This window comes from Streptosporangium amethystogenes (genome assembly GCF_000721075.1).
GTDB classification, from domain to species: Bacteria; Actinomycetota; Actinomycetes; order Streptosporangiales; family Streptosporangiaceae; genus Streptosporangium; species Streptosporangium amethystogenes.
The window spans coordinates 170,640-228,310 of sequence record NZ_JOEQ01000011.1; the positions used below are offsets into that span (position 1 = coordinate 170,640).

The following is a 57,671-nucleotide window of genomic DNA, read 5'->3' on the forward strand; positions in this document are numbered from 1 at the left end:
CGCCAGCTCGCCGTGCAGAGCCGCGAACATGGTGCTGTCGGGTCTGATGCTCACGTCGCCCTCTTCCACTATCGCCTGCAGTAGATGTTCCGGCTCGGTGTGTAGAGCTTGCCCGGGTCGTCGGCCAGGCCGACCAGGTCCACATCGACGACGCTACGCCATCCCGTCAGGCTGTTGCTGTTGCAGCCGCCGCGTCCGGTCGCCCGGTTGCCGGCGCCGCCGCCGGAGCGCACCGTCGCACGGCCCGCCGTGCCGGCGTTTCTCCAGCTGCCGTCGGAGTAGTACTGCTGCAGCTGCACGGTGACGACCGCCAGGGTGGCGTTGCAGTTGCCGTTGACCCACCAGCCGTGCCCGGAGGCCTCGAAGGCGGACGAGGAGACGTGGACGTAGTCCCCCGCGGTGTTGAAGACGCACAGCGCCCGGGTGCTCGTCGCGGAACCGGTGTTCTCCAGGCTCGCCTCGCTCCCCGCGGGAGCCCGGCCGGTATCGGGGGCCGGAGCGGGGGTGGGAGGGGGTGCGAGGACGGACGCCGACGGAACCGCGATCGCCGCGGTCTGCGACATCCCGAGGAGCGCCGCGCTGACGATGCCAGCCGTCATGGAGACCTTGCGGAGTGATTGACGCATGATCGTACCTCCGTGCTGAGTCGAGTCGAGCAGGGACAGGAGCTGCTGTGCGAATCCTGTCTGGCGGTTGAGAATGCGCGCGGTGCTGATCTCAGGTAATGGCGCCAGGCATTGGTAAACGTGTCATTTCCGCTCTGTCATGTCAACGGAAAAAGAATTATTGACGGCGTTTGGGCGACTGTTCGATCTATGATTTACCGCCATAGGCGGACAATTCATCGAATAATTATTTATTTTTCGTCAAAGTCCATTAAGGATCTCATGTTGCCGTAGGTGCTAATTCGCAAAAAAGGCTGATAAGACGACCGCCGTACGGCGTCGCCGTTCCCGTTGCCGATCTTCAATTCATGGAGTTCGGCGGCCCGATGGAGCCAAGGGGAGCGGCGGGATGCGGGTCGGCGTGAAGAACGCATGCCGGTGGGCTTACCCCGGCTGTCCGAACGTTCAGGTGGACGGGATCATCTACACATCGTCTTGAACGTCAGATGCGGAGCCGCATCGCCCGAACGTCGGTGATCAGGGTGGTGATCGTGCCGTCGTCGGTGCGGGTGAAGTACCGGGCGTTTCCGGAGGTGATGGAACCGTTTCCGGTGACTCCTATTTGAAGCCGTCACATTCACCCGTTTGGGAACTATCGCAGCTGAAATGCCGTTGGCATGATGAACATCGACAGCAGGACATGTGGACACGATGTCCTGCGGATCGGAGATGAGATGGGCAGCGATCCCCAGAAGGTCCGTCAGTATCACCTGAGACCTGGAAATGTCCGTGAGATGAGGGACAACGTGATCGTCGGTTTCCGGAAGCTCTGGACGCCACGAGGACTGGTCACGCTGGGAGCGGTGGCCCTCTGGGTGGTCGGTGTCATGGTCGTTTCTCCGCTCCTGTTCCCCGATCCCCTCTGGCCAGGTGGTCTCCGCCGGAGCGGATTGGAGTCGGGGGTGTGCCTGGCCGGGACCATGGTGATCGCCTCCAGGATCTTGCGCCCCTGGAGGTGACGAACGCGCTTTGCGCCTTCCCCTGCTCGGCGTCCACCGGCCGGTATTCGGCGGTGACGGCCCGCAGCAGGGCGACGGCCTCCGGCTCGGCAGCGTGCGTCGCCGCATTGTCCAGGACGACCAGCACCCGGCGGCCGACCAGTCGCGAGCGGTAGAGCTGCCCGTCGGGAAAACGGTCCCGAACCTGATAGGCCCAGCGCAGCGCGAGGGATGTCTTCCCCACGCCCGCGGTCCCGGCGATCACGCACACCGAGATGACCCGCGGATCGCCGTCTTCGCCGATCAGGATCGTGTTCAGTTCTTCGAACTCGCCGGTGCGGTTGACGAACCCACGCACATCGGCCGGTAGCTGCCGTGGGGTGAGGTTCGTGGAACCGCTCCGGTCCGGTCTGCCGTGCTCGTGGAAGTGGACTCCGCCACTGACGTCCCTGGCCTGTACGACATCACGCGAAGACCCCGACAGTTCGGAATGCGAGCTGCCGGGGTGTTTCTCGTCTTCTCCGGGCTTTTTGACGCCTACTCCGCCTTCGTCGTGGGCGAGGGAAGGTGTGCCACCTCGCGGTCGAAGTAGGACATCACATCTTCACCGGCCTCGTAGAGGCTTTTGAGGTATTTTTCCCAACCGCCGATCAGGCCGGGATCGGTGTAGCGAACCGCGCCGTTCGGGACGCCGATTTCGGTGTAGAGAACGTGGTATAGGGTTCGGCCGCCGAGGATGACCACTTCCGGTAGTGGAGCGGTCCTCTCCGAGGCCGCCACCTTTTCCACGCCGACCACGCGGACCCGCTCACCGCATTCGGCACGCAGTCGCAGCGAGTGCAGCTCCCACTGCATATATGGCGTGAGCGGCGTCTCGACCACGCGTATCCGGTGGAAGAAGGAACCGCGGCGTTCGTCCTCCCGGGCGACCGCGAGCAGGTCGTCTCGCCTTTCGTTGAGAAGCCGCAGCGCTTCCTCCCAGTCGCCCCGGCGAAACGCGTCACGGCTGGGACTGCCCTGTTCCTCGAAGTGCTGCCGCCGCTCGAACTTCCAGGAGTCCCGGTTGCGAATCTGCGCGTCCCGGTGCCGGAAGTCGCGTCGGTAGGCGTCCCTGACGAGCCTTTCGCCCTGTGCGGGGACGAGGAAGGGAGCGCGGGGATCAAGCATCGGCGATGTCCGCCTTCGCCGCGCTGAGCATGATGCCCGGGATGACGACCAGCCGCTCATCGGGGGCGAGGGACACGCCCTCCGGCAGGCGGGGGCCGTAGGCGGCGGTGAGGTCCCTGCCGATCACTGCGATGTCACCGTTGTCGAGTTGCCAGATATCTGGACATTCGTCGCGGCCGTCCGAACGGTCCAGCTCTTTGGCCGACTTCCCTAATCGCCGCTCGAATGACGCGGAAGGGTCAGCTTCCCAGGAACGAGCCATGCCCGCCTCCACTTGGCTTGGCTGTGCGTTCTACCTGTGCGGAGCATATGTTGGACGGCACTCCGGGACAACGGAATGGGTGGATTATCGCGCGAACATGGCCGAAAAAACAAACCGCCTGACCGAAACGGCGGACAAATGAGCTGAGTGGAAGGTGTTCACGACGCCTGCCTGCCGATTTTCGATGCGTATGGTGACGAAGGCTTGATGTCGAACCGGCCTCGACCTGCCGGTCATCGATCAGTGGACATTTTCCGGGTCCGCAGTACGTCCGCACATTCCGACATCCAGCACTTCGGTGCTTGATTCTGGTTGTCCGTGGACTTCGGAGATGCCGAGAACATCACGGCAGTAACAGTGCGTGCGGGATTGTCTGCTGCCACAAAGTCTCATATTTAATGAGAAGGGCGTCATCGCCGACCGGGACTCCATCGGCGGCGCCCGGATTGCATGGCTCACGGTCTACGACAGCCGGTACGAGGACGGCTGATCGGGGCTGTCGAAGGACGATCAGTCCATTTCCTGTGGTCTGTAGGGCTTTGGAGCATCGAAGGTGATCCCACCTTCGATATCCCTGGCCTGCACCGCGTTACCGTGCACGGTGCCACTGATCTCGTTGTGGACACCGCCGGGCTCGGGGCCAGGCCCGGCCTCCTCGGGGCGTGTGGAAACAGCGCCGAAAACCGCCAGCCCCAGCCCCAGCAGTCCGACGAAGGCGCCGAGCACGCTGGCGAGCTTGTCGGCGCGATCCAGGCCGACCGCGATGAAATACCACCCCAGCGCGACCAGGGCCGCCAGCGCCACGGTTACGCCCGACCAGACCAGTGTGCGTCTCGACATGCGTTCAGTGTCGGCCAGGTTTCAGAACGGGGGAAGCCCGGCGCTCCGGTGCGTTGACCGCGATGCTCGGCCCTTCGCGAGCAGGCGTCCGTCGAACTTCGCCGTTCTGGTCTTCACAGACCTCGGCCACGTCGGCTGGGAGTCGACCGAGACCACTGATGACGTGGCCTCGTTCACCGGTCCGAACGCGGATCCGCGCCCTGGTCACCGACGGTGTAGCCCGTGCTCGGCCTCGGCTCGGGTCGATGCGACCGGACGCCGAGGTGGACCGTGCGCACGGGTCCGGGGAGTCTCAGCACCGGTCTCGCGGAACGCCTGGGTGGTGAGGAGTCCCGCGAACGGCGACCAGGCTGCCCCGTAACGCCATGCGTCAGGCGGTTCAGTGGTTCAGTGGTTCACAGCAGCCGTCTCTGTACGATGTCGGCGATGACCGTGGTCACCACCTTGCCGACGGCTCCGGTCTCCACCGGGGCGGCTTCCCGGTCGGCGAACAGCAGGTGCCCGGCCCCGATCAGTGAGAGCGCGAGCGTGTCGACGTCGGCGTCGGCCGCGATACGGCCCAGCTCGCATTCGTCGTTGAGGTAGCAGGCGATCATGGCCACGGCCTCCGTCATGACCGGGATACCGTGGCCCGGCCTGGCGTGGCGCAGCCGAGCGCGCAGCTCGTCCCGGAAGATGACGAGACCGACGATCGCCACCGCGACCGGGTCGAACAGGTCCATCAGCGCGCCGGTGAGGTTGACGGCGACGGTGCCGGTCCCGGCGGACTCGCGCAAGGCGGCGGTCTGGTCGTCGATCCGGGCGATACGGTCTCGCACGAGCTCGGCGAGGAAGTCGTCGAAGTCGGCGAAGTGCCGGTGCAGGACGCCCTTGGCGACGCCTGCCTCGGTGGTGACCGCACGGCTGGTCAGCGCGTTCGGCCCGTCCTGAAGCAGGACGCGCTCGGCGGCGTCGAACAACTGCCGGCGGACGTCACGGATGTGCACTCCGGTCGGCACCGCGCGTTCCTCCTTACGCTCACCGCGGACGTTACCCTGTTGGCAAGTGGGCATGTGCCCACTATGGTGGGCGCATGCCCACTATGTCGCAGGGACAATCGAATGAGCCGCACAAGGCCAGACAGATGGCGGAGTCGTTCGGGGCGGACGCCGAACGCTACGACCGGGCCCGGCCCCGCTATCCCGACGCTCTCGTACAGCGGATCGTCGCCGCCAGCCCCGGGCCTGACGTCCTGGACGTCGGCTGCGGCACCGGTATAGAGGCCCGGCAGTTCCAGGCGGCCGGCTGCACGGTGCTGGGCGTCGACCCCGATGAGCGAATGGCCGAGTTCGCGCGGCGCAGTGGGGTCGAAGTGGAGGTGGCGACGTTCGAGGCCTGGGATTCGGCCGGCCGAACGTTCGACGCGGTCATCGCGGGCCAGGCCTGGCACTGGGTGGACCCGGTCGCGGGCGCCGTGAAGGCGGCCCAGGTCCTGCGGCCCGGCGGCCGGCTGGCGGTGTTCGCGCATGTCTTCGAGCCTCCGCCCGCCATCGCGGAGGCCTTCACGGCGGTCTATCGGCGGGTGGTGCCCGACTCGCCGTTCAACGGCCAACCACCGAAGCAGACCCGGGACATCTACCAGGAGATGTTCACCATGTTCGCCGACGGAATCCGAAAGGCGGATGAGCTCGGCGACCCGGAGCAGTGGCGATTCGACTGGGAGCGGTTCTACACCCGCGACGAGTGGCTGGATCTGCTGCCCACGACCGGTGGCCTCACCCGGCTCCCGGCGGACCAGCTGGCCGAAGTGCTGGCAGGCGTCGGGGCCGCCATCGACGCGATCGGGGGCGGCTTCACGATGCCCTACACCATGGTGGCGGTCACCGCGGTAAGAACCGGCGCCGGCTGACCCGGCTTTCCGGGGTATCCGACGCTGAGGGCAGGGCGCCGGCCTTGTGGCCGGTAGCGCTACTGACGATCAAAGGTGGACGTTACACGAAGGCCATCTATCGCCGCAGGTCAGCGGCATGATCGCATGTAACTTTGAGCTTTCGTGTTCAGTACGCGACCAACATGGGACTCGCCAGAGGTCGGGCAGTGGCCGCCCGTCAAGGGAGAGATCCAGGTCTTACCGGCGGCGGCGTGAAAGTACATCCGGAGCCGGTGCTCGATTAGGGTTGAGCGCCTTGTTGGCTTTCTCGCCCCCCGGGAAGTACACATGCGCCCCATCCGTTCGGGCCGTCGATATCGTTTCGGATGGCCCGCCGCATTCGTCGTGGGCGGTTACCTGGCCGCGGTGCTCGCATTCGGCGTCGTCGCGCTGGTGAGCGGTGACGACAGGATCCTCCGGCTGCTGGTGGCTCTCCGGGGAGAGCCGGGCATGGGCTGGCAGGTGTTGCTCCTGCTCCTGGCCGGTGTGGCGCAGGGCTGGGCGCTGTGGCAGATCCTCCGCGGGCGGGTCGCCGGGGAGATCGGCGAACAGGGGAGAGCCGTCCGGCTGTTGCGGGTGGCGCTCTATGTCAATGTGGCCCTCTTCTTGCCTGATTTGTTCGCGGCCTATCTGCCGTGGCGGACCTACGGCCTGGAAGAGCTCGGACAGCTCGCCCTGGTGGTGCTGTTCCACCGGGTGCTGGACGGCGCCTCCCGCCCGCTGCGGCTCACCGCGCTGGTGGCCGGGACGCTCGACGTGGCGGGCTCGATCGGGGCGGAGGCGTTCGGCGGGGTCTTCGAGATCGTCCAGCTGAACGGGTGGACCTGGCTGCTCTGGATGCTGCTGACCGTCGTGGCCCAGGCCGGGGACGGCAGGTGGGGCAGGGGCACCGTGTGGTCGGGGGTGGCGGCCATGGTGCTGCCGTTATTCGTCGCACCGCTGGTGTTCGCCCTCATCGATGACTACTCCGCCTTCACACCGCTCCTGGGGGTGGTCGCCCTTTTCCGGCCGGTCTGGCTGGCCCGGTCCGCCCACGACCTCGCCGGCCCGCACCCCAGGCGGGTACGGACGGAGGAGAAGCGGACCGGGGCCCCGTTCGACTGATGGCCGCTGCCGGTCACGGCCGTCGTGCTGCCGTTGCTCCCGGTGGCGGACCAGGTACGCGGCCCGGTCACCTCGCGCGGCGACCGCGAGCCGCCCGAGCATGGGTGGAACGCGGGCGGCGACCCCAGGACGCCCCCGTCGACTGGATCCGCGTCCACTACGCCTGGCTCCCCTGGAAGGGCGAGAAGTACGGCCTGGAGAGGCATTGGGGGCGGGAGGGCCGTCTAGGCCCGAGCGTGCCCTGACCGGTCGGTCATGTCGATCGGCTGCCGTAGCTCGTAGCGCTGCGCGACCAACATGGGACTCCTCTTGTCAGAGGTTGGGCATCGGGCGCCCGTCGGGGATAGCCGGATCCGGATCTTACCGGTGGTTCGATCGGAAAAGGTGCGAGTGGTCAGTCGTTCAGGGCGACGGTGACACCGTCGGAGAAGATGGAGTCGTGGAGTTCGATCGCCTTGATCCTGAAGTTCTTCGGGACGTCGAAGAGCAGGATCCCGTTGACCGCGTTGCCGGGGTTGATGGTGTTGAGGAAGGCGTTGGAATTCTTCAGCCCGAGGGCGGCGGCACCGGAGTCGGGGTCGTACTGCCTGCCCTTGGTGTCGATGAGCTTCTGTGAGGAGTCGCTGAACAGCTGGGACTCGTCGCCGATGTTCTTCACGGTGACGTGCACCAGGACGTACTGGCCCTGGGCATCGGATCCGAGGTATTCGCCGCCGACCCGCTCGACGCCCTTCTCGACCTTGGTGACCTTGAAGGCGAACTTGCCGTCCTTGACGGTGTCGCCGAGTCCCGCCGGCTTGTTCTTCCTCTCCGCCGGGGCGGCCTCGGCGACCGTGGTGTCGGCCGAGCTCGCCGGGTCCCCGCCGTCCTTGTCGCCTCCGCCGAGGAGCCCGCCGATCACCACCAGGCCGGCCAGTACGGCGGCGCCGATGAGGAACGCGCGCAGGCAACCGCCTCCCTTCCGTTGCACGATCACGGTCTGCGGAGGGGGCTGGGAGTAGCCGTACTGCGGCGGCTGTTGCGGGTTTCCGTGCATGGCGGGGCTCGCTTTCCGGGGGTGGGGGCGATTGCGCGACGCCAGTGAATCATAGTGTGAACACGATGCACAAGACTAAATCTTGTGACTGCAACATATGTGTGTATCATCACTAATTGATGTATCTCGTTTAGGTCTGATGGGGTCGCCCCAAGGCGCGGCAGATATCCCGGAGCGCGGGTGTTGCTGCCCCCCTGTGCGGGCAGGTTCAGGCGGCCAGGACGATTGCCCTGGTCGCTGGACCAAGAGACGGGTCGGTTCGTTCTACGAGCACGAGCGCGGCCTGACCGCCGTGTTCGACGGCGACGAACTCGTCGCCCCTCACCTCACGGATCCGGCAGGAGAGCGCGGTTGGCGCGGCGCGCGGCCAGGGGGCGGCGACGGGGAAAACAAAGAGGGCGCGGTCCGAAGACCGCGCCCTCGGGGGCATGAAGCCCCGGGTAAGCCCGTGCTCGCTTTCGCGACTCCGCGAATGTACCCGGCATCGGGGCGACCGACCACGGTTTTTTGGAAACCCTCCACCGGAACCCCGGCACTCCAGCCGCACATCGAGAGCTTGGGTTGAACTGGTCGTTCCGGACGTCTAGGACATAACCATCAGGAGGTGAGACGGGAGAGGAACTCCTGGGTTTCCGGGTCCGTGGAGTAGACGAACGTGCCGATCATCCCTCGGGTCAGGAGCACCTTGTAGGTGTTGCGGATCAGTCGATCCGCCTGCTCGTCGGTGGTCCCCCGGGTGAGCGAGGGGTCCTTGCTGAACGCCCTCCTCGTGTGGAGCCTGCCGTCCCGGACGACGAGATCGGGTCCGATGATCACACCGTTCCAGTCGTACTCGAATCCCTGCGCGGTGTAGACACAGCCGACCTGTTCGAACCCTCCGTCCAAGGTCGCCCACAGCGCGCTCGCGGGTGCGCTGCCCACGGCCCTGTCACCCTTGACGTTCCACGGATGGGACCAGTCACCGATCCGGACGTCGTGAACGAGCGTGTCGTCGCTCTGCGGGGCGCTCCATGGCCAGCAGAAGCCGGCGGTCATCCGCGCCGAGTAGCCCTCGTCCAGTTTCGAACGCAGCAGGGTCTCGAGCTCCTGTGGTGACTCCGCCGGAGACACCACGAAGTGATCGTCTCCAGACCACGGCAGGGGACGGTCGCCCCGCAGGCCGAGGAGGTGCAGCACCCACTCCTCGTAGGCGCGGCTGCCTCCGCAGCGGAACTGCTCGTCGAGCGAGATCTCGTGAACGCGGAGGCCCCGGGCCTCGGCGTGCTCTCTGATCTCGGCGGTGGTGCCCATCTCGCCGGGCCGCACGACCTGGTGTTCGTCCAGCAGGAAGACGGGAACGCGGGCTGCGTCGATCAGCTCGTCGACCTGACGGCGGTCGCTTCGCAGGCGCGCGGGTGTGTAGCGGTTCTGTGAGGTCTCGCGGAGACGGTGGGACTCGTCGCAGATGAGAACCTCAAGACCGTTCTGCTCGGCGGTCATGAAGCTGTTGAAGTATTTGAAGAGGTTCTGCACCTTCGAGGAGCCCTTGCCCGGGACCTTGCGCAGCGTCTCGGTGAACGACCGCGACCCGGTGGCGTGCAGGACCGCCCGTCCCTGTCTCGACAACTCACCCAGCAGGGAGAGCGCGATGACGCTCTTGCCGCTTCCCGGGCCGCCGGTGACGATGACGACCTCCTTCGAGTCCGCCCGGCGAGCCCGGTCCACGGCGTTCAGGACGATCTCGTACGCGAGCCGCTGCTCCGCCAGCAGCACGAACTGCTCCCGGTCCTTGATCTCCCGGGCGGCCAGCTTGAGCAGCTGCTTGGAGGGACGAACGGCACTGGTGAGCAGCCGGTCGGCCGCGTCCGCGCCGGACTCGGGAGCGAACCGGTCACGCAGGTAGGTGAGGAAGGCGCCCCGCCGGGTCTTGGTGAACAGGCGGCTCCGTTCGTCCTGCTCACGCGTGTAGAGATCCTGGACGTCGAGGTCGGCCGCGTTGTGCAGGTAGGCCACCCCTCGGAGCGCGTCGTCCCTGCCCTCCAGGGCGCCGACGAAGTCGGTGAGGTAGTCGCAGTAGCCCCGCACCTGGAGCGCGGGGTGCAGCTTGGGGCCGCCCGGAGTGCCCTCGACCAGCACGAGGTCCGGATCCTCCTCGAAGAGCTCGGCCCGGCTCCACTGCTTCAGCTCCACCACCAGATAGGCGTCGCCGCCGGTGCGGCGATCGACTCCCGCGAGCACGACATCGGCCCGCTTGCTGGTCAGCGGAAGCTGGTACTCGATCAGCATCTCGACGTCGCCCAGCCCGGCGTCGACCAGGTCGCGGGCGAGGACGGGCAGGCTGCGATCCCAGGACCTGCGCTCGGCCTCGGAGGGGTTGACGCGCACCGTTCTTCTGAGATGTTCGGCGATGGTCTCGCTGAGTCGTTTTTCGGGGACCGAACCGTCGGTCGCCAGCTTGGCCAGACTTTCGGCGGAGTGCCGAAATGCCGTCACGGACCTACCCCCAGGCAGCACGAGAGACTCGTGCGGTATGGGAGCGTGTCCGCGATCAGGCGATCGGCGGAAGCCCGTCGGGCCGCATCACTACGCCCGGCACATTACCGCGATCATCCGGAAAAATCAGACGAGCGGCGGAGCCTTCCTGGCCGACCCCCGGTAAGCCTCCACGCTGTAGCGCTTCTCGCTCTGGTCGAGCTTGGCGTGGGCGGCTTCGATGAGATCGACGTTCAGCACATCGGCGAGCCGGGTCAGGTAGATCATGACGTCGGCGAGTTCGGAGCGCAGCCGTCCGGCGGCCTCCGGGTCCTCCATGGCCCGCGTGGACTCCTCGGGAGTGAGCCACTGCAGCTCCGCGAGGAGTTCCCCGACCTCTCCGGCCAGGGCCATGGCCAGGTTCTTCGGGGTATGGAACTGCTCCCACTCCCTGTCGCGGGCGAACCGCCGCAACCTGCCGGCCAACTCCTCAAGCTCCGTCATGACAGCACGCTACAAGCCGCGGAAACCAGGGTTCGAGCAACCCCGGTACAGTCTCCGGGATTCCGGTAGACCAGGAGAGGACGAGGTGAGCCAAGACTCCCGGACGCTCTGCGCGATCCTGCTGAATCCCGCGCTCCGGCCCGCCCCCGAGACCATCTCGTTCCGCAACCTCGGTTGTGCTCTCCCCCTGGTGGGCTGCGAGCGGATCCGGCTGGCGAACCTGCTGGACGTCCCCACCAAGGACCAGGGTCAGCTCGGCGCCACTGTGATCGAGGAGTCCGAGGTGGCCCGGTCTCGGACCCTGCTCGCCGAGGCGGTCCTCGCCGCCGACGAGATCCTGTTCGCCTGGGGATCGAACCGGGTCACCGGCCGGACCGGTGTCGTACTGCGTGAGCAGGTCTCCTGGCTGCGCGGGCACCTGAGGGACGCCGGGGTCCGCCGGACCTGGATGGTGGCGGGCACCCCGCGCCACCCCTCCCGCTGGCGGCAGTACGTCGGACCGGAGAAGGCGAGGGTGCAGGGCAGCACCTTCGAGGACCGCCTGGCGAAGGTACTGGCCGCCCACCCGCTCGAATAACGCGCGGCTCCGGTCGAGGTGAGCGTCACAGTCTCGGCCATCATCGTGACTCCCCGGAGGCGAAAGGCTTTTTGTGACTGAAAGGGAAGAATGACCAGTGCTTTGGTTATTCGCCCCGAATGGCAATTTTGGGTGGTCCGTTTGGCCGGGAGAGGACCCGGGGAATGGTTCTCGGCGGTCGGGGCGGTGAATCGGTGTAGTTTTGCCGCATAACAGAGCCCTTCGGGTGGCCGGTGGAGGCGGATCGGGTGATCATCGACGGTCGCTACGAGCTGGATGCCCTCCCGCTGGGGCAAGGTGGAATGGGCGAGGTCTACGGGGCCTACGACCAGAAGCTCGACCGCCGGGTCGCCGTCAAACTGCTCCGCTTCCCCTACGGCAAGCCCGACGACGAACTGGTCAGGCGCTTCCTGCACGAGGCGCGGATTATGGCCAAGCTGGAGCATCCGGGCACACCGCCCATCCATGACGTCGGCGTCTTCGAGGACCCGAAGGTGGGGCCCCGGCCGTTCATGGTGATGCAGTTCGTCGAGGGCGCCACGGTGGACCATGTCCTGGGGGAGCACGGCGTGCTCCCCGTCGGCTGGGCCGTGGGGATCACCGCGCAGGTGGCCGCCGTGCTCTGCGCCGCGCATGAGCGGGGCGTCTTCCACCGTGACCTCAAACCGTCGAACCTGATGGTCTGCCTGGACGGCACCGTCAAGGTGCTGGACTTCGGCCTGGCCATGTTCCACGATCCTGAGCTGTCCAGGCTCACCCGGACCGGAACCATCCTGGGCACGCCCCTGTACATGTCGCCGGAGCAGGTCCGGGGTGCGGCGGTCACCCCGCAGAGCGACCTCTACTCCCTCGGTCTCATCCTGCACGAGATGCTCACCGGGGAGCGGGTGTTCGACGGGGAGTCGGAGTATCACATCTTCGATCGGCAGGTGAACGAGGCCGCCCCCTCGCTGCGGGATTACCGTTCCGACGTGCCCGCCGAGTTGGACAGGCTCGTGCTGCAGCTGCTGGCCAAGCGTGCGGAGGATCGGCCCGCCCGCGCCGAAACCCTGCACACCGCGCTGCTGTCCTTCGTGGACGAGGTGGGACCGCTGCCCGGGGTGACGAGCCCCGGTCCCAGCCCGGTGCGGATGTACGCGGAGGTGGTCAGCCGCATCATCGACCCCGGGGACGCGCGGCCGGGTTCCGTTCGGCGGGAACCGGCCGGGCAAGTCGGGTCCGAGGAGCAGTCCGGGGCGGGGGAGGGGGACGAGAGCTTCAGCCGGGAGGACCTGGCTCGGGCCCGAAGTGAGGCCGAGACGCTGGCGAAGGCGTCCCGCTACGGCCAGGCGGTCGAGGTGCTCGACGCCGTCGTCGCCCCCGCCGGCCGGATGGCCGGTCCTCTCGACGAGGAGGTGCTCGCCGCGCGTCTGCGTCTGGGGGATGTGCTCTTCGAAGGCGGTGACTACCGCCGGGCAGCCCCGGTCTTCGGGGAGCTACGTGTCGACCTGACGCGCAAGCACGGTCCGCACGACGAGGGAGTGCTGCACTGCCGTCGCCAGGAGGCGACCTGCCAGGCGCTCATGGGGGAGACCGGGCAGGCTCTGGAGATGTTGAGGAGCCTGCTGGTCCAGGAGCAGGCCGTCTACGGCAGACATGATCCCCGGCCGTTGGAGCTGAGGCGACAGATCGGCCTCCTCGAACTCGGTGCCGGTGACACGGAACGCGCCCGGTACACCCTGTCCGGCCTGCTGGAGGATCTGGTCCGGCTGCACGGGCCGGAGCACCCCGACACGGTCAAGGTCCGGGACGGGCTCGCGCGCCTCTCCATGTGAAGGAGCAGGCCGCAGAGTACGCAGCCAAAAATCAGTGAGCTAAGTACACAATCTTTCTTGCGGTGACTGTTGTTTTGTGTGTACGTTTTACTTGAGCTTGGGAAATTCTAGTGCGGCCCATGGCAATGGGAAAATCGTGCGCCCTATTTGTAGAACATAAGCGCCTTTGGTGCCCATGTCTGGTTTGTGGACTTGTGTCGACTGTGGCAGGAGTGGGCGATCTTAGCCTGTCGCAAACTACTTCAAAATCCGCCAAGTTGGACAAATGTCCTGAAAGCATATTTTGACCGCTTATTCATTTATGGACAGACCGAAAGGGCTTCAAGCGCTGTGAGATGTCTACCCCGTCCAGGCCGCGGGATCCCGCGATGACGGGGGCCAGGCTGGAGGAACTCACCCCCGGCGCCGTCGTCGGCGGGGTGACGCCGGGCGGTGACGTCACCGTCGTCGCGGTCAAGTGGTACGGCTCGAACGCGGTCAACCTCACCTACAAGACCGACGCCGGCCAGGTGACCGAGCAACTCCTCTACCGCGACCACGAGGCCCGGCTCACCCTGCGTAGGTCGTCCGCCGCCTACGGGTTCGACGGCGACGGCGCGCTGTTCAAGCTCGCCGCCGAGGCGCTCCGCCTCCGGATGGCCGCCCGCTTCGACCCGATGCTCGCGGTGACCACCAGCGACCTGGAGCCGCTGCCGCACCAGATCCAGGCGGTCTACGGCGAGCTGCTCGACCGCACCCCGCTCCGCTTCGTCCTGGCCGACGATCCCGGTGCCGGGAAGACCATCATGGCCGGGCTCTACATCAAGGAGCTGATGCTCCGGGGCGACGTGGAACGATGCATGATCGTCGCGCCGGGCGGCCTGGTCGAGCAGTGGCAGGAGGAGCTGCTGGAGAAGTTCGGCCTCCGGTTCGAGCAGCTCACCCGCCAGCTCATCGACGCCCAGCTCGACGCGAACGTCTTCGACAGCCAGCCGCTGCTCATCGCCCGGATGGACCAGCTCTCCCGCAGCGAGGAACTGCAGGCCCAGCTCGCCCGCAGTGACTGGGACCTCGTCGTGGTCGACGAGGCCCACCGGATGTCCGCCCGCTACTTCGGCGACGAGCTGAAGAAGACCAGGCGCTACCAGCTCGGCGAGCTGCTCGGCAGGCACACCCGCCACCTGCTGCTGATGACCGCGACCCCGCACGCCGGCAGCGAGGCCGACTTCCAGCTCTTCATGGGCCTGCTCGACTCCGACCGCTTCGAGGGCAAGTACCGCGAGGGGCTCAGCTCCGCCGACACCGACGGCCTGATGCGCCGCATGGTCAAGGAGGACCTGCTCACCTTCGAGGGCAAGCCGCTCTTCCCCGAGCGCCGCGCCTACACCGTCCCGTACGAGCTGTCCGAGGCCGAGAAGGAGCTGTACGGGGTCGTCACCGACTACGTCCGCGAGCAGATGGGCCGGGCCCAGCAGCTCGCCGCCCGGGGCGAGGGGCGGCGCGGCAACACCGTCGGCTTCGCGCTCACCGTGCTGCAGCGCCGCCTCGCCTCCAGCCCGGAGGCGATCCTCCGCTCCCTGGAGCGCCGCCACAAGCGGCTCGGCCGGCTCCGTCAGGAGATGGCCGCCGGCCCGAGTCCGCTGGAGGGCCGGCTCAAGGACCGGCTCGCGGGCCTGCTGGGCAAGGCCCCCGACGCCCTCGACGCCGACCTCGACGACCTGTCCAGCACCGAGGTGGAGGAGCTGGAGGACGACGTCGTCGACGCCGCGACCACCGCGCAGACGATCGCCGAACTCGACAAGGAGCTCGGCCTCCTCGTCGACCTGGTCGAACTGGCCCGCCGGGTGCGCAACTCCGGCACCGACCGCAAGTGGAGCGAGCTGTCCGAGCTGCTGCAGGGCAACACCCTGATCCGCGACACCGACGGCACCCCCCGCAAGCTCATCGTGTTCACCGAGCACAAGGACACCCTCGAATACCTCGTCGAGCGGATCCGCGGCCTGATCGGCCGGGAGGAGGCGGTGGTCGCCATCCACGGCGGCGTCTCCCGCGACCAGCGCCGCCGGATCAAGGAGCTGTTCACCCAGGACCCGGAGTGCCGGATCCTGGTCGCCACCGACGCGGCAGGCGAGGGCCTGAACCTGCAGCGGGCCCACCTCATGGTCAACTACGACCTGCCGTGGAACCCCAACCGGATCGAGCAGCGCTTCGGCCGGATCCACCGCATCGGCCAGACCGAGGTCTGCCACCTGTGGAACCTCGTCGCCATCGGCACCCGCGAGGGCGACGTCTTCTACCGGCTGCTGGAGAAGATCGAGGAGCAGCGCCGCGCCTACAAGGGCAAGGTCTTCGACGTCCTCGGCGAGGCGTTTCAGGGCGAGCCGCTGCGCAAGCTGCTGATGGAGGCCATCCAGTACGGGGACCGGCCGGAGATCCGCGACCGGCTCAACCAGGTCATCGACGCCTCGGTCGGCGAGGGCCTCGACCGGCTGATGGCCGAGCGTGCGCTGGCCCACCAGCGGCTGGGCGAGAGCGATGTCGCCGAGTGGCGGCTGCGGATGGAGGAGGCCCAGGCCCGGCGGCTGCAGCCGCACTACGTCCGGGCCTTCTTCCTGGCCGCCTTCAAGCTGCTCGGCGGGCGGGTCGCCGAGCGCGAGTCCGGCCGCTACGAGATCAAGCACGTCCCCGGCGACCTGCTGGCGCATGACCGGCAGATCAGGGTGGGTGTCCCGGTGTTGCGCCGCTACGAGCGGGTCACCTTCGCCCGCGAGCTGGTCAGGCCCGCGGGCCGCCCCCGCGCCGACCTGCTCGCCCCCGGCCACCCGCTGCTCGACGCGGTGGTCTCGCTGGTCGTCGAGCGGTACGGCACGCAGCTCAAGCAGGGCGCGCTGCTGGTCGACCGCCGGGACGCGGGGGAGGAGCCGCACCTGTTGGCCGCCGTCTCTCAGGAGGTCGCCGACGGCCACGACCGGATCGTCAGCAAGCGCTTCGACTTCGTGGAGATCGGCCCTTCCACCGCCCGTACGGCCGGCGCCGCCCCCTACCTCGACTACGCACCCGCCTCGGCGGAGGAGCGGCACCTGGTGGCCGGGGTGCTGGAGGAGGGCTGGCTGGCGAGCGGAATGGAGGACCTCGCCGTCGGCTGGGCCGTGCAGAACGGGCTGGCCTCGTTCGTCGACGAGCTCAGGGCACGGCTGGCGGCGGAGACCGCCCGCACCCGCGGCCTGGTACGGCAGCGGCTGCTCCAGGAGATCAACTACTGGGACACCCGGCACGCCGACCTGCTGGACGCCGAGCTGACCGGAAAGAAGCTCAAGATCCGTCCGGAGACCGCTGCCCGGCGGGCCAGGGACCTGGAGGCCCGGCTCCGCCGCCGGATGGAGCAGCTCGACAGGGGTGAGCTGCTCCAGGTCCGGCCCCCGCAGGTGGCGGGTGGCGCGCTGGTCGTCCCGCAGGGCCTGCTCGACCGGCTGGCCGGGCTCCGCGACGACCCGGCGACGGCGTACGCGCGGCAGACGGCCGAGGTGGAGCGGCGCGCGGTGGACCGGGTGCTGGACGAGGAACGCAGGCTCGGCCGGCTGCCCGAGGAGATGGCGCACAACAACCCCGGCTACGACATCCGCTCCCGGACGGTGGACGACCACTGGGTCTTCATCGAGGTCAAGGGCCGGATCGCCGGGGCGAGGGACTTCCACGTCACCCGGACCGAGGTGCTGACCGGCAAGAACGCGGGCCGGTCCTTCCGGCTCGCGCTGGTGAGCGTGCACCCGGACGGTGCGGCGTACGACGAGGTCCGCTACCTCGTCGACCCGTTCAGGGACGTGGACTTCGGCGACTTCGTCGCCACCGACCTCGGTGGCGATTGGAACAGGGAATGGGCACGAGGAGGAGCACCGGTATGAGCGCTGGTACGAGCACTGGCACGGGTACGGATGGATACCGGCGCAAGCTGATCGAGGTGGCCCTTCCGCTGGAGGAGATCAACAAGCAGTCGGCCAGGGAGAAGTCGATCCGGCACGGCCACCCGTCGACCCTGCACCTGTGGTGGGCCCGCCGTCCGCTGGCCGCCTGCCGCGCGGTGCTCTTCGCCCAGCTCGTGGACGATCCGTCTTCGCGTCCGAAGGAGTTTCCTACCGAGGAGGATCAGGCGCTGGAGCGCAAGCGCCTCTTCAACATCATCGAGCGGCTCGTCAACTGGGACAACATCAACGACAAGGCCCTGTACGCGGAGGCCAAGGCTGAGATCTGGAAGTCCTGTGACGGTAACCCGCCGCCGATCCTCGACCCGTTCGCGGGCGGAGGCTCGATCCCGCTGGAGGCCCAGCGGCTTGGGCTGGAGGCGCATGCTTCGGACCTGAATCCGGTCCCGGTGCTCATCAACAAGGCACTGATCGAGATCCCGCCGAAGTGGGCGGGGCAGCCTCCAGTGTTCCCGGGAGCTGCTGAGTCCCGAATGGGTGACTGGCCTGGTGCAACTGGCCTTGCCGAGGACGTCCGGCGCTATGGAAAGTGGATACGAGACGAGGCTGAGAAGCGCATTGGTCACCTTTATCCCAAAGCCAAGCTGGCGGATGGCACCGAAGCAAATGTCATTTCCTGGATCTGGACTCGCACGGTCACCTGCCCTAATCCCGCTTGTGGTGGAACCATGCCGTTGGCTCGGTCTTTTTGGCTAGGAAAAAAGAAAGGCAAAGAGCGCTACGTCGAACCAATCATCGAGGGCAAGCGCGTTCGCTTCGAGATTCGTGGTCCCAAGGGCCGGCCGCAGGAAGGGACAGTCGGCCGCACTGGTGCACTCTGCCTAATTTGTGATACTCCTGTGCCACTGACCCATATCCGGGCAGAAGGCAAGGCCGGGCGAATGGGTGCGCAGCTGATGGCGATCGTTGCCGAGGGCCCGCGAATGCGCTATTACCTTGCCCCTGCTGAGGAGCATGAACAGGTCATCAAGGTGTCCAGGCCAGATGATGTCCCGGATATAGATATTCCGCATAATCCTAGGTATCTGACGGCGCCAAACTATGGAATGGATAAATGGACGGACCTTTTCACTGGTCGACAACTCGTTGCGCTCGCGGCTTTTAGTGATCTCGTTTCCGAAGCTCGGGAAAAGGTGCTTTCTGACGCTTTAGTCGCTGGCTTTCCTGTGGGCGAACCGCTTGCTTATAATGGCACTAGTGCTGATGCCTATGCTGATAGTGTTGCGGTATTTTTGTCGCTTGGCGTCAGTAAAGTGGCTGATATATCTAATTGTCTCACCAGTTGGAAGCCTAGTATGGACCAGGCTATCCATTTGTTTACGAGGCAGGCCATACCGATGGTGTGGGATTATGCGGAAACCCCGCCACTCAGCAAGTTTGCAGGTGGTTATACTACGTCGATCGGCGGAATGACGCGCGCGCTAGAAGCATTGCCGGAGGGAAAGCCGAGATCGGTGATCCAAATAGACGCTTCTTCGCGATCCTATGAAGGTATGTTGGTTTCCACGGACCCGCCATACTACGACAATGTCGGATATGCTGACCTCTCTGACTTTTTCTATGTATGGCTACGCCGCTCGCTTAGATTTATATTCCCCAATCTATTTGGCACGCTGTTAACGCCGAAAAGCGATGAACTTGTAGCTGACCCGTTCCGTCACGGCGGAAAAGATGAGGCGAATAGATTTTTCGAGAAAGGGTTTCAGAGGGTTTTTGCCAATATTCGGGCAGGGGCTTTAAATGCATATCCAACAACTGTTTTTTATGCATTTAAGCAATCCGAGGGCGACGACAACGGTAATGCCTCAACAGGCTGGGAGACCTTGCTTGAAGGTATGATCCAGTCCGGGTGGATGATAACTGCTACCTGGCCGGTTCGGACTGAGCTAAGCAACCGAATACGAGGCCTAGGTAGTAACGCGCTCGCTTCTTCCGTGGTGTTGGCGTGTAGGCCGCGCCATGATAGTGCCGGGGTAATCGACCGACGAGGGTTGATCAACGCGCTGAAGGCTGAACTTCCTGACGCGCTCCGTGACTTGCAACAGGGCGGTATTGCCCCTGTCGACTTGGCGCAAGCAGCGATAGGTCCAGGGATGGCAGTTTTTTCTCGATATGCGTGGGTGGCCGAGGCTGATGGCTCTCCAATGAGAGTTCGCGCGGCGCTCGTTCTGATCAACCAGATGCTTGCCGAGGTACTCTCGGAACAGGAGGGCGACTTCGACGCCGACACCCGTTTCTGCATCAAGTGGTTCGAGACCTATGGCTTCGACGAAGCCAAGTTCGGGTCGGCCGAGACACTCTCCAAAGCTATGGACACTTCTGTTGACGGCCTTGACCGGTCGGGCGTGCTCAAGTCTCGAAGCGGAATCGTCCAGCTTCTTAGCCCGCACGAACTTCCTCCTGTCTACGACCCGCAGGCCGACGACCGGATCTCTATCTGGGAGGTCGTCATGCATCTGGCCAAACGCCTCGATGACAAGGGCATCGAAGCGGCCGGACAGCTCATGGCCTCCGCGAGGCTCAGGATCGACCTCGACACCGCCAAGGAACTCTCCTACCTGCTCTTCTCGATCTGCGAACGGCGTAACTGGACCAAGACCGCGCTGCTTTTCAATGCCCTCGGCTCCTCCTGGCGGGAGATCGAGAACGCGGCGCGCAGCGCCGGACCGGCCACGAGTGCGCAGGGGATGCTCGACCTCACCCCCGAGGAGGACTGACGACATGGCGTTGAGCAACAGAGACAGGATCGGCCGGGGCCTCGAACTTCTCGGAGCCGGGCTGGAGCCGTTCGTTGACATGATGATGAGCATGGCCATGCCTCCTGGCAAGGACTGGGTGAAGGTCCTCGAAGCACGGGATGCGGCCCAGCACGGCACGAACAAGGTCTATGACAGGACCGATGTGCGGTTCCTGCTGATCGTGCTGACCAGCGAGTGGAAAGTGTTCAAGGAGCGGCTCTCCAAGGTGGAGAGTGGCTTCGCCAGCGAACTGCGCGAGGTCGGCAACAAGTGGGCGCACACCAAGCCGTTCTCCGGCGACGACACCCACCGCGCGCTCGACACCATGGAGCGGCTGCTGACCGCGGTCGGTGCCATGGACCGGGCCGACGAGGTGCGCAAGCTCCGGTTGGACCAGCAGCGGAGCCTCTACGACGGTGAGACCCGCAAGGCCGCGCAGTCGGTGACCTCCATGCCCAGCATCGAGGCCAACGGGCTCAAGCCGTGGCGGGATGTCATCACCCCGCACGCGGACGTGCAGGTGGGCAAGCTGGACGCCGCCGAGTTCGCCGCCGACCTGCACATGGTCTCCATCGGGGAGAGCACCAGCCAGGAGTATTCCGACCCGGTGCAGTTCTTCCGCCGCACCTACCTCACCGAGGGTCTGAAGGATCTGCTGCAGCGGGCGGTCGCCCGGGTCGGCAAGGACCCGAACGCCACCCCGGTCTGGAACCTGCAGACCAACTTCGGCGGTGGCAAGACCCACTCGATGCTGGCCCTGTGGCACATCTTCTCTGGGAAGCCGCTGCACGAGTTCCCGCAGGAGGTCGTCGACCTGTTCGCGGACGCGGACACCAGCGCGATCGGCAGCCAGGTCCAGCGGGCCGCGCTGGTCGGCAACCACATCGACCCGAAGGCGGGGAAACGTCACGAGGACGGCGTGCACACCCACACGCTCTGGGGCGAACTGGCCTGGCAGCTCGGCGGACGCAAGGCGTACGAGATCGTCCGGGAGTCCGACGAGGCGCACACCAACCCCGGTGACGCGCTCCGGCAGCTCATCGCGGCCTACTCGCCGTGCCTGATCCTGATCGACGAGTGGGTGGCCTACGGCCGGCAGCTCTACGGCCGCGATGACCTGCCAGCCGGAACGTTCGACACCCAGTTCACCTTCGCGCAGACCATCACCGAGGCGGTCAAGGCCGTGCCGGGCGCGCTGCTGGTCGTCTCCATCCCCGCCTCCAGTCACAAGGAGACGGAAGAGGGGATCATGGGCAGCGCCCTGGAGGTCGGCGGGGTCAACGGCCAGGCCGCGCTGGACCGGCTGCAGAACGTGATCCGCCGGGTGGCGCAGCAGTGGCAGCCCGCGCGGGCGCACGAGTCCTTCGAGATCGTCCGCCGCCGCCTCTTCGAGGAGCCCAACGCCCAGGCGAAGTCCGAGATCGCGGCCATCGCCAAGCAGTTCTGGAAGTTCTACAACGACCACAAGGGCGAGTTCCCCCGCGAGTGCTCCGAGGTCTCCTACGAGAAGCGGATTATCGACGCCTACCCGATCCACCCGGAGCTCTTCGACCGGTTGTACGAGGACTGGTCGACGCTGGACCGGTTCCAGCGCACCCGGGGTGTGCTGCGGCTGATGAGCATTGTCATCCAGCAGCTCTGGCAGACTCAGGAGGCCGGACCGCTGATCATGCCGGGTTCGCTGCCGCTCAACCATCCAGCCGTGGTCAGCGAGCTGGCGCAGTATCTCCAGGACAACTGGAAGACCATCATCGAGACCGATGTCGACAGTGAGACGGCCACGCCGGTCCAGATCGACAAGGAACGGACCGTCTTCGGTAAGCGGGCACTCACCCGCCGGCTGGCCAGGACGCTCTTCTTCGGTTCCGCACCGACGCTGACCAAGCAGCACAAGGGCATCGAGCAGCAGAACATTCGGCTCGGCGTGGCCATCCCCGGCGATGTCGTCGGCAACTTCGGCTCCGCGCTGCACGTGCTCAGCGACCGGGCCACCTTCCTCTACGTGGACGGTGCCCGCTACTGGTACGACACCCAGGCATCGGTCACCCGTACGGCCAAGGACTACGCCGAGCGGCTGCACAAGGAGGACGTCTGGCTGGAGATCGTCACGCGACTGCGGGCCAAGGAGCTCAGGTCCCGCGGAGACTTCTCCGCCGTGCACGTCACCGACGACAGCAACGACGTGCCGGACACCGGTGACGCGCGACTGGTCATCCTGCATCCGAGCGTCGTCCACGCCAAGAACGACGACAACTCCTCAGCCCGTCTCCTTGCCCAGAAGGTGCTCGACAGGCGGAGCAGTGCGCAGCGAATCAACCGCAACATGCTGGTCTTCCTGGCCGGCGACGCCAAGCGGATGGAGGAGCTGTCGGACGCCGTACGGGAGTATCTGGCCTGGAAGAACATCTCCGGACGTAAGGACGAGCTTGATCTCACCGTCCAGCAGATCAAGCAGGTGGAGACTCGGCTGGCCAACGCCAACCAGGCCGTCGAGTTGCGGATCCGCGAGACCTACTACTGGGCGCTCGTCCCCGACCAGCAGCCCGGCAGTCTCATCACCTGGCAGGTCGAGAAGGCCGACGGCGGCAGGGACCGGCTGGCCGAGCGGGTCAGCGTCAAGCTGAAGCAGCGCGACGCACTCCGGACCGTCCAGGCCGCGTCAGTGATTCGAGGCAACCTCGACCGGGAGCTGGCCAGCGTCTGGGAGCGGGGCTACATCTCGGTCAAGGAGCTGTGGGACTACTACTGCCGTTACCCCTATCTCCCCAGGCTCCGTGACCGTGAGGTGCTGGACGGCGGGATCGCCGCCGGGCCCGACGAGATGGACTGGGAACGCACCGGCTTCGCCCTCGCCACCGGCTACGACGGCCAACGCTTCGAGGGGCTGGCCCTGCCGCCGAACAGCCGGTTCGGACAGATCACCGACAGCACGCTCCTGGTCCGGCCCGACCTCGCCCTGGCCCAGCGCAATGCCGACGTCGAGGCCAAGGCGAAGGCCGATGCCGCAGCGGCTGCTGCGGCGGCAGCGGCCGGCGGGGGACCGGTCGATGGAGACCCCGGTGTCTCCGGCGCGGGCACCGGCCCGGACGGGGTGACGGTCGTTGTCCCGCAGCCGGGAGGGAAGACCCCGCCACCACCGTCCGGCCCCAAGAACGTCAGGTTCTACGGAGCCGCCAAGCTCGACCCGGAGTTCTACCAGAAGAGCTTCACCAAGATGGTCCAGGAGGTCATTCAGCACCTGGCCGCGGTGGAGGGGGCGGAGCTGGAACTCAGCATCGAGATCACCGCCCGCAAGCCGGAAGGCTTCCCCGAGGACAAGATCCGCATCGTCTCGGAGAACGCCCGCGTCCTGAAGTTCGACCAGTTCGACTTCGAGGACAGCTGAGCCGATTCTCGGATCGGGGGCCGTCGCCATCCGGCGACGCCCCCTCGGCTGCTGCCTCGCCCCAAGGTCGTTTCGCGGACTCCACGATTTCCTCCGTGGCTCAACGCGCTTGCTTGATCACTGTTGGTAAGGCACGCTGGGTGGTGCCGCATCCCCTGGGGTGTGGAAGTGAGGCCGGGCCTCCCGATGGAATCGGGCGTCCGGCCTTCGCGCTGTCTGAGTCATTCGAGTTCGTTCATACCGACACGAAAAGGGGGAAATGGCTGTCAATGACATTGTGTCTGCCGTACCGTACTGTTGCTTTTCTCTTATGAGGTCACGTGAGACAGTTAACCGCCGGCACCAATGAACATCGGAGCGGACGGCTATGGATCGAGCGTGGGAAGCGGACCCTCGGACGACGTTCAAACGGCGACTGGGGAAGACCGCCGCGGAGCTGGGGAACAGCCGTACGACGAACGACTGCCCTGACATCTGGGAACTCGACAACGGTGACATCGCGATCGTGGGACGCGACCTCACCGCGGCCCTCGGGGATCGGCTTCCGCCGGACGTACGCGTAGGCAGCGATGAGCGGCTGGTGGTCATACCGGGGAACATGCTCCGCGCGGCCAAGAATGACATTCCGGATGCTTGACCGTATTCGCGATATCCCCGGCAAGGTGCTTGATCGCCCCGCTTATCATGCGCAGCGGCGGCAGGAATCGGAGCGACTTACCGGGCCGATCTGGAAACTCGAACGCTCCCAGTTCTTCCATGAGCCGGATGACGACCCGAGCTGGCAGGCGTTCGTGGCGGGTGACTGGGAGCGGGTGCTCGCGGCCTTCGAAGGCGATCGACCCGCCGCGCGAGCCGAGGCGAAAGGGTACGCGAAGCAGGGAAGCGAGTTACGGCGGCTGCGGATCGTCGAGCGCCCCGTGTCGCCGTACCTGTACTGGGAGTGCCACTGGTTCAGGATCCTCGCGGAGGAGGGTACGGCCATTCGCGTGCTCAACTCCGAGAAGGTCCGCGACCACGAACGCGAGGGACCGCTGCCCGAGCTCGTCGTCGACGAGCACGCGCTCTACCACGTCAGCTACGACGAAGAGTGGAGGGCGATCGGGGCACGGCGCATCGACGAACCACAGGTGATGCGGGAGACGATCGACGACCTCGCACGACTGTGGGCGGAGGGGCAGCCGTTCCTTGACTATTTCCAGCAGGAGATCGCGCCGTTGCCGCCTTCGGCCGCCGGCCTGAGGTAGCGACTCCGCGACATGTTACGGAGAACCGGCCGTCGCAGGGTCAATCGGCTTCTCCTGGCACTTGTGCTCCTACTGCTCGTGCTCGCGACCGTTGGCTTGATCGGTGCGTCACCGATCGCGCTCAGACTCTTCCAGGGGGCCACCGGCGAGTGGGAACGGCTGAGTTTCATCGGGCAGACGTACGGCGCGGCGTCGGCGATCCTGTCGGTGCTCGCGCTGATCGGTGTGGTGGCGACCCTTTCCTTCCAGGCACGAGAGACCAAGCTCGCCCGCGAGGAAGCGCGCCGCCAAGGGGTCGGTGACCTCCTGAAGATGGCGATGGAAGATCCCGACCTCGACGAATGCTGGGGGCCGGTACCGCCTCCGACGGATCCCAGGACGCGGAAGCAACAGCTGTACACAAATATGATCATCGCTGAGTGGGCGATGTCGTTCGAGATGAAGGCACTCCGTGAACCACGGCTGCGCCTCATCGCGAACGAGATGTTCCAGGGCCAGGTGGGGCGCTCGTACTGGCAGTCCGCGCGGGAGGCTCGCCTCTCGACCTCGGGCAGCCGCATGGAACGTCGCTTCCATGAAATCCTGGACGAGGAATACCGAAAGGCGACGCCTTCGATCCGGCAGGAGCCGCTCCGTCCAAGTGTTCACGGCGCTCCCGGTCGAATCCCGATGTGGCAACGCATTCTGTGGGCAGGCATCGGAGCCGGGACGCTTGCCCTTTCCTGTCGTCTGCTGCGTAGCGCGCGAAGGCTGCCTCCCGGTAGGTAGCGGAGCAGGCCCGACGCACTCTGGAGACGCCGTCGGTCTCGATATGGGCAGGTCATCAAGAGCCCGGACGGCGATCTCTGCGAGCAGGTCGTAGTAACAGGTTCGGTCGTCCAGTCACCTGGGAGTGCGGGTGCGGATTGCGTGCTTTCGGAGGGGAGGTTTCGGCCGTTCGCCAAGCTTCCCGACAGGACGCTTGGAGAGCGTCCTGTCGGGTTCGACGTTCTCCGGGGAGTCAGGCGAGACCGTCGAAGTGGCCGTTCTTGATGCCGGTGATGAAGGTGGTCCACTCGGTGCGGGGGAAGATGAGGGTTCCGCCGTCGCGGTTCTTGGTGTCGCGGACGGCGACGTCGTTGCCGACGAAGGCCATCTCGACGCAGCTTGGGCCGCTGCCGCTGAGGCTGCTCTTGCGCCAGCGTGCACCGGACAGATCTGGCTGCTGCATGCCCTGTTTCCTTCCTCTATCGATCTTCGCGTAGAGATGCGAGTAGCGAGGCCGTGTCGGTAGGGCTGAGCGCTACCGCGCGAAGATGCTCACAAATGTGGTTGTACTGCTGAATATCTGCCTCTTTTTCAAAGAACAGATCGCCAGCCATGCTGTCAATGTGAATTACGTCGGAGCCCTCCGCAGCGAACTTCAGGACGATGAAGCTACCGGGCATCCCAGGATGGGCTCCAGCGGAGAACGGAATGACCTGAACGGTGATGTGTGGACGTCGAGCCTGCTGGGTGAGATGCGCGAGCTGGGCGCGCATGATGGCATCGCTGCCGACCGTTCGGTGGAGAGCGGCTTGATCAATGATCGCCCACAGCCGTAGAGGCGCCTCATGCTCAAGAAGAGCCTGGCGCTGCATCCTGGCGGTGACGAAGCTGTCAACCTCTGCGTCGGAGATGGTTGGTAATACGCCTCGGATCACCGCCCGCGCATAGTCCTCGGTCTGCAGAAGACCGGGAATGAACAGCGACTCGTAGTTGATGGCCTGTTGGGCCTCGGCTTCCAGGCCGATGTAGGCGCTGTACTTGTCGGGGAGGTCTGCTTCGAGGCCATGCAGCCATCCGCGCTGCTTGGCCTCCTTCTGTAACGTCACCAGGTCGGTGCGCTGACTGCCGGTGACACCATAGGCGTCGAGCAGGGCGTTGAGTGTCCGGAGCTGCGGCTTGGTCTTAGCTGTTTCGATCCGGTGGAGCGTGGCGAGGTTGACGTCGGTCTTCTCGGTCACCTCGGCCTGGGACAGTCCGGCCTCCTGGCGGAGGCGGCGCAGTTCGGCTGCCAGACGCCGCAGACGCACCGTTGGCGGTTGACGCTTGGTACGCGGCAGGGGTGCAACTGCTCCCAACTCATCCTTCTCCTGCATCTTTGGCACCTCTCTGGACTATGCGGGCAGTGTAAGTTCCTGCATTGCATTTACTCATGGTGATGGTGCATGCTCTCTCCGTAAGCCTTCCAGGCGGGCTCCCCGCTGGAAGGCGAAACGCAGGATTTCCCCAGACGGCCGGGCGGGCGATCTTCCCTCCCGAGGCGGCCCACCCCGTACCGGGTGTCCGTCCGGCCTCAGTGGTACGACCGGCGACACATCTGCGACGCTCCCCGGCCGTACTTCCCGTAGGACCGGCACCGTGCCCCCGTCCCCCGTGGGGAAGCGCGGCGTCCCCGGCTGCGAACGGTGCCGGTCCTATGCCCGACGTACTGACCAGGAGCGGGTGAAATGACCGGTGCCATCAGCAGCACGCAGTACCTCAAACTCTCCGTCTTCCCGACCTCGCCCTACTACGCCCGGGTGCACGTCCGGCGCGTACTGGAGAGCTGGCACCGGGACGACCTGATCGAGACCGCCCAGCTCATCGCCTCCGAGCTGGTCTCCAACGCGATCACCGCGCACACCGCGTGCCCCGACGCCGCCAAGGCGATCCCGTACGCCGACCCCGACCAGATCTGGATGGACCTCTACCGGATGGGCGAGACCATCGTGCTCCGCGTCTGGGACGCCAGCCCGCTCACCCCGGTCGTCCGCGACCCCACCCCCGACGACGAACACGGCCGCGGCCTCCACCTCGTCGATCTCCTCGCCGCCGACTGGGGCTACTACCGCCCCACCCCCGGCGGCAAAATCGTCTGGTGCACCCTGACTCCGGACTCCGGACCAACGTCCGGAGAGCCGAAGGGCTCACCCGGTCAGGGACCTGGGAGAGGGCCGGGAGCGGGTCAGCCGCCTTACCGCAGATGCGACGACGGCCAGCAAGCCCAGAAGTAGGAAGATCCGGCCTACCGGATGAGTGAGGTGCTTCATCATCGAGGCGCCGGTGGGAGGGCTCTGCGAACTGGACCGGAGAGCACCCCGGGGCGGGGCGGGAGCCGTACGGTAGACCTCGTCGAGGATCCGGTTGAAGCGTCGTTCCCGCCGGGTTCCGGCGCTCAGCGTCCGCCTTTCCCTGACATCGGTCCAGAACTTCCAGTCGATGGGGCCGGACAGCACAACGCTGGAAACCGCGCGCAGGTGTGCTTCGGTGATGGAGCGGAGCTCCCACATCATCAGCCAGTGGTTGACGATCATGTTGACGTACATGTGCGCGCGTTGCGCGTCGGTGTCCTCCGAGGTGAAGAAGGCGCCCCAGGAGGCCCGGTACAGCGGGTCCTCCATGGCCATCCGCATCAGGTCACCATGGAGAGCCCGCAAGGTCTGCTCGCGGTTGGCCTTGCTCTCGCGCGCCTGGAGGATCAGCGACACCGTCACGCCCATCAGCGCGAACACGGCGAGCACTGCGGACGCGGCCCCGTAGGTCTGGCCGATGTCGCTCAGCCTGCCCCAGTCGGTGACCTGGTCGTTCAGCAGGGTGAGGAAGAGCGGGGAGAGCACCACGAAGCCGGGTACCGCCAGCACCGTTACGAGGAGCAAGGTGATGGTGAGAAAGCGGCGCCCGCCGTCGGACATGGTGTTGAGCAGGCGCCGGCCTCGCATTACCGGGACTCGTGGGTGGCGTCCGATAACGGGGGAGGGAGCGCGGCCCGGTCCCGGTCCAGGAAGGTGAGCAGGTCCTCGCCTCGGGCGAAGAGGTCTTCGACGTCGTGCCTGCAGGACTCGATCAGAGCGGGGTCTGAGATCTTGCGGGCGCCGCTGAGGGTGCCGCTCTGGTCGTAGACGACCTCGTACATCACCGACGAGCCCAGGATGACCAGCTCGGGCAGGGGCCGCCGGCCTTGGCCCAGTGCTTCGGTGTCCAGGACCCGAATCCGCTCTCCGGCCTGTGCCCTGAGCCGGATGAAGTGCAGCTCCCAGCGCAGGTAGGGGGTGTACGGCCGGGTCACGAGGCGGAGGCGGTGCATTGGGAAGCCCGGGGAGTCCAGGATCGGGGCCTGGATCTCCGTCGAGGTCTCGTCGATGATGCGCAGCGCCTCGTGCCAGTCTCCCCGGTCAAGCGCCTGCCAGCTGGGGTTGCGCGGTTCCCTGAACGACTGGCGGCATTCGAGCTTCCAGAACACCCCCTCCAGCTTCTGGAAGTACGGCCAGAAGTCCGAGAGGTATTCGTCGGCGCTGAGCTTCTCCGACTGATATCCCGTTAGATGATCAAGCATCTGGTATATCCCGTTTAGCGGAAATGAGTTGGTTTCTGGGAATGACCACGAGACGCTCATCGTGGGTGAGACTCACCCCGTCGGGGAGCCGATTTCGGTACGAGTCGGTGAGGTCGCGGCCGATGACGGCGATGTCGCCGTTGGAGAGTTCCCAGATATCAGGACAGTCCGGGCTGGCCGTTGTGTTGCCGAGTTCCTGTGCGGACTTCCCCAGCCGTCTGCGCAGCTCGGCGCTTGGATCGGCCTCCCACGGACGGGACATCGCCCACCTCGTTTCGCCCGCTGCCCTCGGAGTTCTCGACGCCCCGAGTTTTACACGCCATCCCTGACCGGGCAACGACCCTTGCCGCCCATCCACTGGATGATCATGGTCGACGCTCCAGGCCGCAAGGAGGCGGCGCGGGCAAGGGCACTTCGGTGGATGGCATTGGAGTTGGAGACCGGAGTCCGTCACCTGATCCTCGATCGCCGCCAGGATGCGCAGAACGCGGCGGACCGGCGAGTCCTCGGCGGACCGGCAGGGCGACCGCCCCGATTCACCCTGGAGCGTCGGAGTCCGGCCGACGAACCGCTGCTCTGGCCGGCGGACATCGTGGTGGGAGCGGCGGCGGCCCAGGTATTGGGCCGCACTTCCGTCTACGTGGACATGCTGGGAGAGGTGCTGAGGTCGGTGAGTGTCGACAGGCCCGAAGGGGGCGGTTAAAACGCGATGGCCGGGTGCCCGTCATGCGGCGGGAAGCCCGGCCTCACTTCGCGGTTCGTACCCGACCGCGCATTACCCATCGTAGTTGCGTCGTCGCTCCTGTCGATCGCTATCGAATATCGCGCCAGTTGGCAGCCAAGTGGCAGCCAGGTGGCAGAAGCGGCTCAACCTCGCCGAGGGCGGATTTCCTGCCGGCCTGTGGCTGCGGAGCTGTCTGCCGTCGAACGTGGTGGTCGATCCGCATCGGGCGTTCGGGCAGCCGATCTTCGTGGAGACGTTCCGGACGCACGGAGTCGACGTGCTGGATCAGCTCCTGAACGGCGTTACGACGGGGTGTCTTTTTCGCCGCGGAGCACCCGGAGTGCCTCCTCGGCCCGATTCTGGGCCTCCTGATGCGTCAAGCCGTCCACGGAGGCGACGAAGGAGACGAAGACGTCCCTGTCGGGGGCCTTGAAGCTGAAGGTGTCTCCCAGCGAGGGGAAGATTCTGCGCGTGAGTTCCATCGTGGACGCGGTGATCTTCTCGTTGGGAGTACTGTCCCCGCCGATTGCCGAGAGCATGCCGAACCATGCGCCGAGGCGCCACGTCAGGGCCTTGGCGAAGGCGATGTTGAACGGAATCCCCACGATGGGAATGGAGCCGACGAGCTTGTCCCAGAGCAGGTCCTGGGCGAGGAAGGGAATGTTCGGCTTCAGGTATTCCTTGGCGGCCTCCGCGGTGATGTGGCCCCTGCCGTAGATGCTCCGTACGTCGTTCCACAGGTCGATGTAGAACGGAATCGCGATCACGTCGACGACCAGGTTCGCTCCGCCGCCGAAGAACCCGCTCGCACCCTGCGCCAACACGTTTCCCGTCGCGAGGGTGCTGGTTCTTTCGTAAACCCGCGCGGCGCGCTCCTCTTTTTCTTTCATGTTCCCTTCCGATTTTTCGTGTCCTGCCAGATGGAATGAGGCCGGGGGGCTGGCCGTACCGAGTGTAGAACGAGGATTGATTCCCGTTTCCCGGGGCGATGGCCGCTCCGCGGGCTGTTGTCCCCGGCGCGTGCCGCAGGGACCTGACGGTGTCCCTCATCCCTTGGTATGGCATCCGAACGACAGGGCCAGTAGGGCGAACTGCCCGCGGCGAGCTGCCACATTTCAAAAGGTGCCGGACATGTACCAGGTGTCCGGCACCTTTCGGCAAGGAGACCTTGTGACACACCGAGATCGCTTCGAAGCGGTCTATGACGCGTACTACCCGGCGATACACCAGTACGCCGCCCGCCGCACCGGTTCGCCCGACGACACGGCCGACGTCATCTCCGAGACGTTCCTCATCGCCTGGCGGCGCATCGACGATGTGCCCGAGGGCGAGAAGGCGCTGCTGTGGCTGTACGGGGTGGCCCGCCGGGTGCTGGCCAACCGGCAGCGCGGCGATTTCCGCAGGGCTGTACTCGCTGAACGGCTGCGTGCGGAACTGGCCGCCGACCGGCCGGTCAGGCCGGTCGATCTGGAGCATGTCCGCGCTGCCTTCGACGAGTTGCCGGAGCGTGACCGCGAGGTCTTGGCGCTGGCCTGCTGGGAGGGCCTGACCAGCCAGCGGATCGCCAAAGTTGTGGGATGCACGGCCATTGCCGCCCGGACCCGGCTGCATCGGGCGCGCAAGCGGATGGCGGCGGCGCTGGAGCGGCAGGCGTCCTTGACAATCGCGATGGGGGAAGCATGAGTGACATCGACAACCTGGTAAGAGCCATTGACCCGGCACCACACGCGCCGGATCAGGGGCCCGGCGCGCGCGAACTGCGTGAGTCGATCATGGCGACCCAGGCAGGCCGGCACCGGACGGCCCGGCGTCTGCCGTGGCGGGCCTGTGCTCTCGGGCTCGCCGCGGCCGCGGCCGCGACCGCGGTCTTCCTTGGCCAGGTCGCCCCCACTGCAGCGCCCTATCCCGTGGCCACACCCGGCGGCACCACCCTGTCGGGTACCTCGATCCTGCTGGCCGCCGCCGCCAAGGCCGAAGCCGCCTCCGAAGGGGCCTACTGGCACCTCAAGCGGCTGTACGCGGGGTCGCGGCCTGGGCCGTACGGCAAGAACGGCGACACCTACTACCTGGAAACCTCCAACCTCTCGGAGACGTGGGTGGCCAAGGACGGCCGAACCTGGATCGGCCACAGGCAACTGGCCGCACGCCCCATGGACCCGGAGGCATGGCGCCGGGACGGCTCGCCGGCCGAATGGCCGATGGGGCCGGACGGCGGCGTCTACTCCACCTCCCCCGGCGAGAGCACGTTCTTCCAGAACAAGAGGAAGCAGAGGCTCTACTGGAGTGCCATGCCCATGACCTTGAAGGAGATCGAGGCGCTGCCCGCCGACCCTGAAGTGCTGAAGAAGCGGGCCGCTGAGGCGATCCGTAGCGATCAGGATTTCGCCGGTTCGGTGGAGGAGGGCCTGCCGCGCACCCTGGCCTCGCTCCTGTACGAACTGCCCGCCTCCCCACAGGTGCGCGGCGCCGCCTACCGGGCGCTGGCGACGCTGCCCGCGGTGCGGGTCGAAGGCCAGAGCACCGACCCGCAGGGGCGCTCGGGTGTCGCCGTGACCTTCCCGATACAGGGGGACCGAACCCCTCAGATCAGGCTGATCATTGACCCCGACACCTCCAAGGTGCTGACCTTCGAAGTCACCGGCATGCCGCAGAAGGGCGACCGGGTCAACGTGGTGCTGGAGTCCGGTTGGACCGACACCAGGCCATCCCCGCCCTCGACCGGGTGACGGCCACCGGGCCGGCCGGCGTGCGCGATCACCCGACCGGCCGGCCCGGATACATCCACCCCCGGTGAGGGGGCGTACCTGTCCGGATCGATCCTGCTGAGACCACCTCATTGACAAGCTTGGGAAGGGCCTGAAAGGGTCTCGCGTACAACGAAGATCATCCGACGTTTTTGGGTCTGACCATTCAGGGAGATCGCGGTGACGCGGAAGAAGCCTCTTGCGCTGACACTTGGCGTGTCATTGCTCCTGTCCACGGGGGTAGCGGCTAACGCGTCCGCGACCAGCTCCGGCGAGGAGCGCTTCCAACCGGGTGTCACCTACGATCTGTCGGTGACCGACGCCGAGCGCGACGCGATCCACGCGGAAGTCGAGGCGTTGGCTGGACGCGTCAACAGCGCGCGGGCGGGGGACGGCACCTACGACCCGCTCAGTCTGATCGGGGCGATGCTGGACGGGTCGAGCTACGACTCCATCTCCCGAGGCGGCACGGCCGCGACGGCGTACCCCTTCCCGGTCAGCAACACCGAAGCCAACCAGAACGAGTACGACCGCAAGGTCGCCAAGCTCGCCTGGGTGGTCAAGCTGGCCACCGACCTGGGTTTCCCGGTGGTCGTCCAACGCCAGCCCGACAAGTACGTCTACGCGGAGATCGGTGACCCGGACGCCCCGGAGATGGTCATGGCGTTGAGCCACCTCGACTCGCCGACGGCTTCCGTCTCGCCGGCCCAGCTGGCGCGCTGGCGAAACGCCGATGGCAACCTCGGCACTCCTGGTGCGTACCACTCGCCCTATGTCCGGGACGGCTGGGTCTACGGGGCGGGCGTGCAGGACGACAGCGGTCCGACGCTGGCGACGCTGCTCGCGGCCAAGGCGCTGCTCAAGGCGGGGTTGCCCCTCGACCGACGCATCCGCATCGTCATGGGAATCTACGAAGACGGCGGTCCCGGCACGCCCTCGACGACGAACACCGCCACCTTCCAGTCCATCCCGTACAACTCGAACCCGAGCTTCTACGACAACTGGGCCTACAAGAACCTCAACCGGGAGGAGGTCCCGATCGCGGCCTACACCTCCGACTCGCGGTTCCCGGTCATCGTCGGCAACTCCGGATCGGTGACCCCGTCGGTGTCGATGAGCTTGTCCGCAGACAGTGCCAAGGCCTTCCGGCTGACGGATGCCACAGCCGGCGTCACCTTGCGTGAAGGCGATCCGACGCTCAAGGACATCGCCTACGGCAGCACCACGCAGATCGCCTCCCGGGCGATCTTCACCCTCGACGTGGCGGGGGCCGGCTCCGCCGAGCGCGACCGATTCGTAGCGGCGATCACCGCCGCCGCGACCACGAAGGGTTGGCTCCCGGCTGCTCCCCGCACCACCCCCAAGGTGCAGACCATGATCACCGGCGACTCGCTCACGCTGGAGATCAACACCGATGTGGCGATGGAGATGCCGACCCCGCAGTACGGCAGGAACGCCGTCGTGTGGGGGATGTTCCTCCTCTCCAAGGGACTCGGCGCACTGGGGACCACGGCCGCCGACATGCAATTGAAGAAAGCCGCCGACGGCATCGCCGACCTGTTCTTCCGCGACGGTGTCGAAGGCGAAGCCTATATCGGCAAGTACATGGGCATCCCGGCGAGCCTGTTGCGCAACCCGAGCAACGGCACCCCGAACCTGACCTTTGCCCTCATGGGAGGCATCAATTCGGAGACCCCGACGAGCTTTTACCCGGACGCCTCCGGAAGCCTCAGCATGCCGATGTACGTGCGCAGCATGCACGTCACCGCGGCTGACTCCAGCCAGGCAACGGCGGCGGTCACGGCCGCCTTCCAGGCGAAGGGGTTCACCATCGGCAACCTCGGCTCGCCCGTCGGCGCCGGGTTGTACGTCACTCACGACAACCCGCTGACGGCTCTTCAGTTCGGGAGCTACCAAGCCTCGATCAACCGCAACCCGGAGAAGTTCGCGGATCCGTATTCCCTCAGGGACGTGGTCTATCCGCAGGGCACGACCGGCGGCACCCTGGCCGGCAACTTCCGCAACAAGATGACCGCCTTCGGCGCGGTGATCCCGGGTAACGAGCGCTGGTGGCACACGGCCAACGAGCGGATGAAGGTCGACTCGGCAGTGCAGATGACCAAGATGATGGCCGACGGCATGCTGGAGATGGCCCGGTACTCCGGGCCCGCCGGTGCCAAGTTCATGTGGGCGAGCATCCCGGGGCTGAACTCCGACCGGGCGGACCTCGACCTGCTCGACGTCACGATCGGAACCTACAAGGACGCGTCGGCCGCTGTCGGCACGAGCCGGTTGGGCACCCAGGCCCTGCTCGGCGCCACCTCGTTCAACATCCCGATGTGGAACGGGCGCGGCAACTCGGCTCCGACGGCCTCGGCTTTCGCGCTGGGGCACGCCCCGGGAGGGGTCTACCTGCCCCTGACCGACACCGAGTACCTGAACACCACGTACGTGTCGCCGATGCGCTTGGAGTTCAAGGTGGAGCGCCCCGGCCACATGTCGGACGCGGCTTGGGCGAAGTTCGTGGCCGGTGGCTACGGCGACTTCCGGTTCAACATTCTCGTCGGCGACGCGGTTGTGCCGCTGGCCGTTCCTGCGGGGCAGAGTGCGGACAAGTACTTCTCCTCGCGCATCTCGGCCAACAACCCCGACGCCATCTACCTGTCGGTCAACCTCGCGATCACCGATGCCCCGTACGCCGGGGTGCAGGCCGTCCTCGCGGATTCCAAGACGGACCTGTACACGGTCAATCCGACGTACCTGGCCTCGAACCCGGATCCGTTCCCCGGGCGCGGAGCCATCGAACAACGGGGCTTCTTCCTGTTCGGTGATGGGCACAAGAACGCGGAGTTCTCTTCGCCCGACGCGGTCTACGTGACAGTCGCCAACGCGGTCACCGACGCCGAGCCGTCGGCGGTGGTGAAGAAGTTGAAGGGCAACAAGAACGAGTTGACCATCACGGTGAAGCAGACCCACATCGACGGCAGCGAGTCTCCTGTGACGGCCACGTTCACCATCAACAACAACGCCGCCGGCACTTACACCGTCGGCGATTACAAGGTATACGTCGAAACCAAGGGCAACACCCAGGTGCGGTCGATCTCCATCGTGTGACGCGTGTGAACCGGAAGTTCAGCGCGCGCACGAGAGGGCATGCGCGGCGGCAGGATGCCTCGACTCGGTCGTCAAGCCGAATAGGGGCTCGGCGGTGAGAAGAAGCAGAGCCTCGCTCCCGCGTTGGAACTGCTGGACGATGGCACGGACCTCATGACCCGCGACGAGTTCCGTGGCCACGCGACCGCCGCCGCGATCCTCGCCGACCCAGACGGGCGGATCCTGGACATCCGCCACCTCGCCCTGGACTGCTGGCTGCCGCCCGGTGGTCACCTGGAGGCATCCGACGCCACCCTCTTGGACGCGGCCCTGCGCGAGCTCGCCGAGGAGACCGGCATCCCCGCCGCCGTCACCCCGGCCGGGAGGCGTCCCCTCCACCTCGACATCCACCCCATCCCCGCCAACCCGGCCAAGGGCGAACCGGACCACCGGCACATCGACTTCCGGTTTCTCTTCCGTACCGCCACCGAGGTCGGCCGACTCCAGACCGAAGAGATCACCGCCGCCGCCTGGCGCGAGCCCGACAGTATCGGCGGACCGCACTCTGAGACAACGCGTCACCCAGGCACTTCGTTGAGACCCCTCGGCTGGATGCGCTGCCCTCGAAGGTGTTGAGGTGTCCGGTCGGCGACCACCTCGCGACACCGGCCGCGGACGATGAGCGCGGGGCCGGCGAAGACCTCCTGTAGCAGGTCGAAGTCCGGGTGGAAGCTGAGGCCGTCCTCCTCGTCGAGGACGATCGCGACCATCCCCATCTGGGTGAAGCCGGGATCGGGCAGGTCGGGCTCCGTCCAAGGGCCGCTCTTGCTCCCGGCCCGCTCGTAGTCGTGCCGGTAGAAGGCGAGCACCTTCTCTTTCACCTCGTCTCCCGGCACGACGATCAGGTCGCCTCCGCAGAGGTCGATGAAGGATTCGCGTTGGGCGGTCTGAATCTCGCGGGCCTTGGCGAGTTTCTCGGGGTTGATGAAGATCAGCGTTGGACTCCTCAGCCGCAGGTCTCGTACGCCTGCGAGGGCGGCGGAGGCGACCTCGGCGGGGAAGGCCGTCGATGCTCCGCTGATCATCCAGTCGTCACCTACGGGGACGATGCCGCCGATCATGACGACGCCCGGAGTGAGCTGTTCGACGCCTGCCGGGCCCCATGGCCGAGTCGGGGCCTGCCTTCGTGGGCAGAGTGATGTAAAGAATAGTAGACACAGGGTCGACTTTGTTTTACATTTCCGTCATGGCAGTAGAAGAGAAGAGTGCGTGGATCATGCTGATGGTCTCGGTCGTCGCGTACACGGCCTACCTGGTCGTCGTCCTCGGGAGCGTGGGAGACGGCCCGCTGGCCGAGGCGCCGTACGTGTCGCCGCTGCTGTGGAGCGTCGGCGGAGCGATCGTGGCCGGGGTCGTGCTGAACATCATGGCCGGCGCCGTCGTGCCCAAGGGGGCGCGCAGGAAGGACCAGCGCGACCGGGAGATCAACCAGTTCGGCGAGTTCGTCGGCCAGTCGTTCACCGTCATCGGCGGCGTGACGGCGATGGCCATGGCGCTGGTGGAGTTCGACTACTTCTGGATCGCGAACGTCATCTACCTGGGGTTCGTCCTGTCGGCCATTCTCGGGTCGATCGCGAAGATCTTCGCCTACCGCAGGGGCTTCCACCCGTGGTGAAGCCGACCCGGGTCACGAACTCGATCCGCTCCCTCCGGTTCGCACAGGGCGAGATGACCCAGGCGGAGTTGGCGGAGCGGGTCGGCGTGACCCGGCAGACCATCATCGCCATCGAGCAGGGCCGCTACTCGCCCTCCCTGGAGATGGCCTTCCAGATCGCCAGAGTGTTCGGCGCCCCGCTCGACGACGTGTTCCAGTATCCGGACAGTCAGGAGAAGACATCATGAAGGCAATCGTTCAAGACAGGTACGGTTCACCCGACGTACTGAAATTAGAGGACATCGACCGGCCGACTCCCGGGGACGACGACGTGCTCGTGGAGGTGTACGCGGCCGGGGTCGAGCAGGGCGTCGTCCACCTCATGACCGGCCTCGCGTACGCGGTGCGGCTGGTCTTCGGGCTCCGCGCGCCCCGAGACCGCGTCCGGGGCCGCGAACTCGCCGGGCGCGTCGAAGCGGTCGGGAAGAACGTGACCCGCTTCCGGCCGGGCGACGAGGTCTTCGGCATCGGCGAGGGCACCTTCGCCGAGTACGCGTGCGCCCGCGAGCGCAAGCTCGCCCGCAAACCGGCGAACCTCACGTTCGAGCAGGCCGCGGCCGTCGTCATCTCGGCGATCACGGCTCTCCAGGCGATCCGCGACGCCGGTGAGGTCAAGCCCGGTCAGAAGGTGCTCGTCACCGGCGCCGGAGGCGGCGTGGGGACGTTCGCGGTGCAACTGGCCAAGGCGTTCGGCACCGAGGTCACCGGCGTGTGCAGTACGGCGAAGACGGACCTGGTCCGGTCGATCGGCGCCGACCACGTCATCGACTACACGCGCGAGGACTTCACCCAGGGCGGGCGCCGTTACGACCTCATCCTCGACCTGGCCGGCAACCGCCCGCTGGCCCGCCTGCGGCGCGCCCTCACGCCTCGCGGCACTCTCGTCCTCGCAGGCGGCGAGGACGGCGGGAAGTGGCTCGGCGGCATGGAACGTTCCCTCGGCGCGGTCATGTTGTCGCCGTTCGTCGGCCAGCGGCTCCGCATGATGCTGGCGCGGGAGCGGGGGGAGGACCTCGATCTCCTGAGGGAGTTCGCCGAGGCGGGGACGATCACGCCGGCCATCGGCGGAACGTATCCGCTGAGCGAGGTCCCCGAGGCGATGCGGCAGTTGATCGCCGGTCACGCGCGCGGCAAGCTGGTCATCGCCGTACGAGAGTGAGAAACCGGCCGTGCCTCCGGTCTGTACGGAGGTGTTGTCCGAGTGCTCGCCGAGGCGGCGCGGGCTAGGGGCGAGGCCGGTCCAGGTCGAACGTCACGCCGACCAGCGGCCTCGGGGCCTTGGGCAGCTCCCGCAGGTCGCGGACCGAGCTGAGCCGGTCCACATGGCCGCGCCTTGCGCAGCCGGTTCAGGTCGGGTCGACGCCACCAGAGGAAAAGTAGCTGTGAGTGATCGGCTACAGCATCTCGGCGGACGACATCGGTCACATATCCGCTGATCGCCGCGTCCAGCGTGTCGGCGTCCACCTCGGCCAGGACCCGGCGGAAGGTCCGCTCGCTGGGCACGATGAACCGGTCGGTGAACGGATCGTGGTAGGCGCCCAGCCGCTTCAACACCGCTTGCGAGGTCCGGGCGGCCCACTGCCGGATCGCCGCCACGCTGTCGCCGCCGACCACGAGCGTCGCGCACGCGGTCAACGTCAAGATGACCACCAGCGGATGCCGCAGCCCGCACGCCGAGCGCTGATCCGGCACCGCCGCCAGTCGGCGCATCAACGCTGATTCCACCACGACCGGATCAGCTGTCAGCTCCGCTTCCCATAACGCCAGGTCGGTGAGCTGGTCAAGAAGAGGGACGCAGCAGGAGCTGGTCGGGGAAGATGGGAACACGAGTGCGACTCCTGCGGCGATTTTCGGATTTGAGACCTGAAAGATCAGCAGAAGTCGCGCTCTTCCGTCTTCCACCTGGCCAAACGCTCAACGTCGCCATACCGCATCAGAACCCAGGAACGCCGGGGCCCTGCACGCTTACCGACACGGTATGGGTCTCAAACAAGACGTTCGTCGTCATCGACGAAGAAATCTATTCGGCAAAAGAGGGTACGGAAGGAACGGAGGATCCCTGGGGAGGTCCCGACGGGGAGTGGGGTTGGTTCGCTACAAGCGGTAACGGCCTCTTGGTCACCACTGAATTCAGTGATCAGGCGGTCGATGTGCGGTTCGAATTTTGGGATGGGTCACCGTTCTCCTCAGAATCATGGACCAAGGAGCGGGAGGGGGAGGGGGAGATCGCTCTTTTTTCCGGCAAGGTCTGCTTGACGGATTGGATTGAACACCCCCCCTGCACGACTGATCTTCGACCTGGGACACCGCGAAACAGTGTGGGGTGTTCACGCCTATATGCGGCGCCTGAGAGAGCCGATGACAAACGACCGCCATGGCACCTCCTTTGATCTGGAATTTTATCTCATTCAGTTCTGGGCGCAGCACTGACCTTTTACTCCGCTGTTTGTGTCAACAGGTTACGTGATTCTTCTTGATCTGCTCGGCCAGTGGCTGGGAATCGCTGAGCCGCGCGATCTTTTCTGGATTCGGTTACTCGACTGGTAGGACTTGGTTACCTCGGGTAGGAGACGGTATGTCACCTGTTTTAAGGGTGAGGGAAGATAACCCCCCCAAGCCCTACTGGTGGTGCATCTCCTGACCGTGACCGGGCTTCCCCGGGCCGGGACGATTGTTCCCCACCGAGAAGTTTCCCGGCCAACGTTCGATGCGAGGCCACTGGGCTCGCTCGCAGGCTCTGGTGCGGGTTGGAACAACCCGCTGCCCTCTTTTCAGAAAGGTCCGATCGCTGTGGCCGCCCTTCTCGTCAGTGCCCTCGATTCCATCGTCATCCACCTGGGTTATGAGTTCCTGATCACGGAGGTGACGGATGGTGTATCCACAGGTTCACCCGCTCCTGGTGAGATGCTGCACAGGCAGCAACCGATGATCTCAGTTGGGCAGAACGGTGTGAACATCACCAGCGACTCTCCGCAGGGTTCTGTGATCCACGTCAGATACGAGCTCTGGGACGGGGCCCCGGAAGGGCTCGCCACCTGGACCCAGATGTGGGAGGGGGAGCTCTGTCTCGGTTCCGGAACCATTGGTCTTGTCCAGCATTTCGCCGAGGAGTGGGACGAGTACCTCCAGTTCGACACCGGGGTGAAGGACGCCTCCTGGTCGGCCCGCGTACAGACCAGGAAACTGACCAATACCGAAGAGTCCGACTTCCCCGCTGACGTCGTTTGTGTCAAGCTCTACCGGATGCAGTTGTGGTCGCCGACGGTCAAAACCAGATGAGGCTGTCCTGGCGGGATCGTGTGCACATCCCGTCGGGAAGTTGATTTCGGTACAGGTAGGTGAGGCCGCGACCGTTCCTGTCGTCCGCGATCCCACCCTCGATTCGGTCGGGACCGGCGCCACCTCCGGCTCCGCTTCGCACAGATGGCAGGAATCGCAAGGCCGTGGCCCCGTACCGTTCGCCGTATGGTCACGCGCTTGGTCGACAGCAGTGATGATCACTTCGGTGCGTTTCCATGTCTGATCGATCGAGCGATAACGGTAGCGAGCCGACGGCGTATCAGCTTGGATCGGAAAGCCCTTGGACACTCTCGTTTAAGGCACCGGAGGGAGATCGGTCGTGGGGGAGAAACTCCGGCGGGAAGGCGAGCCCCTGGCATGGCTGATCCGTGGCGGCCGGGACGGCGAGGGTGGCGAAGAGCTGGAGAGCAGAAAAGAGGACAAGGCGCTGGCCGAGGGCCTCGCGGTCGTTGGGTGGCGCGAGCTCGGAGACATCGGGCACTACTCGCACCGGGACGACCTCAAGGAAGAGGTGCGGCGCGCCTATCCGAAGAGCTCACCGGTTGTCATCGCCAACTGGGCCGGGTAACTCTGGCGATTCTCCAAGGAGATCCAGGAAGGCGGCCTGGTGGTGATGCCCATATCTGGAGAAGGTCCGGAGGGCACGTAACGACCTCATGCACTTCTCCGCCGACCCTCCCTCACCCAAGCAGTACGCGGCCATCAACGGCCTGCTGTCGCTACTTCGAGCCGCTGACCCACAGCTCTAGTGCTGTGACCACATACGTTCACCGGGTTGGGTGATCACGCGGTGACCTGGTCACCGCGAGCGGCAACCCGGTGAACCTTCCCGGTCACAGCACTTCCAGCGCGTAGCCGCCCATGCCAGGACCGTGCAGAGATCGCGCCTGTCCTGTGCCCGTCGGCCACGCTCGTGCCGTCGGTGGTCGACTGACCATCAAGGTGATTCGGGTCATCTGTATCCGTTGTAACGGCTCTGAGTGGTATTGCCACTTCGGCCGCCCGGTAGTTGACTAGATTAGCCCGTTATCCCGAATCGGCTATCAAAGTAATTTAGTCAGCTTTTTGGGCACATTTTGCAAACATGTATCATTTGATGCGATCTGGGTGATATCTAGGTGTTCGTCGGAATTGATAGCTTTTTGAGATGAAACTAGTATCGATAAAAGATGTCCCTGGCTTGGGGGTATCGATGGCGAACGGTTGCGTGGGCAGGCATCTTTCCTGTTGCCATGGCAGATCGGTACGGGCTGGATATCTGAGGTATGCCAGGTTGGGTAGTCGGCTGCCTGAATGTCGCGGGAGAGCGTAACCGCAGGTCGTGGGGCACTGCTTTCCTCTGCCCAAGGTCATGCTGGAGATGTACTCTGTGAAGCGCAAGTGAAGGTAATAAGTCAGCAGATGTGAAGTGCGAAAACCGGCTTGTGGACCCGTAACTCCTGGTAAACAAGTAAAGCAGGGAGCCTGATGCCCGATTTGACGCGCCGTCGAAAAGGTCCCAGGGGAGCGGTTCGCCTGCTCACCTCCACGGCTCTCAATACATTTGTTGGCCTGCTTGGTCTCATCGTTCCGTTGACCGCGTGGGCGCTGGGGCAAGCCTCGGTAACAACGATCCTCTTTGTCGTTGAAACTGGCTTGTTGATTGCAATTGTCATCCGACATGCTTGGTTGCAGGCAACCTACATACAATTCAGGCGAGCGAGCGGCCGGGCGATGTCTGATCCAACGTACTTCGAACTTATAAGCGCCACTCTCGAAGGAGAGTTGATGGAGGACACGGAGGAGATCGCCGATGGCCATCTCCTCCTGTACGCGGCGGAGGTCCCGCGAATAAGCGTGCTGCTGTATCGGACATTGATCGACTCTTCATGTCAACCACGAAAAATTATGGCAACCGATCTCACAACAGATCCTCGGCTGTTGACCCAGCGTAGGGAATACCTCGTGGAGAACCGTCGACTGATCGAGTCCGGCGGCGTTATTCTACGCATATTTGTCTGCCGCCTGTCGGATCTGACGAAACGTAGCTACGCCAAAGACCTGATCGACCTCGTCGACCTTCACCGGTCACTGGGTGTTCAGTGCGGGATCGCCGTACGCGAGTGGTTGAGGCCCGATCAGGCGGTCGACTTCGTGGTAGTGGCCGCAGCGGCCGTGCTGGTTGAGGAAGAGCAGGGCGATGCGGGATACAGCAAAGGTCGAAGTAGCGTTTACTTCAAGCGCATAGACAAATGGGTGAAGAAGTTCGAGGAGATCTGGGGCGCGGAGAACTCGTCTGCGGCTCCGGCCGTTCTTCATTCATATGAACAGGTGGCTCGGGAACTTCTGGTCGATTCCAGATGGAAGCCTGCGGAGATCAGCGCAGCTTTAAGTAAGCACAGATAATCGATTGCGGGAGATATGAACAGTATCGAGATCCTGAAGACCCACGGCTCGAAGAACGATATTTTCATCATTGAATCTCCTTATGATCAGTTCCCCGAAGAGGTGGACCTGGTGCAGTTGGTTCGTGGCATCTGTGATCGGAACGGACCGCTCGGCGGCGATGGGATCTACTTCGTGGATCACGTCGACGGAGTGCCGGAGGCCACCTTCTTCAACCCGGACGGTTCGCGGGCAGACCTGTGTGGAAACGGAATGAGATGTCTCGGACGGTATGTTCTTGAACGAAGGGCCGAGACCTCGACATCTATTATGTCAGGCCGCCATCGTTTCGTTGTTCGCACAGTTCCGGAAACAGCAGGCGGTGTGCGTCAGGTCTCAGTAGATCTACCTCTGGTGTCTTTCACGGCACCTAGTCCCATAGTGGCCGGCTCCGCGCTCTGGGTTGATCGATCTATTCCTGTCCTGGATTCACATCTGACCTTTACCGCCTTGGCCGTGCCCAACTCTCATCTTGTGGCGATCGTCAATTACTACGATGAGCAGGAGCTTGTCCGTATCGGAGGCATCGTGGCCGCAGACGTTGATCAGTTTCCTATCGGGGCGAATGTCTCATTCGTCTACCCCGTCGGGCCCGACGAGATATTTGTCAGAACCTACGAGCGTGGAGTTGGTTTGACGCCATCCTGTGGGTCGGCCGTCGTAGCGTCATCGGCAGTGTATTCACGACTCGTGGCGAACACACAGGTAAGCGAGGTCACTGTCAGAAATGCGGGAGGAATGGCGAAGGTCACCCTCCGAACGGAGAATGGCGATCTGATGCCGACTCTCGAAGGTAACGCAACATTCGTCTACCGGGCTGATGTCGCCATCGACGACATCCTGGACGCCGAGCGAGAGTCCTTTGTGCAGGGCGAGTCGTTCCCCGCGGAGATCGCAGCCTATGCTGATCTGGAGAACGAGAACCGCGCCTGGCTGAAAGAAAAGGGGATATTCGTTTAATGGCCAATGGGCTGATCCTTTTTCTGATCGGGCTGATCGCCTGCCAGATCGATCACTGGTGGTTCTCTCCATATCGCCGTCTTCCGGGATCCGGCAAGGATCGTCCCTCCTGCAACGACATAGCCTCGATCAAGCGACTCCAACGCGCCCGTGCCAATAACTACACACCGGCCTGTGTCGTCATCGGACACTGGCTCGAAATAGCAGGCCTCTGGGTGATTGGCGGAGTGGCGGACAACCTCTTCGTATGGGTGCTCATCGCGATACTGGTCTCGATGGAGTTCCGTTGCTTACAGGAGGTTTCCCACTACGCGGTGCACCGCTCGCTCTGTCGCGCCCGTCATGTCGGTGACCTGTTGGCCAACATGGGATTCCAGTTTCCGCTCGCGCTGCGAGATCTGACACAGCGGCGAGTTGTGCATGTGCAGCGCCACCACCCGAACGCCATCATTCCCGGAGTCGATCCCAACCTGGAGGATCTCGCCAACGCCGGCCTTTCCCCGGGGTGCACGAGAATCAGGTTTCTTCTGGGTGTTCTGTTCCCGATGACTCCCCGAGGGGTTTGCCGGACGGGGAGGGACATCTGGCAGGTCCTGACTTCGAGTCGGCAAAGAAGGTGGGTGTTGTTGTCGACAGCCGTCATGGCGGTCTGTGCATGTCTGCTGGGTGGACTAATAGGACTTGCCTTCGGTTTCCTGATCCCGCGGATCCTCATCTATCCGGAGCTGTCGTGGATATCTCTGCTCGTCGAGCATCGATGGTTTGATCGCCCGCCGGATTGCGGAAACCGGGTGAGTGTCGAGGCCGCGCGCTGCCAGCGTCTTTATCATGGAAGACCCGTGCTGGAAGCTCTTGCCGGTCACACTCTGCTTCCCTATGGAGACCTGCGGCATTTCGCTCACTCGGCCTATCCAATGATTCGCTGGAACTACCTGAGAGCCGTGGAGAGAGTCATCGGACAGCCACAAAGGCTGGTCCCGGCGATTTTCTTCGGTCCGCACTCGTCATTGGCATATGTCTACCGGTCCACCGTCCTTGGAGAAGCTCATGACGAAAGCAGGGCTCAGCCGCATCCACTCTGAGCAGAGGACACTGTGAAGATCACGGTGGTTGGCGCCGGCGTGATCGGGCTCACAACGGCGCTGAGGTTGAAAGAGACGGGAGCGGAGATCTCCGTCATCGCCTCCGAACTCCCGCAGCAGACCTCCTCAGCGGTGGCCGCTGCCCTCTGGGGCCCCTTCCGCGCCGGCCCTCCCGGCGACGTCGCTCGCTGGAGCTCCCACTCACTGAGAATCTTCCGGCATCTCGCAGGGCACGTTCCGGCAGCGGGGGTGCGGATATCCTCGGGCATTCAGGCAGCCCGACGTACGGTCTCGCCACCGGTCTGGCACGAATTATTGAACGAGGTGGCCGAGTGGACACCGTGCGCCGCACAGGACATGCCAGAAGGCTTCGTCATGGGTTGGCGATACAGCACGCCGATGATAGAGATGCCGACCTATCTGGGATACCTGGAGAATCTTCTGTCAGCCACCGGGACAAAGATCGAACAGGCCACTCTCACCTCCCTCGAAGAGGCAGGCCGGCCTGATCTGGTTGTCAACTGCTCTGGATACGGGGCAGCGGAACTGGCCGTGGACCCACTGCTACGCGCAGTGCGTGGGGATCACCTGGTGGTGGAAAATCCGGGAGTGACTGACTTCTTCAGTGAGGACCGTGAATCATCAGATCGTCTCACCGCGATCTACCCTCACAGAAAGACTGTCATACTCAGCGGCACCGCGATCGACGGTGTACAGGACCGCACCCCGGACTCCGCGATAGGGAAAGCGATTCTGGCTCGTTGCTGCGAGATCAATCCACGCTTGAGCGACGCCTCCATCGTGGACCATCGGGTCGGAATCCGGCCAGTCAGGCCAACCGTCCGACTTGAGATCGATCGCCTGGCGAACAAGGTGCCCTGCGTTCACAACTATGGACATGGCGGAGCAGGTGTGACCCTCTCCTGGGGATGCGCCGAAGACGTCCTGCGGATCGCACAGTCCCTACTCTGACAAGGTGATACACCAGCAATCGGAAGCATTGGCGTCACTGTCTGCCGAGGCAGAGACGGTCCGCGGACCGAATGTCAGTCAACGACGTCAACGCTGCTTTGCGCCCCAGGGTGATGAGGCATATTGGTGAGGTTGCGACGATGGATCTCGATCAGGGTGTGGGAGGCAAAGGCGTAAGCAGGACCGTAGAAGAAGGGCGGAATACCCACCCCCGTGCCGTTCCTGTAGCAGGAGTACCAGTCGGGAAGAGACAGGTGATCGGTCGGCGGGCATTGGGTCAGGTCCGACCAGGGGCCGACGACGTTGGCGGCGAGGTTGACCACCGCGAGAATTCCTAGAACGACCGCCAGAACCAGGGTGGTTCGATCCCGCCACCTTCGCCGGAGCAAGGCCGCTACGGCCACCGCAGGTACGGGGAGCGCGAAGGCCAGCACGACGACTTCGGCATCCCACAGCACCCGCATGATGCCCACGCCGACAGAGCCCAGATAGCCGATGCCGAGGCCTTGCGACAGAGGGAGGATCCCGATCCCGTCGATGACGTGGAAGTCGTAGTAGAAGAGACCGGTGCTCGCGATGGTGTCGCTGCCGAACCAGGCCATGACCGAGGGGAGGAGCGCGAGCAACGCGGCCGCTGACCACCACCGCTGTGCCCGCATCTGCCCTGCTTCCCGCCACCGGTACCGGATGAGGCGAAAAGCATGTCATGCAATCGTCCCCCAGGCCCCCCGTATCGCCGACGTAGGGCGAAGCCGGTCGGCTGAAGGACGCCCTAAGACGTACGGTCGCACCGGTCAACCCTCTCCCGGCCAGGGCCGGTTGTTCGCGGGGAGTACCTCTTGGCCTATTGATCGTTCATCGTCTCCGAAACCATCGTCTCCACGCCGAGCGTCTGGCGTACTTCGCCCAGTGGGCATGCTCGGCGCGGACGACCAGCGTGGTGGGGTGGTCCGGCCCCAGCAGCCGCTCGATCATCGGCCCCAGCACCGCCAGCTGGCCTCGGGCGTCGACGGTGTTTCCCGTCTGCCCCGTCAAGGAGGCGAAGAAGAAACGGGCGGCCAGCGTGGTGGGGTGTTCGGGGCCCAGGGCTCGTTCGATCACCGGCACCAGCACCGCCAACTGGTCCATCCCCCCGGCCGCGTCCCCCGCCCCACTCATCCACACAGCGAGGTGGAAGCGTCCGGCCAGCGTGATCAGGTGCTCGGAACCCAGCACTCGCTTGGACACCGGTATCAGCATCGTGAACTGATATCGGGCGCCGGCCGCGTCTCCCGCCTCCCCCGTCCAGCGGGCCAGCTGGAAACGAGCGTCCAGAGTGATGGGGTGCTCAGTGCCCATGACCCGTTCGAGTACCGGTACCAGCGCCGCGGATCGGTCCCGGGCACCGGCCGCGTCCCCGGCCTCTCCTACCCAATTGGCGAGAGCACTGCGGATCTCAAAGGTGACAGGATGCTCAGGACCTCGTACCCGTTCGACCAGGGGGAGCAGTGCCGCGAACCGGTCTCGGGCGTCGGCAGGGTCGCCGCTTTCCCCGCTCCAGCGGGCAAGGCCGACGCGAGCGTTCAGGGTAACGGGGTGCTCGCAGCCCAAGACCCGCTCTAACATCGGCACCAGCGCTGTGAACCGGTCTCGGGCGTCGGCAGGGTCGCCGCTTTCCCCGCTCCAGCGGGCGAGATTGACACGGGAGTTCAGGGTGATGAGGTGCTCGCCGCCCAAAGCCTGCTCCAGCACCGGCATCAGCGCCGCGAACCGGTCCCGGGCCTCGGCGGCCGGGGCCCCCGCTTCCCCCGCCCAGAAAGCGAGGTTGGCGCGGGCGTTCAGGGTGACGGAGTGCCCAGGACCCAGGGCCTGCTCCAGTACCGGTACCAGCGCCGTGAACCGGTCCCGGGCCTCGGCGGCGTTCCCCGCTGTTCCGACCAGGCTGGCGAGGTTGGCGCGGACGTCCAGCGTGGTGGGGTGGTCCGGCCCCAGCAGCCGTTCGGTCATCGGTTCCAGCTCGGCCAACCGGTCCTGGGCCTCGGCGATGTTCCCCATCGCCCCGACCAGGGAGGAGAGGTCGGCGCGGGCGGCCAAGGTGTCGGCGTGTTCGGGACCCAGGGTCTCGTGCATGACAGTGTGGCGCCGGCGTTGCAGGGACAGGGCGGTGCTGTACTCGCCCCTGTCGTACAGGTACTCGATGACGGAGCCCATAGCGGGGGAGTCGAGGGCCAGGACGGCGCGGGCATGCGCCAGCAGGCTCGCGTAGACCGGCCACGAGAAGGGATGACTGGAATCGGAGGGAAGCGCCGCCTGCAGCAGGGCGGTCGCGGTGGCTCCGCAGGCGGCGCGCTCGTCCTCGGTCAGTCCGGCCACGACGACGGCCTGGACCTGACGGTGCACGCTTACCAGCAGACCATCCGGCGACCGGTCGATCACGCCGTAGGAGACCAGCAGGTCCAGTGCGCTGTCCAGGGCGCTCTCCTCGGCGCCCTGGAGCCCGTTCAGCACCGCGCGCGGCAGGTCCTCGGGCGCGTAGCAGGCCAGCACTCGCAGCGCGCGGATCGCCAGGGGGTCGGCCTGCTCGATCTGCGGGCACGTCAGCGCCCACACCCGGGCCACCGCCCCGCCGGCACCCGGGACGCCTCCAGAGGTGGTGCGCAGCAGGCGCAGGTAGCCGGCCAGGTCCGCACCGGGAGTGTTGGCGATGTAGGCGCCGGCCTGCCGAAGTGCCGGCTGGGATCCTTCCAGCTCCGCGGCCAGCCGTCCGGCCTGTTCCTCGGCCTGAGCGCGGTCGGGGCCGACTGCGGCACCGATCGTGGACAGCACCAGTTTCACCGCGTCCGCAGGGGACAGAGAAGTCAGCACCCTCCAACCCTGTCGCCCGAGGACGACAGTCCACCCCGATGACGCGTATCCGTTATCTCACTCGCCCCAGTCACAGCGCGACCCCACCCGAAGGCAGCTGATTTCTGTCGGCCACCGCTGTGAAATGGTCATGTAGTTCAGCATGCCGGAGCTGATAGAACGGGCCGACCGCGCGTAGCAGGCCGAGCTGGTGCATTTCATCGAAGAACCTCATCGTGCGCACCGGCAGATCGCCCGAGATGGCCAAGAATATGAACGTGATCCAGGACGTCAACCAGACATGCTGTGACCGCTGTATCAGACCGGCACTGCCTCCGACTGTCACCCCCAGTCCAATATCACTCCAGATGTCTCGCGGCCCGGGGAAATATGAGAACACCCAGTCCGAGGAGATTGCCAAAACCGCCCCAAAAACCAGTGCTCCCATCAGTTGAAGTCCTACTAAAGACCGGTTGATTTTCCAGGCGGATAGGGGGGTGAGAGCGTTGGTGAACTGCGGAAGCCGATCCACCGGCGCCTGGCCGGAATTCTTTGACGGGGACTTCGCCTGCAGCGCTAAGCCAACCCAGAGGGTGAGCGTAGAAGTCACGGCTACGAAGATCCCGGCTCCGATCCCCTGAATGGCCGCCACCCCTACTGCCAAAGGCAGGCTCATCGTGAGAAATGCGGGAGTAATACGGCCACTGTTCTCGCGTAGCGCCGTGGCGACGCGTCGCCAGATCCATAGCCGCCTCAACTCCGGTGGCTCGGGTGCGTCGATCGATTTTCCGAACGCGAAGCCGAAACCGGCGACAAGTCCAAGTATCGGGCTCCCGGCCAGCGCGGCAGCGGCCGCGACAGGTAGTGCATAAACAAGTACGACAGCCAGCGAGACGACCCATCTAGGTGGCATCCTCAATCCGCCCTGCCGGGGCTGGTTTATCTGCCACCAGGCAAAATCGGGCGCCCCGCGCTCCGCGGCGTACGTCGCAAGTCGGCCCAGCCACTGGCGTATCCGCTCGGCATCCCAGGCTCGTGGGATTTTCCGATGAGTCCTCCCCGACAGCTTCTGGGCGATCAGCAGTGCTTCGATGAGGTTGTCCATCAGGTGCGCGCGCAGTGCGGGAACGTCGTCGCGGTAGACCGTGAACAGCGGGGTCGGGTCCCGATCCTGGTCGATGTACACCGTTCGGATCAGCCACAGTCCCAACGCGGTCGAGGATATGGCCGCTGGAGCAGGCGCCGCGCCGGTCCGCAAAGCTTGCAGCAGAGCGCTCCAGGGCTGCGGAGGGTGAGGCGGGAGGCAGGTGGCCAGATAGTCACCGGCGACTTTGGGGGTCAGCGCCTTGGGGGCGATGACAGCGGCGGCCCGGACCGCACGTCGTGCGTTCATGACAGCGTCGGAATACTCGACGGTGCGGGAGGTGATGATTACCTGATCCCGCGGAGCCAGGGTTTTGCCCAGCTGGGTGATCACTTTCGCGCGAGCGAGTTCGGGCAGCTCGTCCAGGCCATCAAGAATAGCCAGGATATGACCACCCGAGACTAATATTTCCGCAGAATCGCGGCCTTGGTCGGGCATTTTCGGAGCCAGATAGTCATTCCGTAGACGCTCCGCGATCCAATCGTGTAAGCGCGGATAGAGCTCCGTATCCCAGTCGGCGACCGGTAGCAACATCGGCACCGGCTCCGCCGGCTTGCGGGTATCGATCAGCTGTACGAGGAGTTGAACAGCCAAGGTGGTCTTTCCCGTCCCGGCGCCGCCGGTGATGACCAGGCGACGGCGGGGCAGTCGGCGGAAACAGGTGGCCAATGCGGCGATGTCGTCAGATCGGCCGGTGAAGGACAGTTCACCCTCGGCGATCAGGTGCGGGTGGTCCATAAGTTTGGCCCGCTGGGTGAGATGCCAGGGGACGGGAATCGGCGGATCGCCGAGAGACCGTTTTGCTATCTCGGCATTCCAGAAATCGACCACCAGCCCCGCCAGTCGCTCCTTGACCTGTGTGAGATCCCCGGCGGCCGGAGTCGAGACGCGTGTGATCAGACGGGTGACGTACCACCCGGCGAAGGCCAATACCACGGTGACCACGATCCACGGCCTGCTCCACACGCCTGCGTTGAGCACTTGATTGACCGCTACGCTAAGGGCGACTGGAAGAAGGACCCCCGCCGACGATAATGCGGCGGACCGCAGACCCGTACCCGTCATGTCATCATCTTGGCATTCCGTTGCCCTGCGAAAACCGCAAAGACAAAAACGACTGAATGCGGGAAACTCCCGGGGTACGGTCCCGACGGCTGCTTCGCCGCTTCTGGCCTCGATCTTCGCGTGGTCGGCTGAGAGTTGATTTCGCTTCCTGGCCGGCGTGCCGGCCCGGCTGTCGCGCCGGGTGCACGGGGTGCGTGGGGTTCCACGAACCCAGGGTGTCCTCCCTGGTCCGAGTGCTCGCCGAGGCGGTGCGTGCTAGGGGCGAGGCCGGTCCAGGTCGAACGTCACGCCGGCCAGGCGGATTGTGCGCACCCCCGGATCCTTGAGCAGCTCACGCAGCTCGCGGACCGAGCTGAACTGGTCCACGTAGCCGTAGGCGAGCCCGGCCTCGGCCGCCTTACGCAGCCGGTTCAGGGACAGGTCGAAGGAGCGCAGGTTGGCGTTGTCGTGGTCACGCAGCAGGCCGACCCAGTCGCGGAACCGCGGCAGGCTGCCACCGCACATCTCATCGGTCATGTCGCCGCCCTTGCCGAGGTCCAGCGCGTCGGTCCAGTAGTCGAAGCCCCAGGTGATCGGGAGGGAGCCGGGTCTGCGCTCGTACACGACCTGTTCGGCACAGGAGCGGTACCGCTTTACGAACGCCTTGAGGTCGGCCTCGCCGAGCGGCTGCTCGAACTCCACCACCGCCAGTGCGCTGAGGTCGGCGGGCAGCCGGGCGAGCACCGCGCGCACCTGGTCCTTGGTCGTCAGTGTGGTGCCGACGTTGAACAGGGACTGGGAAAGCCTGGTGTTGGCGGTATGGCCCAGCGGCAGGCGTCGCACGCGGCCGAAGAAGTCCTGACTGATCGTGTACGTCTCGCTCCCGACCGGCCAGGCTCCGACCGGCCCCATGGGACGCGCGGCCACCTCGAACGACATCGATACGGGCGTGGTCTGGCAGCAGGAGCCGATCGTCACCGCATAGGCCGGGTTGTAGATCTTGAAGGCGGTGCCGAGCACGGTCTGCATGCGGCGTTCCCGGTCGCCGCGGGTCTGCAGCAGGGACGAGCCCTCGGTCGCGGCCACCGTGAGCAGCGCCAGCACGGCCAGGACGAGGGCGACCGTCCTGTACAGCCCCCGCCGGACCGCACGCCGGGTGCGCTTGGGATCGAAGTCCGGCAGGTCTGGCATCTCAGGCATGTTCATTGGTTCTCCCCGTAAAGGTCGGCGAAGGCGGCCCTGGCCCGCCACACCGCGGTTTTGATCGAGTTGTGCGACCTGCCGGTCATCGCGGCCACCTCCACCATCGAGAAGCCCTCGAAGTAGACCAGCGTGAGTAGCCGGCGCTGCTGCTCGGGCAGCCGCTCCAGCGCGTCGCGCACGTCCAGCGATTCCACGTGGAGCGGCGGCACGCCCAGCTCGTCGGGGTTCGGGAGGGCCAGTTCGCGGTGGCTCCTGCGTACGTGATCCACCAGGGCGTTACGCGCGATCGTGAGCAGCCACGCCGCCGCGTTCTCCCCCCGCCAGCCGAGCAGTGCCCTGGTCGCCTTGATGAACGTCTCCTGCGCCAGGTCCTCGGCGAGATGCGGATCACGGGTCCTGCGCAGGAGGAACCCGCACACGAGCGGCCAGTGCTCGCGGTACAGCTCCTCGATGATGTCGCCCCCCGAACGGTTTCGATTGTCACGTCACATGCAGACGCCACCGCGGCGGGAATGGTCACACGGCTTTCCGGCCAATGCGCCGGAAGCATGACATCGCAGCCGAGTCAGGGTCGGGCCACACTCGATCCTGCCGGTCATATCGAGGGTCCCGGAACGCGATACCTCCGCCCCGCGTCGCGAAAGCCGTCCGCAACGACACGCCTGCTCGATTCCGGACGGCCGGGACGACTTTCACCGTGACCTTCATCCCGTAGATCACACAGTGTCGACGCGATAACCCAGAGCTACTTTTGGAGCTGGGGTCACGTTCGGGAGAAGGCCTCCGATCAGGTGTCACCTGCTCGGACAGCAGCACCGGCCCGACGGTGATCTCCGACGTCAGGCAGCCCGGCGACCTGTTCGACCGGCTGGTGGAACTCTTTGAACCCATCCGGGACGTCGCGCTGTTCTACTATGTCGGCCACGGCCAGATCGACCTCTTCGACACCCTGTGGCTGGGGCTGGTGGATTCCCGTCAGGAAGCCACCCGGCGCAGGACCACCAGCCTGCCCTTCGGCGTCGTGCGGCATGCAAGGTGTGGCTTGCGCGCGAGCGCGAAAGCCACACCTTCTCGTCAACTAATCGGTATTCCCATGTCGGCCTTGATCTGGGCCGGGGTCAGGGCGGAGTTGTAGGCCCGGACCTCGTCGATCTTGCCGAGATAGGAGTCGGAGCTGCCGCCCGTTCTGATCCAGAAGGTGCCGCTGGTGCTGGACAAATCGAAAGTACGCTTTCCTATCGGCCCCGCCAGTTCGCCGTTGACGTAGAGAATGAGGGTGCCACCGTCGAAAACGACCGTCAGGTGGCTCCAGACCCCGACGGGCAGGGCGGTGGTGGCTTCGGTGCCGACTATTTCACTTACGCCGTCCCTGGTGCCCATTGCCCTGGCGTATGGAAACGGGTACCCCGAGGTGGAAGCGTCCAGCTCGAACCAGTGGCCATTCTGTGCCGCCGTCCAATCAAGGAGTCCCTGGGTTGTGTCCATGCGCGCGGGGTTGACCCAGGCGGACATGGTCATGCTTCTGTTCAGCCGCAGCGACGTGGACGGCCCCGCGAAGATTTCGCCAAGTATGCCGGTGAACTCCATGGACGTGCCGAACTTGCCGGCCGCCCATGTGCTGCCGCTCATGACCGTACCGGTGTTGCCCAGGCCGGAACTGTCTCTTACGGTCATGCCGCTGCCTTCGTTCATGCCGTAGGCGGCGACCAGGGTTTGGGAGAGATCGGGAGCGGCTCCGACCGTCGCGGCCGCTTCCACAGGCGTGCCGCGCTGGCCGACCGTGTCTACGTGGAGAACCTGGTAGTAGTAGGTGCCGGCCGTCGGTACGGTGTCCAGATACTGCGGTATGTCTTTTCGCGGGTGCACCCTGATGAGGGTCGCGTCCGATGGGGTGAAACCGGTATTCGTCGATCGGTGGATTTCCGTGGAGACGATCCCTTTGTCGTCTGAGCCGCCCTGCCACTCCAGAAACGTCCAGCCGCTGCGACCGGACACCTTCAGCTCCGTCGGCGCGGTGGGCGGGCTGTCGGGGGCCGGCACCTGGGCAGAAACCTGGTCGGAGGCCGGGCCGAGCTGGCGCGAGGTGTCTTGCGCGCGCACCCGGTAATAGTACGTGCCGGCGGATGCGAGGACATCCGCGTAGGACGTGGTGGTGACGGTGGTCACCAGGGTTGAACTCGTGGGGGTGAAGTCCGCCTCCTTGGACCTGTGCACCTGATAGTCAACGACTCCGTCGTCATCGGTGCTCGCCTGCCAGGAGAGCGCGGCCTTGCCGTATCCCGGGGTGGCGACCAGGGCGCTCGGCGCGGTCGGCGGGCCGTTCAGGGGAGCGCCGGTCACCGACGTGGTCATATCCGCGTTGATCTGGGCTGCGCTGAGGGCCGTGTCATAGACCCGTACCTCGTCGATGAGGCCGCCCGCCGGGCTGATGGCGAACACGTTGGTAGTGATGGCAATGAGGCCTTGGACGGGCTTCTCGGCCACCATTGCGCCGTTGAGATACAGGCGCAGGGCCTGGCCGTCATAGGTGGCGGCGAGATGGCTCCAGGTCTGTATGGGAAGGCGCGGGAAGGGAAGGGGTGGGAGGGTGACCTGGCTCGCGGTCGGAGTGGAGACAGATGCCGTGGCGGACGTGGCAGACGTGGCGGCCGTGAGGCCGTAGGCGCCGCCCTTGGTGATCATCCATCTCTGGCTCTGCGAACTCGTGGGATTGACCCAGGCTTCCACTGTCATCGCCGAGGTGAGGCGCAGGGATGGGGCGTCCTGGACGGCCACCCTGCTCGACGTGTGGATCGGGGAGATGGCCTTGCCGTACTTGCCGCCCGCCCATGTGATGCCGATGGCAGTGCCGGTGTTGCCGTGGCCCGAGGCGTCGGCAACGACCGTGCCGGTGCCTTCGTCCAGGCCGTAGGCGGCCACCGGGACGGGATCGTCTTCGGCGAGAGCGGCTTGCGGAGCGGATAACAGTGTCGTGCTGAGCAGGAGTCCCGCGCATGCGGAAAGGACTCGCTTGTACTGGCCCAATGATGCTCCCCGTTGAAGAAATCCCCGATTCTTATACATATTCTATATTTTTTTAACAAAACTGTGCGGACCCGGACGCGTAACCGGTTGGCGAACTCAATGCGCGGTCGATCGGCTCGCTCACGTAAGCCCCCTAGTGTCCTGCGCCGGTAATCCATCGTTAGATCCTGTGTGAACTCTTCTTCCGGTGAGCCGGTGCGTCGTCGGGGTCCGAAGTTGGAGCCGTTGCTGCTCTCCAATGAGGAGCGCGCGGTGCTGGGGCGGTGGATGCGGCGGGCGAACTCGGCGCAGTCGTTGGCGCTGCGGGCGCGGATCGTGTTGGCGTGCGCGGGCTCCGAGGTTCCGCCGATCGTCGGGGTGGCCAGGGAGTTGAGAGTGGCGCCCGACACGGTCCGCAAGTGGCGGCGGCGATTTCTGGCCGATCGGCTGGACGGGTTGATCGACGAGCCCCGGCCGGGGCGGCCGCCCACTATCGCCGTCGAAGAGGTGGAAGCGGTCGTGGTGGCGACGCTGGAGGAGATCCCGAAGAACGCCACGCACTGGTCGCGGACATCGATGGCGGCCCGCAGCGGCCTGTCGAAGTCCACCATCGGCCGGATCTGGAGGAAGTTCCAGCTCAAGCCGCACCTGACCGGCACGTTCAAACTGTCGACCGATCCGTTGTTCGTGGAGAAGGCCTGCGACGTGGTGGGGCTGTATTTCAACCCGCCTGAGGGCGCGGTGGTGCTTTCAGTGGATGAGTCGGGTCGGACCGGGGCGCGGTGACACCATCGCTGGTGTTCCGTTTCCCCGGCCCGCCCGCCGAACCGGACGTGCCCATTTCTGAGCATCCGGCTCTCCACGTGTTCGTGCCGCTAGGTCAACTGACGCCAGCCGGTGAGGCCGGCCACAGCACGCCCTGGCCGGTGAGGATCCTTGTCAGGTCGGCGACCCACAGCCGGTTTGGCGCGGACGCGGAGAAGTCGCGGCAGACCAGGTCCGGCGCCGCCTGATGACGCGGGTCCTGGCGGGTGGAGCCGGTCGTGAAGCCCTTGCGCATGAAGGCGCCCTGCAGCCCGGCCTGGCGCATGAGGCGCTCGACCCGCTTGCGGGAGACGCGGACGCCGCGTCGGCGCGGCTCCAAGTGGATGCGTGGTGAGCCGTAGGTGCCGGCGAACTCGTGACCGGCCCGGATCTTAACGATCTCCTCCAGCAGCAACCGCTCGTGCGCTGGGCCGGGCGACGCGCTCACGCCATCCGTAGTAGGTGGAGACGGGCACGCCCAGGACCCGCAAGATGAGTTCGATCGCGGCAAGGCCGGGGTGGGTGTCGATGAACCTCATGACCGCCGCCGGGTCAGGTCGAACTCCTGGGCGAAATAAGCGCTGGCCGCCCGCAGGATCTCGTTGACGCGCCGCAGTTCGGCGTTCTCCTTGGCCGGCCGCCGGTTCTCCTCCAGCACCGCGGTGCTCGGCAGGTCGTCACGCTCGCCGTGATCGGCCTGGTCCTGCCGGATCCAGTTCCGCAGCGCCTCCCGGTGGATGCCCAGTTGGTCGGCCAGGTGCGCGATGACCGGCTTGGGCTCGGCCTGCCGATACAGCCTCATCGCGCGCTCGCGTAGCTCCAGCGGGTACTTTCGCTTCCCCATAATCGAGACCTTTCCCATGATCCGTGGACCATGATCCAAAGCCTCCGGAAAAACGGGGGAAGCTCACACCACGACCACCGCCGCGGCCAGTATCGTGACGCACAGCCCAGTGACCGGTATCCACCAGCGGATGGGGGGTCGGCTCATCCCGACATCATCGACGGCGTCCGGCACTGGCGGCCTTCACCACAGCTCATCTCATGCTGAATCGTGACCCCGAGACACCTGGCTGCGATCATGATGATCAAGGTTTGGAGACCATCTCAGCGTTGACGGTGGAGCGGGGTGACGGTACCTAGCGGGATTGCGCGGGGCAGACCGGGCGTTCAACACCGAGAAGACCTACGCCGGCCGGGTCGGGCGATCGAGGGCGACTATGACGACGACACATCGATCACGCGGTCGCGTAACCATCGGTGAGCCGGGTCCGCGTCGAGCCGGACGTGCCACATCAATGACACCGTCACCTCGGGAGCATGGAAGGGTAACTCGAAGGAGTACATTCCTCGCCGCAGGTTAGCGGTGTGACGCTCCGGAACGGTGGCGACCAGGTCCGAGGCCTCCGCCAGCGCCAGCGCGGCGCTGAAGCCGTCTACAACCGTGACGACCTCCCGCTCGTTGCCTGTCGCGCGAAGGGCCTCATCCACCAGCCCCTCCGTCAGGCCGCGCCGCGAGACGTGCACGTGCCGCGAGGAGGCGTACCGGGCCGCCGTCACTTTTCCGGTGCTCAGTGGGTGCTGGCTTCGCACCACCCCGATGAAGTGGTCGGTGAACAGGGGCTCGCTCAGCATGTCGGGGGGCAGAGCGTGCTCGATGACGCCCGTCTCGAGGTCGAGCATGCCCTCGCGCAGGGGAGCGGTGTCC

Annotated in this window: 54 protein-coding genes (2 of these 54 cut by a window edge); 27 read left to right on the plus strand and 27 right to left on the minus strand. The window is 65.4% G+C overall.

All coding sequences use genetic code 11. The annotated features are described in order from the left end of the window. The 7 genes from IG98_RS0118130 to IG98_RS0118170 form a co-directional block, all read right to left on the minus strand. Positions 1-54, minus strand: partial view of a hypothetical protein gene (locus IG98_RS0118130; protein ID WP_211264012.1) — the 5' end (the start) only. The gene continues 750 nt to the left of window position 1, outside the view; the window shows 54 of its 804 coding nt (coding positions 1-54); its start codon is at positions 52-54; its stop codon lies beyond the left edge, outside the window. 14 nt (positions 55-68) lie between these two features. After that, complete coding sequence (locus IG98_RS47000; protein ID WP_051752371.1) at positions 69-626, minus strand: hypothetical protein; 558 nt, start codon at positions 624-626, stop codon at positions 69-71. 864 nt (positions 627-1,490) lie between these two features. Beyond that, positions 1,491-1,961 (minus strand): hypothetical protein, encoded by a 471-nt coding sequence (locus tag IG98_RS52560; protein ID WP_211264013.1) that lies wholly within the window; start codon positions 1,959-1,961, stop codon positions 1,491-1,493. Between the two features lie 179 nt (positions 1,962-2,140). Beyond that, positions 2,141-2,770, minus strand: a complete 630-nt coding sequence (locus IG98_RS0118155; protein ID WP_030913305.1) for a DUF6879 family protein — start codon at positions 2,768-2,770, stop codon at positions 2,141-2,143. Then, positions 2,763-3,032 (minus strand): hypothetical protein, encoded by a 270-nt coding sequence (locus IG98_RS0118160; protein ID WP_030913307.1) that lies wholly within the window; start codon positions 3,030-3,032, stop codon positions 2,763-2,765. Before IG98_RS0118160 ends, IG98_RS0118155 begins: the two co-directional genes overlap by 8 nt. Positions 3,033-3,542: 510 nt before the next feature. Then, a complete protein-coding gene (locus IG98_RS0118165) occupies positions 3,543-3,872 on the minus strand; it encodes a hypothetical protein (protein ID WP_030913309.1) in 330 nt (109 codons plus the stop codon). A gap of 395 nt (positions 3,873-4,267) precedes the next feature. Next, positions 4,268-4,870 (minus strand): TetR/AcrR family transcriptional regulator, encoded by a 603-nt coding sequence (locus IG98_RS0118170; protein ID WP_030913311.1) that lies wholly within the window; start codon positions 4,868-4,870, stop codon positions 4,268-4,270. A gap of 74 nt (positions 4,871-4,944) precedes the next feature. Between IG98_RS0118170 and IG98_RS0118175 the strand changes: the two genes are divergently transcribed. Both IG98_RS0118175 and IG98_RS0118180 read left to right on the plus strand, forming a co-directional pair. Continuing rightward, positions 4,945-5,760: a class I SAM-dependent methyltransferase gene (locus tag IG98_RS0118175; protein WP_084195443.1), complete on the plus strand. Its 816-nt coding sequence runs from the start codon at positions 4,945-4,947 to the stop codon at positions 5,758-5,760. 309 nt (positions 5,761-6,069) lie between these two features. Next, positions 6,070-6,885: a hypothetical protein gene (locus IG98_RS0118180; RefSeq protein ID WP_030913315.1), complete on the plus strand. Its 816-nt coding sequence runs from the start codon at positions 6,070-6,072 to the stop codon at positions 6,883-6,885. A gap of 394 nt (positions 6,886-7,279) precedes the next feature. Here IG98_RS0118180 and IG98_RS45015 read toward each other — a convergent pair whose 3' ends face one another. The 3 genes from IG98_RS45015 to IG98_RS0118200 form a co-directional block, all read right to left on the minus strand. Then, positions 7,280-7,921 carry a DUF4352 domain-containing protein gene (locus tag IG98_RS45015; protein ID WP_051752373.1) on the minus strand — a complete coding sequence of 214 codons (642 nt, stop codon included), beginning with the start codon at positions 7,919-7,921 and terminating at the stop codon, positions 7,280-7,282. A gap of 597 nt (positions 7,922-8,518) precedes the next feature. Then, positions 8,519-10,393: a DUF2075 domain-containing protein gene (locus IG98_RS0118195; protein ID WP_030913321.1), complete on the minus strand. Its 1,875-nt coding sequence runs from the start codon at positions 10,391-10,393 to the stop codon at positions 8,519-8,521. 126 nt (positions 10,394-10,519) lie between these two features. Beyond that, positions 10,520-10,876 carry a nucleotide pyrophosphohydrolase gene (locus IG98_RS0118200; protein WP_030913323.1) on the minus strand — a complete coding sequence of 119 codons (357 nt, stop codon included), beginning with the start codon at positions 10,874-10,876 and terminating at the stop codon, positions 10,520-10,522. Positions 10,877-10,961: 85 nt separating this feature from the next. On the opposite strand from IG98_RS0118200, the gene IG98_RS0118205 reads away from it, so the two are divergent. From IG98_RS0118205 to IG98_RS45020, 8 genes are all read left to right on the plus strand, one after another. Next, complete coding sequence (locus tag IG98_RS0118205; RefSeq protein WP_030913326.1) at positions 10,962-11,453, plus strand: DUF1643 domain-containing protein; 492 nt, start codon at positions 10,962-10,964, stop codon at positions 11,451-11,453. 248 nt (positions 11,454-11,701) lie between these two features. Beyond that, positions 11,702-13,267, plus strand: a complete 1,566-nt coding sequence (locus tag IG98_RS0118210; RefSeq protein WP_245651613.1) for a serine/threonine-protein kinase — start codon at positions 11,702-11,704, stop codon at positions 13,265-13,267. A gap of 368 nt (positions 13,268-13,635) precedes the next feature. Next, positions 13,636-17,148 carry a helicase-related protein gene (locus tag IG98_RS0118215; RefSeq protein ID WP_030913328.1) on the plus strand — a complete coding sequence of 1,171 codons (3,513 nt, stop codon included), beginning with the start codon at positions 13,636-13,638 and terminating at the stop codon, positions 17,146-17,148. After that, positions 17,145-19,943 carry a DUF1156 domain-containing protein gene (locus IG98_RS0118220; protein WP_051752375.1) on the plus strand — a complete coding sequence of 933 codons (2,799 nt, stop codon included), beginning with the start codon at positions 17,145-17,147 and terminating at the stop codon, positions 19,941-19,943. The genes IG98_RS0118215 and IG98_RS0118220 overlap by 4 nt, the downstream gene beginning before the upstream one ends. 4 nt (positions 19,944-19,947) lie before the next feature. After that, positions 19,948-23,349, plus strand: coding sequence for a Swt1 family HEPN domain-containing protein (locus IG98_RS0118225; RefSeq protein ID WP_030913330.1), 3,402 nt, complete (start codon positions 19,948-19,950; stop codon positions 23,347-23,349). Positions 23,350-23,716: 367 nt separating this feature from the next. Next, a complete protein-coding gene (locus IG98_RS0118230) occupies positions 23,717-23,986 on the plus strand; it encodes a hypothetical protein (protein WP_030913331.1) in 270 nt (89 codons plus the stop codon). Then, complete coding sequence (locus IG98_RS0118235; RefSeq protein WP_051752378.1) at positions 23,979-24,593, plus strand: DUF6879 family protein; 615 nt, start codon at positions 23,979-23,981, stop codon at positions 24,591-24,593. The genes IG98_RS0118230 and IG98_RS0118235 overlap by 8 nt, the downstream gene beginning before the upstream one ends. 63 nt (positions 24,594-24,656) lie before the next feature. Beyond that, the gene (locus tag IG98_RS45020) at positions 24,657-25,361 is read left to right on the plus strand and encodes a DUF6082 family protein (protein WP_245651614.1); all 705 of its coding nucleotides are present in this window, start codon (positions 24,657-24,659) and stop codon (positions 25,359-25,361) included. Between the two features lie 232 nt (positions 25,362-25,593). Here IG98_RS45020 and IG98_RS0118245 read toward each other — a convergent pair whose 3' ends face one another. Together IG98_RS0118245 and IG98_RS0118250 are read right to left on the minus strand one after the other, a co-directional pair. Beyond that, entirely contained in the window at positions 25,594-25,803 is a 210-nt protein-coding gene (locus IG98_RS0118245) for a DUF397 domain-containing protein (protein ID WP_030913334.1), read from the minus strand. A 16-nt stretch (positions 25,804-25,819) separates the two neighbouring features. Continuing rightward, positions 25,820-26,713 carry a helix-turn-helix domain-containing protein gene (locus tag IG98_RS0118250; protein ID WP_051752404.1) on the minus strand — a complete coding sequence of 298 codons (894 nt, stop codon included), beginning with the start codon at positions 26,711-26,713 and terminating at the stop codon, positions 25,820-25,822. A 351-nt stretch (positions 26,714-27,064) separates the two neighbouring features. Between IG98_RS0118250 and IG98_RS0118255 the strand changes: the two genes are divergently transcribed. Next, positions 27,065-27,610, plus strand: a complete 546-nt coding sequence (locus tag IG98_RS0118255) for an ATP-binding protein (RefSeq protein ID WP_051752380.1) — start codon at positions 27,065-27,067, stop codon at positions 27,608-27,610. On the opposite strand, the gene IG98_RS0118260 is transcribed toward IG98_RS0118255, so the two are convergent. Genes IG98_RS0118260 through IG98_RS48745 form a run of 3 tightly spaced genes read right to left on the minus strand, consistent with a single transcriptional unit; the run spans position 27,524 to position 29,191 of the window. Continuing rightward, positions 27,524-28,315: a DUF6082 family protein gene (locus tag IG98_RS0118260; RefSeq protein WP_051752382.1), complete on the minus strand. Its 792-nt coding sequence runs from the start codon at positions 28,313-28,315 to the stop codon at positions 27,524-27,526. The two genes, IG98_RS0118255 and IG98_RS0118260, sit on opposite strands and share 87 nt — an antisense overlap. Further along, entirely contained in the window at positions 28,315-28,929 is a 615-nt protein-coding gene (locus IG98_RS0118265; protein ID WP_037970661.1) for a DUF6879 family protein, read from the minus strand. The genes IG98_RS0118260 and IG98_RS0118265 overlap by 1 nt, the downstream gene beginning before the upstream one ends. Then, the gene (locus IG98_RS48745) at positions 28,922-29,191 is read right to left on the minus strand and encodes a hypothetical protein (protein ID WP_084195444.1); all 270 of its coding nucleotides are present in this window, start codon (positions 29,189-29,191) and stop codon (positions 28,922-28,924) included. The genes IG98_RS0118265 and IG98_RS48745 overlap by 8 nt, the downstream gene beginning before the upstream one ends. 105 nt (positions 29,192-29,296) lie before the next feature. On the opposite strand from IG98_RS48745, the gene IG98_RS0118270 reads away from it, so the two are divergent. Further along, positions 29,297-29,632, plus strand: a complete 336-nt coding sequence (locus tag IG98_RS0118270) for a hypothetical protein (RefSeq protein WP_157594385.1) — start codon at positions 29,297-29,299, stop codon at positions 29,630-29,632. Positions 29,633-29,955: 323 nt separating this feature from the next. On the opposite strand, the gene IG98_RS0118275 is transcribed toward IG98_RS0118270, so the two are convergent. Next, entirely contained in the window at positions 29,956-30,543 is a 588-nt protein-coding gene (locus IG98_RS0118275) for a hypothetical protein (protein WP_157594386.1), read from the minus strand. A gap of 280 nt (positions 30,544-30,823) precedes the next feature. Here IG98_RS0118275 and IG98_RS0118280 point away from each other — a divergent pair, with 280 nt between their 5' ends. The 4 genes from IG98_RS0118280 (at position 30,824) to IG98_RS48750 (ending at position 36,126) form a co-directional block, all read left to right on the plus strand. Next, positions 30,824-31,336 carry an RNA polymerase sigma factor gene (locus tag IG98_RS0118280; protein ID WP_030913347.1) on the plus strand — a complete coding sequence of 171 codons (513 nt, stop codon included), beginning with the start codon at positions 30,824-30,826 and terminating at the stop codon, positions 31,334-31,336. Further along, the gene (locus IG98_RS0118285) at positions 31,333-32,379 is read left to right on the plus strand and encodes a CU044_5270 family protein (RefSeq protein WP_030913349.1); all 1,047 of its coding nucleotides are present in this window, start codon (positions 31,333-31,335) and stop codon (positions 32,377-32,379) included. Before IG98_RS0118280 ends, IG98_RS0118285 begins: the two co-directional genes overlap by 4 nt. A gap of 330 nt (positions 32,380-32,709) precedes the next feature. Continuing rightward, positions 32,710-35,511 (plus strand): M20/M25/M40 family metallo-hydrolase, encoded by a 2,802-nt coding sequence (locus IG98_RS0118290; RefSeq protein WP_157594387.1) that lies wholly within the window; start codon positions 32,710-32,712, stop codon positions 35,509-35,511. Positions 35,512-35,634: 123 nt separating this feature from the next. Beyond that, the gene (locus IG98_RS48750) at positions 35,635-36,126 is read left to right on the plus strand and encodes an NUDIX hydrolase (RefSeq protein ID WP_211264014.1); all 492 of its coding nucleotides are present in this window, start codon (positions 35,635-35,637) and stop codon (positions 36,124-36,126) included. On the opposite strand, the gene IG98_RS0118300 is transcribed toward IG98_RS48750, so the two are convergent. After that, a complete protein-coding gene (locus IG98_RS0118300) occupies positions 36,069-36,611 on the minus strand; it encodes a hypothetical protein (protein ID WP_030913356.1) in 543 nt (180 codons plus the stop codon). The two genes, IG98_RS48750 and IG98_RS0118300, sit on opposite strands and share 58 nt — an antisense overlap. A 125-nt stretch (positions 36,612-36,736) precedes the next feature. Between IG98_RS0118300 and IG98_RS0118305 the strand changes: the two genes are divergently transcribed. The 3 genes from IG98_RS0118305 to IG98_RS0118315 are packed head-to-tail and all read left to right on the plus strand — an operon-like array spanning position 36,737 to position 38,363. After that, positions 36,737-37,165: a hypothetical protein gene (locus tag IG98_RS0118305; protein WP_030913358.1), complete on the plus strand. Its 429-nt coding sequence runs from the start codon at positions 36,737-36,739 to the stop codon at positions 37,163-37,165. Beyond that, entirely contained in the window at positions 37,159-37,392 is a 234-nt protein-coding gene (locus tag IG98_RS0118310; protein WP_030913360.1) for a helix-turn-helix transcriptional regulator, read from the plus strand. Before IG98_RS0118305 ends, IG98_RS0118310 begins: the two co-directional genes overlap by 7 nt. Further along, a complete protein-coding gene (locus tag IG98_RS0118315) occupies positions 37,389-38,363 on the plus strand; it encodes an NAD(P)-dependent alcohol dehydrogenase (protein WP_030913362.1) in 975 nt (324 codons plus the stop codon). Before IG98_RS0118310 ends, IG98_RS0118315 begins: the two co-directional genes overlap by 4 nt. Here the strand turns inward: IG98_RS0118315 and IG98_RS48755 are convergent. Further along, positions 38,324-39,106 carry a transposase family protein gene (locus tag IG98_RS48755; RefSeq protein ID WP_157594388.1) on the minus strand — a complete coding sequence of 261 codons (783 nt, stop codon included), beginning with the start codon at positions 39,104-39,106 and terminating at the stop codon, positions 38,324-38,326. The genes IG98_RS0118315 and IG98_RS48755 overlap by 40 nt on opposite strands. 723 nt (positions 39,107-39,829) lie before the next feature. On the opposite strand from IG98_RS48755, the gene IG98_RS0118325 reads away from it, so the two are divergent. From IG98_RS0118325 to IG98_RS48770, 6 genes are all read left to right on the plus strand, one after another. Continuing rightward, positions 39,830-40,483, plus strand: coding sequence for a hypothetical protein (locus IG98_RS0118325; RefSeq protein WP_157594389.1), 654 nt, complete (start codon positions 39,830-39,832; stop codon positions 40,481-40,483). A gap of 340 nt (positions 40,484-40,823) precedes the next feature. Then, entirely contained in the window at positions 40,824-41,072 is a 249-nt protein-coding gene (locus IG98_RS0118330) for a hypothetical protein (protein ID WP_030913366.1), read from the plus strand. A gap of 899 nt (positions 41,073-41,971) precedes the next feature. Then, a complete protein-coding gene (locus IG98_RS0118335; protein ID WP_051752385.1) occupies positions 41,972-42,889 on the plus strand; it encodes a hypothetical protein in 918 nt (305 codons plus the stop codon). Between the two features lie 15 nt (positions 42,890-42,904). After that, positions 42,905-43,888 carry a diaminopimelate epimerase gene (gene dapF, locus IG98_RS48760; RefSeq protein WP_084195446.1) on the plus strand — a complete coding sequence of 328 codons (984 nt, stop codon included), beginning with the start codon at positions 42,905-42,907 and terminating at the stop codon, positions 43,886-43,888. Beyond that, positions 43,888-44,970, plus strand: coding sequence for a fatty acid desaturase (locus IG98_RS48765; protein ID WP_084195447.1), 1,083 nt, complete (start codon positions 43,888-43,890; stop codon positions 44,968-44,970). The genes dapF and IG98_RS48765 overlap by 1 nt, the downstream gene beginning before the upstream one ends. A 12-nt stretch (positions 44,971-44,982) precedes the next feature. Next, entirely contained in the window at positions 44,983-45,942 is a 960-nt protein-coding gene (locus IG98_RS48770) for an FAD-dependent oxidoreductase (RefSeq protein ID WP_084195448.1), read from the plus strand. 74 nt (positions 45,943-46,016) lie between these two features. Here the strand turns inward: IG98_RS48770 and IG98_RS0118355 are convergent, their stop codons facing one another. The 5 genes from IG98_RS0118355 to IG98_RS47005 all read right to left on the minus strand — a co-directional run bounded on the left by IG98_RS0118355 (position 46,017) and on the right by IG98_RS47005 (position 52,611). Next, positions 46,017-46,601, minus strand: coding sequence for a hypothetical protein (locus IG98_RS0118355; RefSeq protein ID WP_030913371.1), 585 nt, complete (start codon positions 46,599-46,601; stop codon positions 46,017-46,019). A gap of 196 nt (positions 46,602-46,797) precedes the next feature. Then, entirely contained in the window at positions 46,798-48,786 is a 1,989-nt protein-coding gene (locus tag IG98_RS0118360; protein ID WP_157594390.1) for a tetratricopeptide repeat protein, read from the minus strand. A gap of 70 nt (positions 48,787-48,856) precedes the next feature. After that, complete coding sequence (locus tag IG98_RS0118365) at positions 48,857-50,854, minus strand: NACHT domain-containing protein (protein WP_030913373.1); 1,998 nt, start codon at positions 50,852-50,854, stop codon at positions 48,857-48,859. Positions 50,855-51,229: 375 nt separating this feature from the next. Further along, a complete protein-coding gene (locus tag IG98_RS0118370) occupies positions 51,230-52,153 on the minus strand; it encodes a hypothetical protein (protein WP_030913374.1) in 924 nt (307 codons plus the stop codon). 2 nt (positions 52,154-52,155) lie between these two features. Next, positions 52,156-52,611: a sigma-70 family RNA polymerase sigma factor gene (locus tag IG98_RS47005; protein ID WP_084195450.1), complete on the minus strand. Its 456-nt coding sequence runs from the start codon at positions 52,609-52,611 to the stop codon at positions 52,156-52,158. A 371-nt stretch (positions 52,612-52,982) separates the two neighbouring features. On the opposite strand from IG98_RS47005, the gene IG98_RS48775 reads away from it, so the two are divergent. Continuing rightward, positions 52,983-53,291, plus strand: a complete 309-nt coding sequence (locus IG98_RS48775) for a hypothetical protein (RefSeq protein ID WP_084195451.1) — start codon at positions 52,983-52,985, stop codon at positions 53,289-53,291. Here the strand turns inward: IG98_RS48775 and IG98_RS0118380 are convergent. Beyond that, positions 53,231-55,180: a LamG domain-containing protein gene (locus IG98_RS0118380; protein WP_169750139.1), complete on the minus strand. Its 1,950-nt coding sequence runs from the start codon at positions 55,178-55,180 to the stop codon at positions 53,231-53,233. The two genes, IG98_RS48775 and IG98_RS0118380, sit on opposite strands and share 61 nt — an antisense overlap. A 195-nt stretch (positions 55,181-55,375) precedes the next feature. Here IG98_RS0118380 and IG98_RS0118385 point away from each other — a divergent pair, with 195 nt between their 5' ends. Further along, positions 55,376-55,945, plus strand: a complete 570-nt coding sequence (locus IG98_RS0118385) for an IS630 family transposase (RefSeq protein WP_245651615.1) — start codon at positions 55,376-55,378, stop codon at positions 55,943-55,945. 94 nt (positions 55,946-56,039) lie between these two features. On the opposite strand, the gene IG98_RS0118390 is transcribed toward IG98_RS0118385, so the two are convergent. The 3 genes from IG98_RS0118390 to IG98_RS0118400 form a co-directional block, all read right to left on the minus strand. After that, a complete protein-coding gene (locus tag IG98_RS0118390; protein ID WP_169750140.1) occupies positions 56,040-56,411 on the minus strand; it encodes an IS3 family transposase in 372 nt (123 codons plus the stop codon). Between the two features lie 87 nt (positions 56,412-56,498). After that, positions 56,499-56,807 (minus strand): transposase, encoded by a 309-nt coding sequence (locus tag IG98_RS0118395; RefSeq protein WP_030913382.1) that lies wholly within the window; start codon positions 56,805-56,807, stop codon positions 56,499-56,501. A 374-nt stretch (positions 56,808-57,181) separates the two neighbouring features. Next, a protein-coding gene (locus tag IG98_RS0118400) for a LysR family transcriptional regulator (RefSeq protein ID WP_030913383.1) crosses the window boundary here: on the minus strand, positions 57,182-57,671 show its 3' portion. It continues 401 nt past the right edge of the window; only the last 490 of its 891 coding nucleotides appear in the window; its start codon lies beyond the right edge, outside the window — the gene reads right to left on this strand; its stop codon occupies positions 57,182-57,184.

Bases quoted from the DNA above. Each gene is read 5' to 3' on its own strand.
- IG98_RS0118335 (WP_051752385.1), top strand. From the start codon at position 41,972: ATGCCCGATTTGACGCGCCGTCGAAAAGGTCCCAGGGGAGCGGTTCGC.
- IG98_RS0118180 (WP_030913315.1), top strand. From the start codon at position 6,070: ATGCGCCCCATCCGTTCGGGCCGTCGATATCGTTTCGGATGGCCCGCC.
- IG98_RS0118250 (WP_051752404.1), bottom strand. From the start codon at position 26,713: ATGCAGGAGAAGGATGAGTTGGGAGCAGTTGCACCCCTGCCGCGTACC.
- IG98_RS0118305 (WP_030913358.1), top strand. From the start codon at position 36,737: ATGGCAGTAGAAGAGAAGAGTGCGTGGATCATGCTGATGGTCTCGGTC.
- IG98_RS0118315 (WP_030913362.1), top strand. From the start codon at position 37,389: ATGAAGGCAATCGTTCAAGACAGGTACGGTTCACCCGACGTACTGAAA.
- dapF (WP_084195446.1), top strand. From the start codon at position 42,905: ATGAACAGTATCGAGATCCTGAAGACCCACGGCTCGAAGAACGATATT.
- IG98_RS47000 (WP_051752371.1), bottom strand. From the start codon at position 626: ATGCGTCAATCACTCCGCAAGGTCTCCATGACGGCTGGCATCGTCAGC.
- IG98_RS0118265 (WP_037970661.1), bottom strand. From the start codon at position 28,929: ATGCTTGATCATCTAACGGGATATCAGTCGGAGAAGCTCAGCGCCGAC.
- IG98_RS48745 (WP_084195444.1), bottom strand. From the start codon at position 29,191: ATGTCCCGTCCGTGGGAGGCCGATCCAAGCGCCGAGCTGCGCAGACGG.
- IG98_RS0118260 (WP_051752382.1), bottom strand. From the start codon at position 28,315: ATGCGAGGCCGGCGCCTGCTCAACACCATGTCCGACGGCGGGCGCCGC.
- IG98_RS0118160 (WP_030913307.1), bottom strand. From the start codon at position 3,032: ATGGCTCGTTCCTGGGAAGCTGACCCTTCCGCGTCATTCGAGCGGCGA.
- IG98_RS0118355 (WP_030913371.1), bottom strand. From the start codon at position 46,601: ATGCGGGCACAGCGGTGGTGGTCAGCGGCCGCGTTGCTCGCGCTCCTC.
- IG98_RS0118235 (WP_051752378.1), top strand. From the start codon at position 23,979: ATGCTTGACCGTATTCGCGATATCCCCGGCAAGGTGCTTGATCGCCCC.
- IG98_RS0118245 (WP_030913334.1), bottom strand. From the start codon at position 25,803: ATGCAGCAGCCAGATCTGTCCGGTGCACGCTGGCGCAAGAGCAGCCTC.
- IG98_RS0118370 (WP_030913374.1), bottom strand. From the start codon at position 52,153: ATGCCTGAGATGCCAGACCTGCCGGACTTCGATCCCAAGCGCACCCGG.
- IG98_RS0118200 (WP_030913323.1), bottom strand. From the start codon at position 10,876: ATGACGGAGCTTGAGGAGTTGGCCGGCAGGTTGCGGCGGTTCGCCCGC.
- IG98_RS0118175 (WP_084195443.1), top strand. From the start codon at position 4,945: ATGCCCACTATGTCGCAGGGACAATCGAATGAGCCGCACAAGGCCAGA.
- IG98_RS0118225 (WP_030913330.1), top strand. From the start codon at position 19,948: ATGGCGTTGAGCAACAGAGACAGGATCGGCCGGGGCCTCGAACTTCTC.
- IG98_RS0118300 (WP_030913356.1), bottom strand. From the start codon at position 36,611: ATGATCGGCGGCATCGTCCCCGTAGGTGACGACTGGATGATCAGCGGA.
- IG98_RS0118165 (WP_030913309.1), bottom strand. From the start codon at position 3,872: ATGTCGAGACGCACACTGGTCTGGTCGGGCGTAACCGTGGCGCTGGCG.
- IG98_RS0118155 (WP_030913305.1), bottom strand. From the start codon at position 2,770: ATGCTTGATCCCCGCGCTCCCTTCCTCGTCCCCGCACAGGGCGAAAGG.
- IG98_RS0118275 (WP_157594386.1), bottom strand. From the start codon at position 30,543: ATGAAAGAAAAAGAGGAGCGCGCCGCGCGGGTTTACGAAAGAACCAGC.
- IG98_RS0118230 (WP_030913331.1), top strand. From the start codon at position 23,717: ATGGATCGAGCGTGGGAAGCGGACCCTCGGACGACGTTCAAACGGCGA.
- IG98_RS45015 (WP_051752373.1), bottom strand. From the start codon at position 7,921: ATGCACGGAAACCCGCAACAGCCGCCGCAGTACGGCTACTCCCAGCCC.
- IG98_RS0118220 (WP_051752375.1), top strand. From the start codon at position 17,145: ATGAGCGCTGGTACGAGCACTGGCACGGGTACGGATGGATACCGGCGC.
- IG98_RS0118285 (WP_030913349.1), top strand. From the start codon at position 31,333: ATGAGTGACATCGACAACCTGGTAAGAGCCATTGACCCGGCACCACAC.
- IG98_RS0118255 (WP_051752380.1), top strand. From the start codon at position 27,065: ATGACCGGTGCCATCAGCAGCACGCAGTACCTCAAACTCTCCGTCTTC.
- IG98_RS0118395 (WP_030913382.1), bottom strand. From the start codon at position 56,807: ATGGGGAAGCGAAAGTACCCGCTGGAGCTACGCGAGCGCGCGATGAGG.
- IG98_RS48765 (WP_084195447.1), top strand. From the start codon at position 43,888: ATGGCCAATGGGCTGATCCTTTTTCTGATCGGGCTGATCGCCTGCCAG.
- IG98_RS0118215 (WP_030913328.1), top strand. From the start codon at position 13,636: ATGACGGGGGCCAGGCTGGAGGAACTCACCCCCGGCGCCGTCGTCGGC.
- IG98_RS0118270 (WP_157594385.1), top strand. From the start codon at position 29,297: ATGGTCGACGCTCCAGGCCGCAAGGAGGCGGCGCGGGCAAGGGCACTT.